The following is a 57671-nucleotide window of genomic DNA, read 5'->3' on the forward strand; positions in this document are numbered from 1 at the left end:
CGGCAAAGGATGTTTTTTACGAAAAAGAATGCCGACAGTATGGCGATACGTATGTGGCAACAGCTGACGGAAGCTACGGGGAAACCGGGTTTGTCACAGATGTCATCAAACAGAAAAGTTTTGAATTTGACATTCTCCTCAGCTGCGGGCCGACACCGATGCTAAAGGCGCTCAAACAAGAATACGCCCACAAAGAGGTTTACATTTCCATGGAAGAACGAATGGGCTGCGGTATCGGTGCATGCTTCGCTTGTGTGTGCCATACAAACGAAAGTGAGACAGCTTATGTAAAGGTATGTCTTGACGGGCCTGTATTTAAAGCTCAGGAGGTGGCGCTGTAATGCTAGAGGTGAAATTGCCGGGACTGAATTTGAAAAATCCGATCATTCCCGCATCAGGCTGCTTCGGTTTTGGAAAAGAATTTGCGCGTTTTTATGATTTGTCTTGTCTCGGAGCAATCATGATCAAAGCTACGACAAAGGAGCCCCGCTTCGGGAATCCGACGCCTAGGGTAGCTGAGACTGGCGCTGGAATGCTCAATGCGATCGGTTTGCAAAATCCAGGGCTGGAAAGCGTCTTAGAAAATGAGCTGCCATGGCTTGAACAATTTGATACGCCTATTATTGCCAATGTCGCCGGCTCACAGGTCGAGGATTATGTTGAAGTGGCAGATCATATCAGTAAAGCGCCTAATGTACACGCCCTTGAACTGAATATTTCCTGTCCGAACGTCAAAACAGGCGGAATTGCTTTTGGCACAAATCCTGCCATGGCTGCTGATTTAACGAAAGCGGTTAAAGAAGTGTCAGATGTGCCTGTATATGTGAAGCTATCTCCGAATGTGGCAAACATCACAGAAATTGCAGTAGCGATCGAAGAGGCTGGTGCGGATGGTCTAACGATGATCAACACATTAATCGGCATGAGGCTCGATTTAAAATCAGGTAAGCCGATATTAGCCAATAAAACAGGAGGGCTGTCGGGTCCTGCTGTAAAGCCTGTTGCCATCCGCATGGTGTATGAGGTCAGCCAGGCTGTCAGCATTCCGATTATTGGGATGGGAGGCATTCAGACAGCCGAAGACGCATTGGAATTTCTTCTGGCTGGAGCAAGTGCGGTCGCTGTCGGAACAGCAAATTTCGTGAATCCTTTCGCATGCCCTGACATCATTGAACAGCTCCCTGCTGTTTTACGCCAATACGGCTATGAATCTGTTGAAGAATGCATCGGAAGGAGCTGGAATCATGAAAAACAACCTGCCCATCATCGCGCTTGATTTTGCATCAGCTGAAGAAACATTGTCGTTTTTAGCGCCTTTTCACAAAGAACCATTATTTGTGAAGGTCGGGATGGAGCTTTTTTATCAAGAAGGCCCGGCCATCATTGCACAATTAAAAGAAAGAAACTGTGAGATCTTTTTAGATTTGAAGCTCCATGACATCCCGACCACAGTAAATAAAGCAATGAAGCGTCTTGCCTGCCTCGGAGTCGATCTTGTCAATATTCACGCAGCCGGAGGCAAAAAAATGATGGAAGCAGCCCTGGAAGGCTTAGAGGAAGGCACGCCGGCAGGAAAAAAACGTCCGTCACTTATTGCGGTAACCCAGCTGACAAGCACTTCTGAACAAATGGTGAAGGAGGAGCTGCTCATCAGAAAGCCTCTCATTGACACGGTAGTGCACTACAGCAAACTGGCGGAGAATAGCGGACTAGATGGAGTGGTGTGCTCCGTTCATGAAGCAAAAGCCATTTACGAAGCAGTGTCGCCGTCGTTTCTGACGGTGACCCCGGGTATCCGTATGTCAGCAGACACTGCGAATGATCAAGTGCGTGTCGCAACGCCTTCTATAGCAAGAGAAAAAGGGTCATCAGCCATTGTTGTAGGACGCTCTATTACAAAAGCTGCAAATCCGCTGAAAGCCTATGAAGCTGTCAAACTCGAATGGGAGGGACTCAAACAATGAAACAAATCATCGCAAAACATCTATTAGACATTCAAGCTGTATTTTTACGCCCAAATGATCCGTTTACATGGGCGAGCGGCATTTTATCGCCAATTTACTGTGACAATCGCCTTACCCTTTCTTTCCCAGAGGTAAGAAATGATGTTGTTGCAGGCATCAGCAAGCTTATCCAGGAGCATTTCCCGGAAGCTGAGATGATCGCAGGAACAGCGACAGCAGGTATCCCTCATGCGGCATTGGCGGCTGACCGTTTGAACCTGCCGATGTGTTATGTGAGAAGCAAACCAAAAGCACACGGAAAAGGCAATCAAATTGAGGGTGCCGTTCAAAAAGGCCAAAAAACAGTTGTCATTGAAGATTTAATTTCCACAGGGGGCAGCGTACTCGAAGCTGCAGCAGCTCTAAAAGCCGCTGGCTGTGAAGTGCTTGGTGTAGTATCAATCTTTACGTACGGACTTCCTAAAGCGCAGGAAGCGTTTGCTGAGGCTGATCTTCCATACTACTCGTTAACTGATTATGACACACTGACAGAGGTTGCACTTGAAAATGGAAATATTCATACAGACGACCTGAAGAAGCTGCAAACATGGAAAATGAATCCCGAGTCAAAAGATTGGTTTAAAAATTAAAAAATAAATTGAAGAGCTTTAATGCCTTGCCACGATTGAAAACAGGCCTTTGGGTCTGTTTTTTTATTAATCCTATAAAAAAACTCGGGTTGACTTATGTTAGAATTGTGCTAAAATTTACTACAAATCTGAAAAACTTATCAAGAGCGGCTGAGGGACTGGTCCTATGAAGCCCGGCAACCTGCACAATGTGTAAGGTGCTACTTCCAGCAAAATGTATTCCATTTTGAAAGATAAGGGCTACATGCAGTTCCTGTCTTTCTTTCCGCCGGATTGAAAGTTTTTTATTTTAAGAGGGGCTGTTTACGGAGAAAACAGCAGCCGCATCACATTACAATGGGAAAAGACAACCGGCAGAAAGCTACTGTTTGTTTGTCTCCGAAAGGAGGAAAGAAGAAATGTTAACGTACGATAATTGGGAAGAACCAACGATTACATTTCCAGAGGACGATCCTTATAAAGGGGCGCTGTCAGTTTTAAAATGGGCTTACGGCCATTACGGCAATCAGCTTGTTTATGCCTGCAGTTTCGGAATTGAAGGAATCGTTCTGATTGACTTAATCTATAAAGTGAAAAAAGACGCAGAGATTGTATTTCTCGATACAGGGCTTCATTTTAAAGAAACCTATGAAACGATAGAACGCGTCAAGGAGCGCTACCCCGGCCTTCATATCATCCTGAAGAAACCGAACCTTACTCTTGTGGAACAGGCGGAAGAACACGGTGATAAACTGTGGGAAAGAGAGCCGAATCAATGCTGCTATCTCAGAAAGATCGTTCCTTTAAGAGAGGCGCTTTCCGGCCACCCGGCATGGCTCTCCGGCCTGCGCCGCGATCAAGGGCCAAGCCGTGCCAATACGAATTTCTTAAACAAAGATGAGAAATTCAAATCAGTAAAAGTTTGCCCGCTTATCCATTGGACTTGGAAAGACATCTGGAGATACACTTCTCGAAATGAGCTGGACTACAATCCGCTCCACGACCAAGGGTATCCAAGTATTGGCTGCGCGCCTTGTACGTCACCTGCATTTACTGCAGAGGACTTGCGCTCAGGAAGATGGAACGGTAAGGCGAAAACAGAATGCGGACTGCATGAATAAGGAGCTGCAAAATGGAATTAGCCGCTATTTTATTTAGCTTGTTTTTTGCAGTGAATATTGGCGCAAGCGGCGCTGCAGCTTCAATGGGAGTTGCTTACGGATCTGGGGCCATCAAAAAGAAAACCTACGCTTTGATCATATGCGCCGTTGGTGTGCTGGCCGGGGCTGTCATTGGCGGGGGCGGAGTTTTGAAAACCATCAGCTCTGGGATTATCCCCGAACAGACGATTACACTGACGATTGTTTGCATCATTATCGGGGCTGCTGCGCTGTCGCTATTTACAGCTAATCTGCTCGGCATTCCTTTATCGACAAGTGAAGTGACGGTCGGGGCAGTTGTCGGCGTGGGCGTGGCGTACAAAGTGTTGTTTGTAAACAATCTTCTGATTATTGTTTCATTTTGGATTTTCGTTCCGCTGTTCGCTTTCGGTTTCACATTTTTTGTAGCAAAGCTGTTTCGTTATTTTAAGATTGAAATTACGTCTTCCCGAAAACAAAACGTCCTTGGCATCCTTTTGCTATGCGCTGGTTTTTTTGAAGCGTTCTCTGCGGGCATGAACAATGTGGCGAATGCCGTTGGCCCGTTAGTGGCTGCCGGCGTACTGGATGTAGAGAAAGGAACCCTGTATGGGGGAGCTTTTGTAGCTCTGGGCGCACTGATATTAGGCCGCAGGGTATTAGAAACAAACGGGAAGAAAATTACAAGGTTTTCAAAAGGAGAAGGCATTCTCCTATCCGGAACAGGAGCAGGACTGGTGATTATCAGTTCTATATTTGGAATGCCAGTACCCTTGGCGCAAGTAACGTCATCGTCTATTATCGGAATAGGCATGGCGAAAAACGGCCCAAACGTATTTCATAAACAGGTCGTTCAAACGATGCTGAAAGTATGGATCGTGTCGCCGTTTTTATCTTTATCCATCTCTTATTTGCTTGTCTCTATGTTTTTAAAGGCGGATTATTATTCAATCTTTATCATGGTAAGTGTGCTTTTAGCTGCAGGCGGTGCTGTCAGCCTGACAAAAGCCATTCGTAAAGAGAGACGCTCTGTCCACGATCAAGGCGGGGGAATTTAACTATTAATCTGAGTTATTTTATCTGTTAACTAGGAGGAAATGAATATTATGAGTTTAGCACCACATGGAGGAAAACTGGTAAACCGAGTAAATGAGTCATATGATGTAAGCGGCATTCAGAAAGAAATTGAACTTGATTTGATTTCTTTTGCTGACCTGGAATTGATCGGAATCGGCGGATACAGCCCGATCGAAGGCTTCTTTAATGAGAAGGATTACGTATCTGTTGTTGAAAACATGCGTCTTGCTTCCGGTGTTATATGGTCTCTTCCGATCACGCTGCCGGTAGATGCACAAAAAGCAGCCGAACTGTCAGTCGGCGAAACAGTAAAATTAACGTATGACGGAGAAACATACGGCGTTATCCAAATCGAAGACTTATACGTGCCTGACAAACAAAAAGAAGCTGTTAACGTGTATAAAACAGATGATCAGGCTCATCCGGGTGTGAAAAAGCTGTTCAGCCGCGGCGATACATATATCGGCGGTCCGATCACATTGATTAAAAAAGCTTCTAAACAATTCCCTGAGTTTACATTTGAACCGGCGGAAACAAGACGCCAGTTTGCAGAAAAAGGCTGGGAAACAATTGTCGGTTTCCAAACAAGAAATCCTGTTCACAGAGCGCATGAATATATTCAAAAAACAGCTCTTGAGACAGTGGACGGTTTGTTTTTAAATCCGCTTGTCGGCGAAACAAAATCTGATGACATACCGGCTGATGTCCGGATGGAAAGCTATCAAGTGCTTCTTGACAACTATTACCCGAAAGACCGTGTCTTCCTTGGTGTTTTCTTGGCTGCAATGCGTTATGCCGGTCCGAGAGAAGCGATTTTCCATGCGCTTGTCAGAAAAAACTACGGCTGCACACATTTCATTGTCGGCCGCGATCACGCCGGTGTCGGTGACTATTACGGCACGTACGAAGCCCAGGAGCTGTTTGACACATTTAAACCAGAAGAACTCGGCATTACACCGCTGAAATTCGAGCACAGCTTCTTCTGCGAAAAATGCGGAAATATGGGAACTGCAAAAACGTGCCCGCATGGCAGAGAGTATCACGTAATTTTATCAGGCACCAAGGTGAGAGGGATGCTGAGAGACGGTGTGCTGCCGCCTGCAGAATTCAGCCGCGCAGAAGTTGTTGAAGTGTTAATTAAAGGCATGAAGAAAAAAGAAGAAGCAGGCGTTTCTTAAGGAGGACTGGCAGTGACAAATCGCGATATTGTATGGCATGAAGCCTCTATTACAAAAGAAGAGTATCAGCAAAAAAACAAGCATAAAAGCTCCATTCTCTGGCTGACGGGTTTAAGCGGTTCAGGCAAATCAACTATTGCCAATGCTGCTGCGAGAGAACTTTTTGAACAAGGCTATCAAGTCATTGTGCTGGATGGTGACAACATTCGCCACGGTTTAAATAAAGATCTCGGTTTTTCTGACGAAGACCGAAAGGAAAACATCCGCCGAATCGGAGAGGTGGCAAAACTTTTTGTGCAGCAGGGCACCATTGTCATTACTGCTTTTATCTCTCCTTTCCGTGAGGATAGAGACCAGGTTCGCCAGCTTGTGGAAGCAGGCGAATTTAACGAAGTTTACATTAAATGCGACCTCGATATTTGTGAACAAAGAGATCCAAAAGGGCTCTACAAAAAAGCAAGAAACGGGGAAATTCCGTTCTTCACGGGCATTGATTCTCCTTATGAAGAGCCAGAAGCTCCTGAGCTCGTCCTTGACTCAGGACAATATGATCGTGAAGAGTGCAAAAATCAGCTGATCGAGTTTGTAAAGCAGCAATTGAGCTAAACGCCGCTCAGCTGTGTTCTTCTCAGATGCCGAAAAAATGCAAACTAGAACAACATCGCAGCGAACGTTCTGGAAGAACTCGAATAGATCGGGGGAAAGACGATGGGGAAAGTATATATTGTAGGTGCAGGTCCCGGAGATCCTGATCTGCTGACAATTAAAGCGCTGAAAGCCATTGAAAAAGCTGACGTAATCCTATATGACAGATTAGTAAATAAAGAGATTTTGCAATATGCCAAGGAGCAGGCGGACCTGATCTACTGCGGGAAGCTTCCAGATTTTCATACAATGAAGCAGGAAACCATCAATCGGTTTCTTGTGAAGTATGCGCAAAAAGGGAAAACCGTTGTCAGATTGAAAGGCGGAGACCCATTTGTGTTCGGCAGAGGGGGAGAAGAAGCGGAATGCCTTTCTGAAAATGGCATTCCGTTTGAAATTGTCCCCGGTATTACATCGGGAATCGCGGCAGCTGCTTATGCCGGGATTCCTGTCACTCATCGGGACGCGGGCTCTAACGTGGCTTTTGTAACGGGGCATTATAAAAAAGAAGAGGATTTTGAGGAAAAGTGGAAAGCGCTGGCCACAGGGATTGATACACTTGTCATCTATATGGGCATTAAAAATGTGCAGCAGATCGAAAAAAAACTCCTGGAAAACGGCCGGGACGGTGCTACTCCGGCAGCGTTTATTCATTGGGGAACAACGGACAAGCAAAAATCTGTTTTTTGTACAGTTGACACCCTTTCAGAAACGGTGAAAAAAGAAGACATTAAAAATCCGAGTTTAATTGTCGTAGGAAATGTTGTAAATTATCACTATAAGCTGGAATGGTTTGAATCTGAGCTGAAAAAACAAGATTTAAGCGAGGCGTTGTAAATGAAACAAGCGATTTTATATGTCGGCCACGGCAGCCGGGTAAAAAAGGCTCAGCAAGAGGCCGCTGCATTTTTGGAAGGATGCAAAGCGCACATCTCTGCGCCTGTTCAGGAAATCAGTTTTTTAGAGCTGCAGGAGCCGGCAATTGAGACAGGGTTTGAAGCATGTGTGAAGCAAGGCGCCACTCATATCGCAGTGGTGCCTCTGCTTCTTTTAACGGCTGCGCATGCCAAACATGATATTCCGGAAGAAGTTGCGCGTGCCGCGTCCCGTTATCCTTCAGTCCGTATCTCATACGGAAGTCCAATCGGGATTGACGAAGAAGTGGTCAAAGCGGTCTATCATCGTGTTAAAGACATAGGTGTTCCTTACGAAAACGCTAGGGTTGTGCTCATCGGCAGGGGAAGCTCAGACCCAGATGTAAAAAGAGACGTAACCGGAATTGCCGGATTGCTTCAAAACATCATGCCCGTCAGCGAAGTGATTCCATGTTTTATGACAGCATGCGGTCCCAATTACAAAGAGATTTTTTCTGAACTGAAAAAAGATGACGGCGTGACGACCTTTATTGTTCCGTATTTGCTGTTTACCGGGATGCTGATGAATGAGATTGAACGTGAGGTCCAGAAATTGAAGGCAGAAAATCCAAATGTCTATCTCTCTTCCTATATCGGTTTCCATCCGCATGTGAAAAAGGCGTTTTTACATCGTGTGAAAGAAACGGCCGACAACCATGAGGGGCAATTTGATTTTGACGGAGGTTTATATGCTCCCGCTTCACATTAGTTTGCAGAAGAAAAAGGTTGTGATTGCAGGGGGCGGCAACATTGCGCTCAGAAGACTGAAATCGGTGCTATCAGAGGGAGCGGATATTACGATTGTCAGTCCGGTTGCGGAACCCGAAATCAGGCAGATGGCAGACAATCGCCAGATCAAGTGGCTGAGCCGAAAGATTGAGAAAGAGGATTATCTCGATGCTTTTTTGATTATTGCCGCAACGGATGATGCCGCTGTGAATAAAGAGATTGCTCAAAGCGCATCGTCTTCCCAGCTTGTCAACTGTGCCAGTAATGCTGAGTTGGGTAATGTGTATATGCCGAAAATCGTAAAAAGAGGGCATGTAACGGTGTCTGTCTCTACAAGCGGAGCCAGTCCAAAGCACACAAAAGAGCTTGCTGAAAAAGTGGATAAACTGATTGAAGGCGATTTTGTCGCTGAAGTTGACAGGCTTTATCAGGTAAGAAGAAAGAAATAAGCCAGAGCATACAATGCTCTGGCTTTTCTTTGTGCTGCTCAGCTTTTTTTCAGCTTGATGACAGTATCCGCATCAGGTGTGACAAAGACGGTATGCTGGCTGTCATAAGTCACGAAGCCTGGCTTTGAGCCGTTCGGCTTTTTGACATGCCTGATTTTTGTATAATCAACAGGCACAGAACTTGAATCTTTTGCTTTTGAAAAATAAGCTGCGATTGTGGCGGCTTCTATAATTGTTTGTTCATCAGGCTCGCTGCTTCTGATGACGACATGGGAGCCCGGAATATCCTTCGTGTGAAGCCATATGTCGTCTCTGGCTGCTGCTTTGGTCGTTAAATACTCGTTTTGGCGGTTGTTTTTGCCGACTAAAATAGTGATACCGGAAGAGGATTCGTATGTTTCTAAAACAGGGTTGTTCTGTTTTTGTTTTTTCTGTCCTTTTTGCTGCTTAGGACGTAAATATTTCCCCTCCACAAGCTCTTCTCTGATTTCACTGATATCACGCGGAGAAGCGGACGACAGCTGCTGAATCAGCTGGTCGAAGTATTCAATTTCTTGCTGTGCCAGCCTGATCTGTTCTTCGACAACGGCAACTGAGTTTTTCGCCTTCTGATACTTAGTGAAATAGGCCTGCGCATTCTCTGAAGGCGTTTTGTTCGGATTCAGCGGGATGGTAATTGTCGGATTTTCCTCATCATAGTAGTTGATGACTTCAGCCTGTTTGTCGCCTTTTTTCATCATATATAAATTTGCAGTCAGCAGCTCCCCGTAAAGCTGAAATTCCTTAGCGTTTTCCGAATACTCCAGTGTTTTTTCCAGTTTTTTGATTTTGTTGGCGTTCTTTTTCCGTTCATTCACAACAAACCGCTCAAGATCCTGGGCCTGCTGTTTAACCCGGTCCCGCTCAGCTTTTCCGAAATAAAAGCGGTCCAGCAGCTCACTTAATGAATCGAAGCGGCGTGCTTCTCCTTTAAGGTGAGTCAGCTCCAGCAGATAAAAATAATCCTTCCCGTTAACAGTCGTAATGTTAGGGATAAAGCGGTGCTCCCTTACCTCTCTAAAGAGCTCCAGCAGCGCTGTTGGAAGTGTTACTTTGTTGGCAAGGCCCGCTCTGTGGACAGCTTCTTTTGCGAACAGCGGAGAAACACCGGAAAAATGGTCAACAATTTGTTTATCTAGCCGCCCTTCTTGAAAACTGAGATGACGCAAAATGTCGTCTTCAGTTGCTTCAAGCGGCGGGATCTTATCCTGGGCCGGCGGAAGCTTATAATCGTAGCCCGGCAGTACGGTACGGTAGCTGTTCATTGACGGGGATAAATGTTTCAGCCCGTCGATGATCGCATTTTCCTCTCCGTCCGTCAGAATGATATTGCTGTGGCGACCCATAATTTCGACATAAAGCTTTCGATGCGTTTCATCACCGATTTCATTGCGGCTTTTAATATGAAAAATCATAATGCGGTCAAGCCCTGCCTGTTCAATTTTTTCAATAAATCCGCCTTCAATATGCTTTCTCAGCAGCATGCAAAACATCGGTGGTTCACTCGGGTTTTCATACGTTTGGGCCGTGATATGCACCCGTGAATAGCTTGGGTGTGCCGATAATAAAAGTTTTTGGTTCTTTCCATTGGCACGGATGTGAAAAATCACATCGTGCTTATAAGGCTGATGGACTTTCGTGATCCGTCCGCCCGTTATTCGCTCGTTCAGTTCGTGTGTCATTCCGTATGTAAACATGCCATCAAACGACATATATAATACACCCTCTCATTCTTCCTGCATTCGATAATTATAGCATGAAATGGGACGAGTCAGAATAAGCATGCTTATAGAGTGATATCTCTATAAGAGAGCAGGGGAGTGGACGAGCGGAATGAAGTTTCATGAAATGGGACAAACAGATTTATTAGAGGCAACAAATACGTCCATGAAACAAGGATTAACTGAAAAAGAGGTGAAAAAACGCCTCGACAAGCATGGGCCAAACGAGCTTCAAGAAGGGAAAAAAACATCAGCGCTTATTTTGTTTTTAGCCCAGTTTAAAGATTTTATGGTGCTTGTGCTGCTTGCGGCAACACTCATTTCAGGGTTTCTTGGTGAATATGTGGATGCGGTTGCGATTATTGCGATTGTGTTTGTGAATGGCATACTTGGGTTTTTTCAAGAACGGCGTGCAGAGCAATCTCTTCAGGCATTAAAAGAGCTGTCAACTCCTCATGTGATGGCGCTCAGGGAAGGAAGCTGGACAAAGATTCCTTCTAAAGAACTGGTGCCGGGCGACATTGTGAAGTTTACAAGCGGCGACCGGATTGGAGCAGATGTCCGGATTGTCGAAGCGAAAAGCCTGGAAATTGAAGAATCAGCGTTAACCGGAGAGTCAATCCCGGTTGTGAAACATGCGGATAAATTGAAAAAACCCGATGTGTCGCTGGGGGATATTACGAATATGGCCTTTATGGGAACCATCGTCACCCGCGGCAGCGGTGTGGGTGTTGTCGTCGGTACAGGAATGAACACGGCTATGGGGAAAATCGCTGACATGCTTGAATCGGCGGGAACTCTGTCGACCCCGCTGCAAAGAAGGCTCGAGCAGCTCGGAAAAATTTTAATTGTTGTCGCTTTGCTGCTCACCGTACTCGTTGTCGCTGTCGGCGTGATCCAGGGACACGATCTGTACAGTATGTTTTTAGCCGGTGTCTCACTAGCGGTAGCCGCCATTCCAGAAGGGCTTCCAGCCATTGTAACAGTAGCGCTGTCATTGGGTGTACAGCGTATGATCAAGCAAAAATCAATCGTGAGAAAGCTTCCAGCGGTTGAGACGCTTGGGTGTGCCTCTATTATTTGTTCAGATAAAACAGGAACGATGACGCAAAACAAAATGACGGTCACACATGTATGGTCCGGAGGAAAAACATGGAGAGTGTCGGGCACGGGTTACGATCCGAAAGGAGGCTTCACACTGAACGATAAAGAGGTCAGTGTGAATAAGCATAAGCCGCTTGAGCAAATGCTGTTATTCGGCGCGCTTTGTAACAACTCGAATATTGAGAAAAGAAACGGTGACTATGTGCTTGACGGAGATCCGACAGAGGGGGCGCTGCTCACTGCGGCAAGAAAAGGCGGCTTTTCAAAGGAGTTTGTGGAATCTCATTACCGGGTGGTTGAGGAGTTTCCGTTTGATTCAGCACGAAAAATGATGACCGTCATTGTAGAGGATCAGGACAAAAAGCGCTATATCATTACGAAAGGCGCGCCGGATGTCCTGATGCAGCGGTCCAACCGTATTTATTATGACGGCTCTGCCGCCCCTTTCTCAAATGAGAGAAAAGCAGAAACAGAGGCAGTATTACGGCAGCTGGCTTCCCAGGCGCTCCGGACGATTGCTGTTGCCTATAGACCGGTAAAAGCAGGGGAAACACCGTCAATGGAGCAGGCGGAAAAAGATCTGACAATGCTTGGCCTTTCAGGCATCATTGATCCGCCGCGGCCTGAAGTCAGACAGGCGATTAAAGAATGCCGTGAAGCGGGAATTAAGACCGTCATGATTACAGGGGATCATGTTGAGACAGCAAAAGCTATAGCGAAAGATTTGCGTCTCCTCCCGAAAAACGGAAAAATCATGGACGGCCAGATGCTGAATGAGCTTTCACAAGAAGAACTTTCTGACGTAGTGGAGGATGTGTATGTGTTTGCCCGCGTTTCTCCTGAGCACAAATTGAAAATTGTTAAAGCGTATCAGGAAAACGGACATATCGTTGCGATGACAGGAGACGGCGTCAATGACGCTCCCGCTATCAAACAGGCTGACATTGGCGTTGCCATGGGGATTACAGGAACGGATGTGGCGAAGGAAGCATCATCCCTCATTCTCGTAGATGATAATTTTGCAACCATCAAATCGGCGATTAAAGAAGGCAGAAATATTTATGAAAATATTAGAAAATTTATCCGATACCTGCTGGCTTCTAACGTAGGAGAAATTCTGGTCATGCTTTTCGCCATGCTGCTTGCCCTTCCGTTGCCGCTCGTGCCGATTCAGATTTTGTGGGTCAACTTGGTGACAGATGGATTGCCGGCGATGGCGCTCGGCATGGATCAGCCGGAAGGTGACGTTATGAAGCGGAAGCCGCGTCACCCGAAAGAAGGGGTGTTTGCCCGCAAGCTTGGATGGAAGGTGGTCTCCAGAGGATTTTTAATTGGTGCTGCTACAATTTTGGCTTTTATCATCGTGTATCACCGCAATCCTGAGAATTTGTCTTATGCTCAGACAATTGCGTTTGCGACGTTGGTGCTGGCTCAGCTTATTCACGTATTTGACTGCCGGAGTGAAACTTCTGTTTTTTCCAGAAATCCGTTTGAAAACTTGTATCTGATCGGCGCTGTATTGTCATCGATTTTACTGATGCTGGTGGTTATTTATTACCCGCCGCTCCAGCCGATTTTCCATACGGTTGCCATCACGCCGGGAGACTGGATGCTTGTCATCGGCATGTCGGCCATCCCTACTTTTTTGCTGGCGGGGTCACTTTTGACAAGAAAAAAATAAATTCATATGATATAATCTTAGGGGTAATAGCATGTCTATTGCCCTTTTATTTTGAGAACAGGGAAGAAATTAGGTGTTTTATTTATGATACGGAGTATGACAGGCTTCGGCAGTGCAAGCAAAACACAAGATGATCTCTCTGTAAGCGTTGAACTTAAATCTGTGAATTACAGGTTTAAAGAAGTGAACGCTCGTTTGCCAAGGCCTTTGCTATATTTAGAAGATAAGCTGAAACAGACGATTCTGCAGTACATACAGCGCGGAAGAATTGAGCTTTTCGTCTCCGTTGACAGTGATATGCTCGTAGAGAGAAGGCTTGACATTGATTGGCCGCTGCTCGATGAGTTTGTCGCAGCTGCAGAGGATATGAAAAAGCGATATCAATTGTCCGCAGAGCCTGATGTCATGGACTTCTTCAAGCTTGAACATGTCGTCCAGATTCATGAGGAGCAGACACAAAGCGAAAAGCTTGAGGAGTTAATAACAGCTGCTGCAGAGGAAGCTGTAAAAGGACTCTGTGAGATGCGCGAAAAAGAGGGGCTGCTTCTAGCCAAAGACTGTCTGATGCATATTGACCAGCTTGAAGAGCTGGCCGAAAAGACCGAATCTTTGGCAGCCGATGCGGTATCTCGTTACAGGGAACGGCTTTACGCCAGAATAAAGGAATGGACCGAAGACGTGTTGGATGAGAGCCGGCTGGTTACAGAATGCGCTATTTTTGCAGATCGCTCTGATATTACAGAAGAGATTACAAGGCTGAAGAGCCACTTCGCTCAGTTTCGTGATATATTAGCTGAAGGCGGAGCTGTCGGGCGCAAACTCGACTTTCTTGTCCAAGAGCTGAATCGGGAAGCAAATACAATCGGCTCAAAAGCAAATGATCACCAGATCACAAAGCTTGTCGTCGAAATGAAAAGTTCTATTGAAAAAATAAAAGAACAAGTGCAAAATATAGAATAGTAACTGTGCGTATTGTTTACAGACGGACTTGCTAGGTTAAACTAGAGACGTCTATTTTACAGGGGGAACGTAGAAGATGACGATTAAACTGATTAATATCGGATTTGGCAATATTATCTCCGCCAATCGGATGATTTCGATTGTCAGCCCGGAGTCTGCGCCAATCAAACGGATGATCCAGGATGCAAGAGACCGCGGAATGCTAATTGACGCTACATACGGACGAAGAACCCGTGCAGTTGTCGTCATGGATAGTGATCACATTATCTTATCTGCCGTCCAGCCTGAGACAGTTGCACACAGACTTTCTGTTAAAGAAGAAATTATGGATGAAGGGCAGGGGTAATTGCCGCATGAAAGAAAGAGGGTTATTAATCGTTCTCTCAGGTCCCTCAGGAGTTGGTAAAGGAACGGTTCGGCAAGCGATTTTTTCGCAGGAAGACACAAAATTCGAGTATTCGATTTCAGTAACAACGAGAAACCCGCGTGAGGGCGAAGTGAACGGAGTCGATTATTTTTTCAAAACGAGAGAAGAATTCGAGCAAATGATTGCAGACAATAAGCTGCTTGAATGGGCAGAATATGTCGGCAATTATTACGGCACTCCGGTCGATTATGTTGAACAGACGCTCCAAGAAGGAAAAGACGTCTTTTTAGAAATCGAAGTTCAAGGCGCTCTTCAAGTGAGAAATGCTTTCCCGGAAGGCTTGTTTATTTTCCTTGCGCCTCCAAGTCTTTCTGAACTGAAGAACAGAATTGTGACAAGAGGAACGGAAACAGATGCTCTGATTGAAAATCGCATGAAAGCCGCCAAAGCTGAGATCGAAATGATGGACGCATATGATTACGTTGTGGAAAATGATAATATCGAAACGGCTTGCGACAAAATCAAAGCAATCGTTCTCGCGGAACATTTGAAGCGTGAGCGCGTTGCACCAAGATATAAGAAAATGCTGGAGGTTGAATAACTGATGTTAGATCCGTCAATTGACTCATTAATGAATAAATTGGATTCAAAATACACGCTCGTAACCGTTTCTGCTAGACGCGCGCGTGAAATGCAAATCAAAAAAGACCAGATGATTGAACATACGATTTCACACAAATATGTAGGCAAAGCTTTAGAAGAAATTGATGCAGGCCTGCTTTCGTTTGAAAAGGAAGACCGCGAATAGTAGCACAAGTAGCAACCTATATCATGTAGGTTGTTATTTTTTTCCGTGCTGTTTTTATATTGCAGAGGGGGAGAAGTCATTGCTGAACAATCGAAATGTGTTACTTTGCGTGAGCGGAGGCATCGCTGTTTATAAAGCCTGTGCGCTGACAAGCAAACTGGTGCAGGCGGGGGCAAATGTTAAAGTCATTATGACTGAATCTGCGTGCCAGTTCGTATCACCGCTGACATTTCAGGCATTGAGCCGCCATGAAGTATATACAGATACATTTAAAGAACAAAATCCAAGCGTCATCTCTCATATAGACGCAGCTGACTGGGCCGACCTGATTATCGTAGCGCCGGCTACGGCCAATGTGATTGGTAAATTGGCCAACGGCATTGCAGATGATATGCTGACAACAACCTTGTTAGCGGCAACAGCTCCGGTATGGATTGCGCCCGCCATGAATGTGCATATGTATGATCATCCGGCAGTCAAACGCAATATTTCTGTCCTATATCAGGATGGTTTTCGTTTTATTGAGCCGAGCGAGGGCTATTTAGCATGCGGTTACGTCGGAAAAGGAAGATTGGAAGAACCCGAAAACATCGTGAAGCTTGCGGAAAAGCATTTTGCAGAGGAAAAAACCGCGCCTTTAGAAGGGAAACATGTTGTGATCACAGCAGGCCCGACACGGGAGGCAGTTGATCCTGTACGTTTTTTTACGAATAAATCGACGGGTAAAATGGGATACGCATTAGCTGAGGCTGCGGTGCGACTCGGTGCAAACGTGACCTTGATCTCAGGGCCGGTTTCGCTTGATGTCCCTAAAGGGCTTTCACAGTTTATCCCGGTCCAATCGGCTGCGGACATGCGCGATGCAGTGCTCTCTGTGTATGAAGGAAGCGACGTCGTCATTAAAACAGCTGCTGTTGCCGATTTTACGCCAAAAACAGTATTTGACCAAAAAATGAAAAAGCAAGACGGCGGAATGACCCTTGAATTAAAAAGAACAGTCGATATCTTAAAAGAATTGGGCGAGAAAAAACAGCATCAGCTGTTAGTCGGTTTTGCTGCTGAGACACAAGATGTGGAACATTACGCCCGCCAAAAGCTTTCTGCCAAAAATCTTGACATGATTGTGGCGAATGATGTGAAAGCGGCAGGGGCCGGTTTTGGTGCTGATACGAATATTGTGACGCTCTTTTTCAAAGACGGGCGCAAACGCGAGCTTCCGAAGATGTCTAAGCTCGATGTTTCTTTTGACATTTTTGAAGAAATCGCAGCGCTCTTAAAACAAACCGGAGAGCCCTCATGAATTTTGCCGAAGTCATCGTAGATGTCAGCACCAAAAATATAGACAGGCCGTTTGATTACAAAATCCCAGACCATCTTAAAGGTATGATCAAAACGGGAATGAGGGTCATTGTTCCGTTTGGCCCCCGTAAAATTCAAGGGTTTGTGACAGCTGTCAAAGATACGTCTGATCTCTCAGGTAAATCTGTCAAAGAAGTGGAGGATTTATTAGATCTTACGCCTGTTTTGACAGAAGAGCTGATGAATTTGTCGTCATGGCTGTCAGACAAAACGCTGTCTTTTAAGATTACGGCGCTTCAAGCGATGCTGCCTGCCGCATTAAAGGCAAAATATGAAAAAGAGCTGAAGATTGCGGAAGGTGCGGATATCCCGCCGCAGGTAGAACGGCTGTTTTCTGAAACAAAGAGCTTGCTGTATTCCGATATACCTGATCACGATACGCTGAAAATCATCCAGAAGCAGATTCAAAAAGGCCATATCGATGTAACTTATAAAGTGGCGCAAAAAGCGAACAAAAAAATGGTCAGGTATATTCAGGCCAATGCCGGTAAAGAAGAGCTCTCCAAGCAGGCTGAGGGTTTATCCCGACAAGCGGCCAAACAGCAGGCGATCCTGCACTTTTTCATGACGGAACCGGAAGGCACGAAAATACCTGCTGCGGAGCTGTGCAAAAAAACAGACGCAAGCTCGGCCACCATCAAGACTCTGATTCAAAAGGGGCTTCTGAAAGAAACCTATGAAGAGGTTTACAGAGACCCCTATCAGGACAAAATGTTCAAAAAAACAGAACCGCTGCCGCTGACAGACGAGCAGAGCGCGGCCTTTCAGCCGATACGACGGACCTTAGACAACAATGAACATCAGGTGTTTCTCCTGCACGGAGTGACGGGAAGCGGCAAAACGGAAATTTATCTCCAATCGATTGAAAAAGTGCTTGCTAAAGGAAAAGAAGCCATCGTACTTGTACCGGAAATATCGTTAACGCCGCAAATGGTTCATCGCTTTAAAGGGCGTTTTGGCTCTCAGGTAGCCGTGATGCACAGCGGGTTATCCACTGGTGAAAAGTATGACGAGTGGCGCAAAATCCACCGCAAGGAAGTGCGGCTTGTCGTGGGGGCGAGGTCCGCTATTTTTACCCCGTTTGAAAATCTCGGGATGATTATCATCGATGAGGAGCATGAATCGTCCTATAAACAAGAGGAAATGCCGCGATACCATGCAAAAGAAGTAGCGATCAAGCGGGCGGAGCACCACCGCTGTCCGGTGGTGTTAGGTAGTGCTACACCGACGTTAGAGTCATATGCACGGGCGCAAAAAGGAGTGTACGAGCTGCTTTCGCTGAAACACCGCGTCAATCACCAAGTGATGCCTGAGGTTTCGCTTGTGGATATGAGAGAGGAGCTCAGAAACGGCAATCGCTCTATGTTTTCAATAGAATTGATGGAAAAGCTTGAAGAAACCATTGCCAAGGGTGAACAGGCTGTGCTGTTTTTAAATAAAAGGGGCTATTCCTCCTTTGTGATGTGCAGGGACTGCGGTTATGTTCCGCAATGCCCTCACTGCGACATTTCCATGACATATCACCGTTCCGGCCAGAGGATGAAATGCCATTATTGCGGACATGAAGAACCTGTTCCGCATACTTGTCCCGAATGCGGAAGCGATCATATCCGTTTTTTCGGAACGGGAACACAAAGAGTAGAAGAAGAATTAACAAAGGTGCTGCCACATGCAAGAGTCATACGGATGGATGTTGATACGACCTCTCGGAAAGGTGCCCATGAAAAATTATTGTCTGCTTTCGGAGAAGGCAAAGCAGATATACTTCTTGGAACGCAAATGATTGCGAAAGGGCTTGATTTTCCGAATGTGACACTTGTCGGAGTCTTAAGCGCTGACACAACACTGCACATTCCTGATTTCAGATCTGCCGAAAAAACGTTTCAGCTGCTAACGCAAGTCAGCGGCCGCGCGGGAAGACATGAAAAACCCGGCAATGTCATTATTCAAACGTACACACCGTCCCATTACAGCATCCAGCTGACGAAAACGCATGATTATGAAACGTTTTATCAGCAAGAAATGGCACACAGGAGGGAGCAATCTTACCCGCCGTATTACTATTTGGCTCTTGTGACGGTTTCTCACGAGGAAGTGGCGAAAGCGGCTGTAACGGCTGAGAAAATCGCACACTTTCTGAAAGCAAACTGCGGGGCAGATACGAAAATACTCGGTCCAAGCGCATCGCCGATCGCCAGGATCAAAGATAGATATCGCTATCAATGCGTGATAAAATACAAACAGGAAACCCAGATATCAGCTTTATTGAAGAAGATACTGGAACATTATAAACGCGAAATTGAACAAAAGCATGTAATGATTTCAATTGATATGAATCCTTATATGATGATGTAAGATCTCACGTCTTGGAGGGTAATGAATTGGCAGTGAAAAAGGTCGTCACACATCCCGCGGAGGTTTTGGAAACGCCTGCGGAAACCGTGACTGTTTTTGATAAAAAGCTAAAAAAACTGCTTGATGATATGTACGATACCATGCTTGAAATGGATGGAGTCGGACTGGCAGCGCCGCAAATCGGTATTTTAAAAAGAGCGGCTGTTGTTGATATCGGAGAGGAAAGCGGCAGAATTGACCTTGTGAATCCGGAAATTCTTGAACAAAGCGGCGAGCAAACCGGAGTTGAAGGATGCTTGAGTTTTCCTCGCATCTATGGAGAGGTCACGCGTGCCGATTATGTGAAAGTGCGGGCGTATAACCGTCAAGGAAAACCGTTCATTCTTGAAGCGAGAGGCTTTTTCGCGAGAGCCGTGCAGCATGAAATGGACCACTTGGACGGTGTGCTGTTCACATCAAAAATAAGCAAATATTATACAGAAGATGAACTAGCGGATATGGAAGGATGATTTGATGACGAGAATCGTGTTTATGGGAACACCCGATTTTTCAGTTCCTGTTTTAAGAACCCTGATAGATGACGGATATGAAGTAGTGGGGGTCGTCACGCAGCCTGACCGTCCGAAGGGCAGAAAAAAAGTGCTCACGCCTCCGCCTGTAAAGGAAGAAGCTTTACGTCACGGCATCCCGGTTCTTCAGCCTGAAAAAGTCAGACTGACAGAAGAAATAGAAAAGGTGCTGGCGTTACAACCGGATCTTATTGTGACGGCAGCGTTTGGGCAAATTCTGCCTAAAGAGCTACTCGACAGCCCTAAGTACGGATGCATTAATGTTCATGCGTCTCTTTTGCCTGAACTGAGAGGCGGGGCCCCTATCCATTATTCCATTCTCCAAGGTAAGAAAAAAACCGGAGTTACCATTATGTACATGGTGGAAAAATTAGATGCAGGCGATATGATTTCAAAAGTGGAAGTAGACATTGAAGAAACCGACAATGTCGGAACCCTGCACGATAAATTAAGCGTTGCTGGCGCAAAGCTTTTGTCTGAAACAGTTCCTCAAGTCATAGCCGGCGACATATCACCTGAAAAGCAGGATGACGAGAAAGCGACGTATGCGCCAAACATTAAAAGAGAACAAGAGCTGATTGACTGGTCCAGAGCGGGAGAAGAGCTCTATAACCAAGTTCGAGGTTTAAACCCATGGCCTGTTGCCTATACGACTTTAAATGGTCAAAATCTGAAAGTGTGGGCAGCGAAGAAAACAGCTGCGCCGGCAAAAGCTGAACCCGGCACAGTCATTGCTATTGAAAAAGAAGGAATCATCGTCGCCACAGGAAACGATACGGCACTGTTATTAACGGAGCTGCAGCCTGCCGGCAAAAAACGCATGCGAGGCGAAGACTTTGTCCGTGGCGCTCATGTTGAGACAGGTGATATGTTAGGAGTGCACAATGAAAACAAATAGCGTTCGCGATATTGCGCTGGAGGCGCTGGTCAAATTAGAACAAAATCAGTCATACAGTAACCTGCTCCTGAAATCGGTTATTAAATCTAATAAACTGAGCGATCAAGACCGCGGGCTTTTGACTGAACTGGTGTACGGTACATTGCAAAACAAAATCGCGCTGGATTATATGCTCAAGCCGTTTATCAACAAGCCGCAAAAGGTGAAGCCGTGGGTTATCCAGCTTCTCCGCCTGTCCTTATATCAAATGGAATATTTAGAGAAAATTCCCGACCGGGCAGTCATCCATGAAGCGGTAGAGATTGCTAAAAACCGCGGACATAAAGGCATTGCCTCATTTGTCAACGGCGTGCTTCGCTCTATTCAGCGCGAAGGAGTCCCTTCCTTTGACGCCATCGAAGATCCTGTTCTCAGGCTTGCGACAGAAACAAGCCATCCCGAATGGCTCGTGAAAGAGTGGGTAGCCGCATACGGATTTGATGCGGCTGAAAAGATTTGCCGCATCCATCTCATTCCGCCTAAGCAAACGCTGCGTGTCAACCAAATGAAAACGGACAGAGCGGAGATACTTGATCAAATGGCAGCTGAAGGAATCGAAGCGGAAAAAGGTGATCTCGCCGAGGACGCTGTGAAGCTTGTAAAGGGAACTATTGCCGGAACTCACTTCTTCCAGACAGGCGAAGTGTCCATCCAGGATGAAAGCTCCATGCTGGTTGCCCGGGCCCTTGACCCTAAGCCAGGTGAAACGGTGCTTGATGCGTGCGCAGCGCCGGGCGGAAAGTCAGCCCATATCGCTGAATTAATGGAGAACAAGGGAAGTGTGACATCGCTTGATCTTCACAAACATAAGGTGAAGCTGATCAAAGAAGCGTCAGAACGGCTTGGACTTTCCATTATTGATGCGAAAACAATGGACGCGAGAAAAGCGGGAGAAACATTTGAAAGTGAACAGTTTGACCGTATTTTGGTTGACGCTCCATGCTCAGGCTTTGGCGTGATCAGAAGAAAGCCGGATATGAAATACACCAAAACCCCGAATGACAGCTCCCGACTTGCTGAAATCCAGCTGTCTATCTTAAGGGAAATTGCGCCATTAGTAAAAAAAGGTGGCACTCTTGTCTACAGTACGTGTACAATGGATCGGACAGAAAATGAAGAAGTTATCCATGCGTTTATACAAGAACATCCTGATTTTGAACCCGATTTGTCTCTTGAAAAGCGGCTGCCCGAAAAGGCGAGACCCTTTGTTCGGGATGGAAGGCTTCAAATCCTTCCGCATTATTTCGGAACAGATGGTTTCTTTATTTGCAGCATGAGAAAGAAGGGATAAGCAATGACAGAATTAAAAAAAACAAAGATCAGAAAAGAATTGCGGACAGAACGTCCTTCGATTTATTCTTTTGAATTAGACGAAATCAAACAATGGCTGACAGACAACGGGGAGAAACCGTTCCGCGCGGCACAGATTTTTGAATGGCTATACGAAAAACGAGTAACTTCTTTTGATGAAATGACAAACCTATCAAAGGAACTGCGTGAGAAATTAAACACTCATTTTGTATTAACGACGCTGAAAACGGCTGTTAAACAAACTTCTCAAGACGGTACGATGAAGTTTTTATTCGAGCTTCACGATGGTTATACAATCGAAACTGTTTTAATGAGACACGAGTATGGTAATTCTGTATGTGTAACGACACAAGTCGGCTGCCGCATTGGATGCACATTCTGTGCGTCAACGCTCGGCGGTTTAAAACGAAATCTTGAAGCAGGTGAAATTGTCGCTCAAGTGGTGAAAGTTCAAAAAGCGCTAGATGAAACGGATGAACGCGTCAGCTCTGTCGTTATCATGGGAATCGGCGAACCATTTGATAACTTTAACGAAATGCTTGCCTTTTTAAAAATCATTAACCATGATAAGGGACTGAATATCGGCGCTCGCCATATTACTGTTTCTACAAGCGGAATCATCCCGAAAATTTACGAATTCGCTGATCAGCAAATGCAGATTAACTTTGCGATTTCTCTGCACGCGCCAAATACAGAAATCAGAAGCCGTTTGATGCCGATTAACAGAGCGTACAAGCTCCCTGATTTAATGGAAGCCGTTAAATATTACATTAATAAAACGGGACGCCGGATCAGCTTTGAATACGGTCTGTTCGGTGGCGTAAATGACCAGGTTGAGCACGCTGAAGAGCTTGCAGACTTGCTGGAAGGCGTAAAATGCCACGTGAACTTGATCCCGGTAAACTATGTGCCTGAACGGGATTATGTCCGCACACCGCGTGAGCAGATTTTTGCTTTTGAGAAAACGCTGAAATCCCGCGGAGTAAATGTCACGATCCGAAGAGAGCAAGGCCATGACATTGACGCAGCCTGCGGTCAGCTTCGCGCGAAGGAGCGTCAAGACGAGACGAGGTGATGAGGGTTGTTAACAGCCTTAAAAACAGATACAGGGAAAATCCGCCAGCATAATGAAGATGATGCGGGTATTTTTAAGGGGAAAGACGATTTTGTATTAGCGGTTGTCGCTGATGGCATGGGCGGCCATCTTGCTGGAGATGTTGCAAGCAAGATGGCTGTGAAAGCCATGGGAGAGAAATGGAATGAGTCAGATACGATTCCTGCGGCGCCGTCAGAATGTGAAAAGTGGCTCATTGAACAGATTCTCGCGGTAAACAGCAAGATTTACGATCATGCCCAAGCGCACGAAGAATGCCAAGGCATGGGAACAACCATTGTATGCGCTCTTTTTACAGGTAAAACGGTTTCCGTTGCCCATATAGGCGACAGCAGATGCTATTTGCTCCAGGACGATCTCTTCGTTCAGGTGACAGAGGATCATTCTCTGGTGAATGAACTGGTTCGCACCGGCGAAATCTCAAGAGAAGATGCTGAGCATCATCCACGCAAAAATGTGCTGACGAAGGCGCTCGGAACAGATCAATCTGTCAGTATTGACGCACGTTCTTTTGAAATTGAACCCGGAGACAAACTCCTTTTATGTTCTGATGGACTGACGAATAAAGTGGAAGTCACTGAATTAAAAGACATCCTGCAAAGCGATTCAGCTCCTCAGGAAAAAGTAAACCTGCTTGTGGACAAAGCCAATGAGAATGGCGGGGAAGACAATATTACAGCAGTGTTGCTTGAGCTTGCTTTACATGTTGAAGAGGGTGAAGATCAGTGCTAATCGGCAAGCGAATCAGCGGGCGTTACCAGATTCTCCGTGTCATAGGCGGCGGGGGAATGGCCAACGTTTATTTAGCTGAGGACATTATTCTTGATCGTGAAGTCGCAATCAAAATCCTGCGGTTTGACTATGTGAATGACAATGAGTTTATTAGGCGTTTTCGTAGAGAAGCCCATTCGGCCTCAAGCCTTGATCACCCGAATATTGTCAGCATTTATGATTTGGGCGAGGAAGATGATATTTACTATATTGTCATGGAATACGTAGAGGGCATGACGCTAAAAGAATACATAACAGCAAACGGGCCGCTTCACCCCAAAGAAGCGCTCAGCATCATGGAGCAAATTGTTTCAGCCATTGCCCATGCCCACCAAAATCATATTGTCCACAGGGATATTAAACCGCATAACATTTTGATCGATCATATGGGCAATATCAAAGTAACGGATTTTGGAATTGCGACTGCACTGACTTCGACAACAATCACCCACACCAATTCTGTGCTGGGCTCAGTCCATTATTTATCCCCCGAACAGGCGCGGGGCGGCCTGGCCACAAAAAAATCAGATATTTATGCGCTTGGGATTGTCTTATTTGAGCTGTTAACCGGCCGAATCCCATTTGATGGTGAATCGGCTGTCAGTATCGCCTTAAAGCATCTTCAGGCTGAAACCCCTTCAGCGAAAAGGTGGAATCCCTCAGTACCCCAAAGCGTTGAAAACATCATATTAAAGGCAACCGCCAAAGATCCTTTTCACCGCTATGAAACTGCTGAAGATATGGAAGAAGATATTCGAACAGCTTTTGACGCTGACAGGCTCAACGAGAAGAAATTTACGATTCAAGATGATGAAGAAATGACGAAAGCGATTCCGATTATTAAGGATGAAGAGCTTGCAAAAGCTTCTCATGATAAAGAAGCTGACATGACATTTCCTCAAGAAACCCAAACAAAGAAAAAAGCAAAGAGAAAAAAATGGCCGTGGATACTGCTCACCATATGCCTGGTTTTTATCACGGCAGGAGTTCTAGCCGTCACTGTTTTTCCTTCTCTTTTTATGCCTAAGGATGTCAAAATACCTGATGTAGCAGGGATGGAATATGAAAAAGCGGCAGATCTTCTAGAAAAAGAAGGTTTGCAGGTAGATTCAGACGTATTGGAAATCTCAGATGAGAAGATCGAAGAAGGCCTGATGGTCAAAACCGATCCTAAAGCCGAGTCCACTGTTAAAGAAGGAGCAACGGTTACGCTTTATAAGAGCTCAGGTAAAGCAAAAAAGCAGATCGGTGATGTGACGGGCCAATCAGTCGACAAGGCAAAAAAAGTGTTAAAGGAACAGGGCTTTAAAAATGTAACGGTGGATGAAGTAAATGATGAGAAAGACGCCGGCACTGTCATAGATCAGAATCCGTCAGCAGGGACCGAGCTTGTGCCGGACGAAGATCAAATTAAGCTCACAGTCAGCATCGGGCCGGAAGATATTACGCTCAGAGACTTAAAAACATACAGTAAAGAAGCGGCCTCGGGATATCTGGAAGATAACGGGCTCAAACTGGTGGAAAAAGAAGCGTACTCAGATGACGTTCCGGAAGGACAGGTTGTCAAACAAAAACCGGCAGCAGGAACGGCGCTAAAGCCGGGAAATGAGGTCGAAGTGACATTCTCTCTCGGACCTGAGAAGAAGCCGGCGAAAACAGTGAAAGAAAAAGTCAAGATTCCATATGAGCCGGAAAACGAAAGGGACGAGCTTGAGGTGCAAATCGCGATTGACGACGCCGATCACAGCATTTCTGACACTTACGAACATTTTAAGATTAAAGAGCCCGTAGAACGGACGATCGAATTGAAGATTGAACCTGGCCAAAAAGGGTACTATCAAGTGATGGTAAATAATAAAGTCGTCAGCTACAAAACAATTGAGTATCCGAAAGATGAATAACAAGGAGGGAAAATATGCCTGAGGGCAAAATTATTAAAGCGCTAAGCGGCTTTTATTACGTACTGGATGAATCAGACGGTTCAAATAATGAAAAAGTTATACAATGCAGAGGAAGAGGTATTTTCAGAAAAAATAAAATCACCCCTTTGGTCGGTGATTATGTTGTTTATCAAGCTGAAAATAATAAAGAAGGATACCTTCTAGAGATTAAAGAAAGAACCAATGAACTTATCAGGCCGCCGATCTGCAACGTTGATCAAGCGGTGCTTGTTTTCTCGGCGGTGCAGCCATCTTTCAGCACAGCATTGCTCGACCGTTTCTTGGTTCTCGTAGAAGCGAATGACATCCAGCCGATTATTTGTATTACAAAAATGGATTTAATTGAAGATCAACATACACAAAAACGCATTCAAGCGTATGCTGAAGACTACCGGAACATTGGCTATGACGTATATCTTACCTCTTCTATGGACCAAGACAGCTTAACGGAGATCGTCCCGCATTTCCGCGACAAAACAACAGTCTTTGCCGGCCAGTCGGGGGTTGGGAAATCCTCGCTTCTCAACGCGATCAGCCCGGAGCTGGGTTTGAGAACAAACGAAATTTCCGAGCATTTAGGCCGCGGGAAGCACACAACCCGCCATGTGGAACTTATACACACGTCCGGAGGTCTGGTTGCGGATACGCCGGGTTTCAGCTCTCTTGAGTTTACAGACATTGAAGAAGGAGAGCTGGGCTTCACATTCCCTGACATCAGAGAAAAAAGCGCATCGTGCAAATTCAGAGGATGTCTGCATTTGAAAGAGCCGAAATGTGCAGTCAAACAAGCCGTTGAAGAAGGGGAATTAAAGCAGTACCGCTACGACCATTATGTTGAATTTATCACAGAGATCAAAGATAGAAAGCCGAGGTATTAGATCATGGTAAAGGTTGCACCTTCTATTCTTTCCGCTGATTTTGCCGCTTTAGGCAAAGAAATTCTAGATGTAGAAAAAGGCGGAGCCGATTACATTCATGTTGATGTCATGGACGGCCATTTTGTCCCGAATATCACGATTGGACCGCTGATTGTAGAAGCCATTCGTCCGGTGACGAAACTGCCGCTGGATGTACATTTAATGATTGAAGAGCCGGATCGTTATATCCCGGCTTTCGCAAAAGCTGGTGCCGATATCCTGTCTGTACATGCTGAAGCCTGTCCGCACCTTCACCGGACAATCCAGCTTATAAAAGAGCAGGGTGTAAAAGCCGGAGTTGTCCTGAATCCGCATACACCTGTTCAGATAATTGAGCATATTTTTGAAGAACTTGATCTTGTTCTCTTAATGACGGTGAACCCTGGTTTTGGCGGACAGAAATTTATTCATTCTGTTCTTCCGAAAATAAAAGAAGTGAAACGTATGGCAGAGGAAAAAGGGAAACATGATCTGCTGATTGAAGTGGACGGCGGCGTCAACAAAGAAACAGCCCCGCTAGTCATCGAAGCGGGCGCAAACTTACTTGTTGCCGGTTCTGCTGTTTATGGCCAAACTGACTACGAAAAAGCTATTTCTGAGATAAGGGGAAGCAAATAAGCAGCACGAAAAAGAGCCGGGCGCATCTAGCCTGAGCTCTTTTTCCTGTATCCAGAAGCAGAAAGGAAAAAGAGATGAGAAAAATCAATATCGTTGCAGGAGGCCCAAAAGATTTAATCCCTGACCTGACTGATTATATGGCTGATGACACGATCTGGGTCGGGGTTGACAAAGGAACGGTCACGCTTTTAAATGCCGGTATCATTCCTGATGAAGCCTTCGGAGATTTTGACAGCATTACAGAGCATGAACGCCGGCAAATCGAAAAAGCCTCGCCCGCTCTCCATGTGTATCAGGCAGAAAAAGATCAAACTGACTTAGACCTTGCTCTTGATTGGGCCCTGGACAAGCAGCCGGATATGATTCAGATCTTCGGTATTACAGGCGGCAGAGCAGATCACTTTTTAGGAAATATTCAGCTGCTGTACAGAGGAGTAAAAACAACTTCGAAAATGAAGCTTATAGACAAACAGAATGATATTCAGATGTTCTCTCCAGGCGAATATTCTCTTCTTATCGATCAAAACAAACGATATATCTCCTTCATTCCATTTACAGAAGAAGTGGATGAGCTGACTCTCATCGGTTTTAAATATCCGCTAAATAAGTGTCATATTACGCTTGGTTCAACACTATGTATTAGTAACGAACTCATTCATTCACGAGGTACTTTTTCGTTTACGAAAGGCATATTAATAATGGTAAGAAGCACGGATTAGCTTGTGCTTTCACTCATTTGTTGAAATTAATGAACCTTAAAGTGATGAACAGGCGGTTACGGGACTTATAGGAGGGGACAAAAATGAAATTTTACACCATTAAATTGCCGAAGTTTTTAGGAGGAATTGTCCGGGCGATGCTGGGCTCATTTAGAAAAGATTAAAGCCCAGGGGTTCACAGCCCTCTTTCACCACATAAAAACGCCTGCCACATATCAGGGCAGGCGTTCATTTTGTTATACACGCTCAACTTTACCGGATTTCAAAGCTCGAGCAGATACATATACTTTTTTAGGTTTTCCGTTCACAAGGATACGAACCTTTTGAAGATTCGCGCCCCAAGTGCGCTTAGAAGCGTTCATTGCGTGAGAACGGTTATTCCCAGCTGTTGTTTTTTTACCTGTGATAACGCATTTACGTGCCATTTGTTTCCCTCCTCACTTGCACAAAACATCTACTTTTTCACTTTCATATGTTCTTAGATGCTTTCGATATGGATACTTTAAATAATTTACCACAGCTAAAAAACGTTTGCAACTATTGTTTCATCATCTTTCAAGAAAATTCACTTGACATCTTGCACAAACAGCGGCGCTATAGTATATGTAAAGAGACGTGCAGCGATTGCCGCGTCTTTTCTTTTCATAATGGAGTTCATATAGTAGAATAGCTGTAACTCTATGCATTCGAAGGAGGAACTAGTGTGTCCATTGAATTAAGAACGAAATACGGGCAGATTGATATATCGAATGATGTCATTGCAATGGTTGCCGGAGGAGCTGCGATTGACTGTTACGGCATTGTTGGAATGGCCTCTAAAAACCAAATTAAAGACGGACTGACTGAAATCCTTCGGAAAGAGAATTTCAGCAGAGGTGTTCAAGTTCGCCAAGAAGCAGAACAGATACATATTGACATGTATATCATTGTCAGCTACGGCACAAAAATTTCTGAAGTGGCACATAACGTCCAAACAAAAGTAAAGTACACAGTAAATCAAACAGTCGGACTTGCAGTGGATTCTGTCAATATTTATGTCCAAGGGGTACGAGTGACGAACCCGTAGTTAGGAGGAGTAGGATTGTCTATCAGAACATTAGACGGCAAAACCTTTGCCGAGATGATTCTTGCAGGAGCACAGAATCTGTCTCAAAACGCGAGTGCGGTTGACGCGCTCAACGTGTTTCCGGTGCCGGACGGTGATACGGGAACAAACATGAACCTGTCGATGACTTCCGGGGCAAGAGAAGTGGAGCATTTGGAGACAAGTGATATCGGTAAAGTGGGCTCCGCGTTATCTAAAGGATTGCTCATGGGGGCAAGAGGGAATTCAGGAGTCATCCTGTCCCAATTGTTCCGAGGATTCAGTAAAAGCATCGAAACAAAAAAAGAAATTAATGCAAAAGAGTTTGCCGCCGCGCTGCAAGCCGGTGTGGATATGGCTTACAAAGCTGTCATGAAACCTGTGGAGGGTACCATTTTAACTGTTGCAAAAGATGCTGCGAAACAAGCGGTGGCCTTGGCGGAAAAAGAAACCGATATCATTGCGCTGATGACTTCTGTGACAAAGGAAGCTGAGGCATCCTTAAACCGGACACCAGAATTGCTGCCTGTCTTGAAGGAAGTTGGTGTCGTTGACAGCGGGGGCAAAGGCCTGCTTTGTGTGTATGAAGGCTTTCTCGCTTCATTAAAAGGAGAGACCGTTCCTGAGAAAACCGTTCTCCCGTCACTTGATGACATGGTTAGCGCGGAGCATCATAAGAGCGCGCAGAGTATGATGAACACGGAAGATATTGAATTCGGTTTCTGTACAGAAGTGATGGTAAGGCTCGATCAGAATAAAAGAGAATTCGATGAAGGCACATTCAGAAATGACCTCAGCCAATTTGGGGATTCTCTTTTGGTTATTGCAGACGAGTCTCTGGCGAAGGTTCATATTCATGCAGAAGAGCCGGGAAACGTGTTAAACTATGCCCAAAACTACGGTGAATTAATAAAAATCAAAATTGAAAACATGAGAGAGCAGCACACTTCCATCATCAGCCAGGACAGCGAGCCTGCTCACAGTGAGAAAGCGGCAAAGCAGCCGTACGGCATTGTGACTGTTGCAATGGGAGAAGGCATTTCTGATCTATTCAAAAGCATTGGCGCTTCCGTTGTGATTGAAGGCGGCCAGACGATGAATCCGAGCACTGAGGATATTGTCGAAGCTGTAAGGTCTGTAAATGCTGAAGCTGTGTTTATCTTACCGAATAACTCCAACATTATCATGGCTGCCAATCAAGCTGCAAGTGTGATGGGTGATAGGGTTTTTGTCATTCCTGCCAAAACGGTTCCGCAAGGGATGTCAGCACTGCTGGCATTTAATCCGGATCAAGAACCTGAAGCAAATGAAGCCAATATGCTAAGTGCGATTCAGCAAGTAAAAAGCGGACAGGTGACATACTCAGTCAGAGATACTCATATTGACGGCAAAGACATTAAAAAAGGCGACTTTATGGGAATTCTGAATGGAACGATTATCGGCACTGCTGAAGATCAGCTGTCAGCCGCGAAAATGCTGCTGTCAGAAATGATCGGAGAAGAGGACGAAATTGTCACTATCCTATATGGTGAGGATGCATCCCAGGAAGAAGCTGAGGAGCTTGAAGCGTATCTCAGTGAAAAGTACGAGGAGATTGAGGTTGAAATCCACAACGGAAAACAGCCGCTGTATTCGTATATCGTTTCTGCAGAATAGAAGGGCAAATTGCCCTTCTATTCTTATGTCTGCTTTTAAGTGCGGCAGCGCTGTAACGCGCCCGCTTGCCATTTTATATCCGATCAATTAGTCTAGAAGCAAAGCCGCTTATAAGCTCTGTTTCATAAGGAGGAATAGCATGAAATACAGAAGCGTTTTTGATATTATCGGCCCGGTTATGATCGGTCCGTCCAGTTCGCATACAGCAGGAGCGGCGAGAATCGGGAGAGTGGCCAGAAGTTTATTTGGCAGGGAGCCTGAGCGCATCGTTGTGTCCTTTTACGGCTCTTTTGCTGAAACATATAAGGGTCACGGCACAGATGTGGCGATCATCGGCGGTCTGCTTGATTTTGATACATTTGACGAACGGATTAAAACCGCTATACAAATTGCAGAAGATAAAGGAATTGATATAGAGTTTCGAGTCGAAGACGCTGTTCCGGTTCATCCGAACACAGCTCGAATCAGTATTTCTGATGGTAAGGGAGAACTTGAACTGACAGGAATTTCAATAGGCGGAGGAAAAATTGAAATCACAGAATTAAACGGCTTTGAGCTCCGTCTGTCTGGAAACCACCCTGCCATTCTAGTTGTTCATAATGACAAGTTTGGCACCATTGCAGGTGTTGCCAATGTCCTTGCGAAATTCTCAATCAACGTTGGCCATATGGAAGTTGCCCGCAAGGATATTGGGCAGCTTGCGCTGATGACAATAGAGGTCGATCAGAATATTGACGACCACGTTCTCGACGAGCTGTCGAAGCTGCCGAACATTATTCAAGTGACAAAGATTGCTGACTAGCGAAGGGTCAGGAGGAGCCAGTTATGTTTCGTAATGTAAAGGAATTAATTGAAATTACCAAAGAAAAGCAGATATTGATCTCTGATGTAATGATCGCTCAAGAGATGGAAGTAACAGAAAAAACAAAAGAAGAGATTTTTCAGCAGATGGATCACAATCTGACTGTTATGGAAGCGGCGGTTCAAAAAGGGCTTGAAGGGGTTACGAGTCAAACAGGCCTGACCGGCGGCGATGCAGTTAAAATGCAAGCCTATATTCGATCTGGAAAAAGCTTATCGGGACCGCTGATTTTAGATGCAGTATCGAAAGCTGTCGCAACAAATGAAGTAAATGCAGCCATGGGAACAATCTGTGCGACACCGACTGCCGGATCTGCGGGTGTAGTGCCGGGTACGTTATTTGCCGTGAAAGAGAAGCTGAACCCGACAAGAGAACAAATGATCCGCTTTTTATTTACGGCTGGAGCTTTCGGTTTTGTCGTAGCAAATAATGCAAGTATTTCCGGTGCTGCCGGCGGGTGTCAGGCGGAGGTAGGATCTGCCTCGGGCATGGCAGCTGCGGCAATTGTTGAAATGGCAGGCGGAACACCTGAGCAAAGTGCGGAGGCCATGGCTATTACATTAAAAAATATGCTCGGCCTTGTGTGCGATCCTGTTGCGGGTCTTGTTGAAGTGCCTTGTGTGAAGCGGAATGCAATGGGCGCTTCCAACGCGATGATTGCTGCTGATATGGCATTGGCAGGCATTACAAGCCGGATTCCATGTGACGAGGTCATCGATGCAATGTATAAAATCGGCCAAACGATGCCCACTGCACTTAGAGAAACAGGCCAGGGCGGTTTAGCGGCAACCCCGACGGGAAGAGAATTAGAGAAAAAAATATTCGGAGGAGCGCTGGGTTCAAGTGAAACAACATCAGCAAACTAGTATAGCCAACATTAAGGGCATTGGGCCGGAAACAGAAAAAACATTAAATGAACTCGGTATTTATGACATTTCTGATCTTCTGAATTATTTCCCTTATCGCTATGATGACTACGAGCTGAGGGATTTAGAAGAAGTAAAGCATGATGAAAGAGTCACAGTTGAAGGGAAGGTTCATTCAGAGCCTTCTCTTACCTATTACGGAAAAAAACGAAACAGGCTGACATTTCGCCTTCTTGTCGGCCATTATTTAATCACCGCCGTTTGTTTTAATCGTCCTTATTTAAAGAAAAAGATTTCGCTGGGATCTGTCGTGACGATTTCCGGTAAATGGGACAAGCACCGTCAGACCATTTCTGTTCAGGAATTGAAAAATGGGCCGCATCAAGAGGATAAGAGCATTGAACCAGTCTATTCCGTGAAAGAAAATGTCACCGTCAAAATGATGAGACGTTTTATTCAGCACGGGCTGACCCAATATGCGGACTCAATACCTGACCCTCTTCCAGAAAATCTTAAAATCCGCTATAAGCTACCGGACTATCATCAGGCGTTAAAAGCGATGCACCAGCCAGAAACAAGAGAGGCATTAAAGCTGGCCAGGCGCCGGTTCGTTTACGAAGAATTTTTATTATTTCAGTTGAAAATGCAAGCGTTCCGAAAGGCGGAAAGAGAGCAGTCACAAGGGATACGGCAGCGTTTTTCAAACGAAGAACTCATGAAATTTGTCAAAAGCCTCCCGTTTCCCCTCACCAACGCCCAGTCCCGCGTGCTTCGCGAAATAACAGCAGACATGTCTTCTCCATACAGAATGAACCGCCTTCTTCAAGGGGACGTCGGATCAGGAAAAACGGCAATCGCTGCCATCGCGCTTTATGCCGCAATCTTATCCGGCTATCAGGGAGCGCTTATGGTTCCGACAGAAATTCTGGCTGAACAGCATGCTGATTCGCTTGTTTCACTGTTTGAAAAGTGGGATATCAATGTCGCCCTTCTGACAAGCTCTGTAAAAGGAAAGCGCCGAAGAGAATTGCTTGAGCGGCTTGCTGAGGGAGAGATTGATATCCTTGTAGGAACCCACGCTTTAATTCAGGATGAGGTCGAGTTTAAAGCGCTAAGTCTTGTCATCACGGATGAGCAGCATCGATTTGGAGTTGAACAGCGGAAGAAGCTTCGGAACAAAGGGCAGGATCCCGATGTTCTCTTTATGACAGCCACTCCGATTCCGAGAACCCTCGCGATCACTGTTTTTGGTGAAATGGATGTCTCCGTCATTGATGAAATGCCGGCGGGGCGCAAAAAAATCGAAACCTATTGGGTGAAGCATGACATGCTGGACCGCATTCTGGCATTCGTCGAAAAAGAATTAAAGCAGGGCAGACAGGCGTATATTATCTGTCCGCTGATCGAAGAATCAGACAAGCTTGATGTGCAAAACGCCATAGACGTATACAATATGCTCTCTGAGGTGTTTCGAGGAACATGGAACGTCGGCCTTATGCACGGAAAACTGCATCCCGATGAAAAAGATCAGGTGATGAGGGAATTCAGCGCGAATACGTGTCAAATTCTCGTATCAACCACTGTTGTTGAAGTCGGGGTGAATGTCCCGAATGCAACGATTATGGTCATTTACGACGCCGATCGCTTTGGCTTATCCCAGCTTCACCAGCTGCGCGGCCGTGTCGGCCGCGGCGAGCATCAATCCTACTGCATTCTTATGGCTGATCCGAAATCAGAAACAGGAAAAGAACGTATGAGAATCATGTCGGAAACCAATGACGGCTTTGAACTGTCTGAAAAGGATTTGGAACTGAGAGGCCCAGGGGATTTCTTTGGAAAAAAACAAAGCGGAATGCCTGAGTTTAAGGTGGCGGACATGGTTCATGATTACAGAGCGCTTGAAACGGCAAGGCAGGACGCTGCAAATCTTGTGGCTTCGGAAGTGTTCTGGAAGGACCCTGAATATGGGGCGCTAAGAGAGCATTTGCTGAAAAGCGGAGTCATGGATGGGGAAAAATTGAGCTGAGGTAAGAAGTTTTTGGTGTTCAGCCAGAAACAATCATTGCATTCCAATCTATGAAATTATATACTACTATTAGTACCTAGTCTTAATTGTCCGGACGGTGTTTAGATATGAGAAGAAATAAGAAAGAACGCCAGGAATTACTTCAGCAGACGATCAAAGCAACCCCATTTATTACAGATGAAGAATTAGCGGGTAAATTCGGAGTAAGCATTCAGACGATTCGTTTGGACCGCTTGGAGCTTTCCATACCGGAGCTGAGAGAAAGAATTAAGAACGTGGCAGAGAAAACGCTTGAAGATGAAGTGAAGTCCCTGTCATTAGACGAAGTCATCGGAGAAATTATTGACCTTGAGCTGGATGATCAGGCGATTTCTATTTTAGAGATAAAACAGGAGCATGTATTCAGCCGGAATCAAATAGCGAGAGGACACCATTTATTTGCTCAGGCGAATTCCTTGGCCGTTGCCATTATAGATGACGAATTGGCGCTTACTGCAAGCGCAGAAATCCGCTTTACCAGGCAGGTAAAGCAGGGTGAACGTGTCGTTGCGAAAGCGAAAGTAACGGCGGTTGATAAAGAAAAAGGAAGAACGGTTGTCGAAGTGAACAGCTATGTTGCAGAGGAAATTGTTTTTTCTGGACATTTTGACATGTACCGTTCAAAACATTCATAAAGGTGGAGCATGCATGAGAATAGCTGTAGATGCAATGGGAGGAGACCACGCTCCCAAAGCTGTTATTGACGGAGTTATGAAGGGGATAGAGTCATTTGATGATCTTCATATTACACTTGTCGGTGACAAGACTACAATAGAATCATATTTAACAACATCATCAGATCGCATCACGGTGCTGCACGCAGATGAAGTGATTGAGCCTACGGACGAACCGGTCCGCGCCGTGCGGAGAAAAAAGAACTCTTCTATGGTCCTGATGGCGCAGGAAGTTGCGGAAGGCAGAGCTGACGCCTGCATTTCAGCAGGAAATACCGGCGCGCTAATGACAGCCGGCCTGTTTATTGTGGGAAGAATTAAAGGAATTGACCGCCCTGCGCTTGCACCGACACTGCCGACTGTTTCAGGCGGAGGATTTCTGCTCCTTGATGTCGGCGCCAATGTAGATGCCAAACCTGAGCATCTCGTTCAATATGCCATTATGGGTTCTGTTTATTCCCAGCAAGTCCGGGGTGTGACTTCACCGAGAGTCGGACTTTTGAATGTCGGAACAGAAGATAAAAAAGGAAACGAACTGACGAAGCAGGCGTTCCAATTATTAAAAAAGGCAAACATCAACTTTATCGGAAACGTGGAAGCGCGTGACCTTTTAGACGATGTAGCAGATGTCGTAGTAACGGACGGATTTACCGGGAATGTTACACTCAAAACGCTTGAAGGCTCTGCGATGTCCATTTTTAAAATGATGAGAGAAGCGCTCACGTCAAACTTTACATCTAAGCTTGCGGCAGCTGTGCTGAAGCCGAAGATGAAAGAAATGAAAATGAAAATGGATTATTCCGAATACGGTGGAGCAAGCCTTTTCGGTTTGAAAGCGCCGGTAATCAAGGCACACGGCTCGTCTGATGCCCGTGCGGTTTACCATGCGATCCGCCAAGCCAGAGAGATGGTCAGCCAAAATGTGGCTGCGCTCATCCAAGAAGAAGTAAAAGAAGAAGAAAAAACAGATGAATAGTCTGGAGGTTTTAACATCATGAGTAAGATTGCATTTTTATTCCCTGGTCAGGGATCACAATTTATCGGCATGGGAAAAGAGCTTTATGAGCAGGTGCCTGCTGCAAAACGTCTGTTTGATGAAGCGGACGAAACATTGGAAACAAAGCTCAGCTCATTGATTTTTGAAGGTGATGCCAAAGAATTAACGCTTACATACAATGCGCAGCCTGCTTTGCTGACGACTAGCATTGCTGTGCTTGAGAAATTTAAAGAATCAGGCATTACACCTGATTTCACAGCCGGACACAGCCTTGGAGAATATTCTGCACTGGTGGCGGCTGGCGCAATGAGCTTTAAAGACGCTGTTTATACTGTCAGAAAACGCGGTGAGTTCATGAACGAAGCGGTGCCGGCCGGAGAAGGAGCGATGGCTGCTATTCTCGGCATGGATGCCGACGCGTTGAAACAAGTAACCGATAAAGTCACTGAGGACGGCCACCTTGTGCAGCTTGCCAACCTCAACTGTCCCGGACAGATTGTTATTTCCGGAACGGCAAAAGGAGTAGAGCTTGCATCTGAACAGGCTAAAGAGAACGGCGCTAAACGAGCGATTCCGCTTGACGTAAGCGGTCCGTTCCATTCTGAACTGATGAAGCCTGCCGCTGAAAAGCTGAAAGAAGTTTTGGACTCCTGTGAACTGAAAAACGCAGATGTGCCGGTGATCTCAAATGTTTCTGCAGATGTGATGACAGATAAGGAAGAGATTAAAGAAAAACTCATTGAGCAGCTGTACTCCCCGGTTCGTTTTGAGGAAACTGTTAACAAACTGATTGCAGAGGGTGTTACGACGTTTATTGAAATCGGTCCCGGCAAAGTGCTTTCAGGCCTTGTGAAAAAAGTAAACAGACGCTTAAAAACCATTGCCGTATCAGACCCGGAAACGATTGAACTGGCAATTCAAACGCTTAAGGAGGAGAATGAGAATGCTTAATGAAAAAACAGCTGTTGTCACTGGCGCATCCCGCGGAATCGGCCGTTCAATCGCCCTTGACCTGGCCAAAAACGGTGCAAATGTTGTCGTTAACTACTCAGGCAGCGAAGCGAAAGCAAATGAAGTTGTAGATGAAATCAAATCAATGGGCAGAAAAGCAATTGCTGTCAAAGCCGATGTATCAAATCCTGAAGATGTACAAAACATGATAAAAGAAGCGATTTCTGTTTTCTCTACGGTCGACATTCTAGTGAACAACGCCGGAATCACAAAAGACAATCTCATCATGAGAATGAAAGAAGATGAGTGGGATGATGTCATTAACATTAACCTGAAGGGTGTTTTCAACTGTACGAAAGCTGTCACAAGACAAATGATGAAGCAGCGTTCAGGCCGGATTATTAACGTATCATCTATTGTCGGCGTCAGCGGAAATCCTGGACAAGCCAACTACGTGGCTGCAAAAGCAGGTGTGATCGGCTTAACGAAATCTTCAGCTAAAGAGCTTGCAAGCCGAAATATCACCGTTAATGCAATTGCACCTGGATTTATCTCAACTGATATGACAGATAAGCTTGCGAAAGATGTTCAAGATGAAATGCTGAAACAAATTCCGCTCGCTCGCTTTGGCGATCCCAGCGATGTCAGCAGCGTCGTGACGTTTCTAGCTTCAGAGGGAGCGCGTTATATGACAGGCCAGACCCTTCATATTGACGGTGGAATGGTAATGTAAGTTTTTTTCTTGAAAATTTCATCATAGTTACTCTAGTTTTTTAAAAACGAATCCACTATAATACTTGAGGGGAGGTGAATTGCTATGGCAGATACATTAGAGCGTGTAACGAAAATCATCGTAGATCGCCTTGGCGTTGATGAAGCAGACGTCAAACTTGAAGCTTCTTTCAAGGAAGACTTAGGTGCTGATTCCCTAGATGTAGTTGAGCTTGTTATGGAACTTGAAGACGAGTTTGATATGGAAATTTCTGACGAAGATGCTGAAAAGATTGCAACAGTCGGCGACGCTGTGAACTACATACAAAACCAGCAATAAGCTGATGCTAAAAGTCCCGCCGAAACGCGGGGCTTTAGCCCTTTATTCGTGCAGTTATTACAGCATGCCGCTTTTACGCGCGCTGTATCCGGTTTAGTCAGAGAAGCGCGGTGAACCTGATGTGCCTATGGAGGTTACTATGTCAAAACACTCACATTACAAAGATAAGAAAAAGTTCTATAAAAAAATAGAACAATTTAAAGAGTTTCAAGAACGGATCTCGGTTCACTTTCAAAATGAAAAGCTTTTGTATCAAGCATTTACACATTCATCTTATGTGAATGAGCATCGGAAAAAGCCGTATGAAGATAATGAAAGGCTTGAATTTTTAGGTGACGCTGTTTTGGAACTGACGATCTCCAGATTCTTATTTGCCAAGTATCCGGCTATGAGTGAAGGAGATTTGACGAAATTGAGAGCCGCGATTGTATGCGAACCGTCTCTCGTTTCATTGGCTCACGAACTGTCATTCGGCGATCTTGTCCTATTGGGGAAAGGCGAGGAAATGACAGGCGGCAGAAAACGTCCTGCGCTTTTGGCGGATGTCTTCGAAGCATTTATCGGAGCCTTGTATCTTGACCAGGGATTAGAGCCGGTCGAAAGTTTCTTAAAAGTCTATGTGTTCCCTAAAATAAACGATGGTGCTTTTTCTCATGTGATGGATTTTAAAAGCCAGCTGCAGGAATACGTGCAGCGTGACGGCAAAGGCTCGCTGGAGTATAAAATATCCAACGAAAAAGGACCTGCCCATAACCGTGAATTCGAAGCCATCGTATCTCTAAAAGGTGAACCACTCGGAGTCGGAAACGGCCGTTCAAAGAAAGAAGCCGAACAGCACGCTGCTCAGGAAGCTCTAGCTAAATTGCAAAAACACCATACGAAACAATAAAATCCCCCTAAGCTATAAGGGGGATTTCAGTATGTTTGCCGTCTTATTTCATCCATGTTTATGATAAAATTGAAATACTTATTACATAAGGAGGATCGCTATGTTCCTCAAACGTTTAGACGTTATAGGATTTAAATCATTTGCAGAACGGATTTCCGTTGATTTTGTAAAAGGCGTCACTGCGGTTGTCGGCCCGAACGGAAGCGGAAAAAGCAATATCACAGACGCTATTCGCTGGGTTCTTGGAGAACAATCAGCTCGTTCCCTTCGCGGCGGAAAAATGGAAGATATTATTTTTGCCGGCAGTGATTCGAGAAAACGGTTAAATCTTGCCGAAGTTACGCTTACGCTTGATAATGACGATCATTTTTTGCCGATTGACTTCCACGAGGTCAGTGTCACAAGGCGTGTGTACAGATCTGGCGAGAGTGAATTCTTAATTAACAATCAGCCGTGCCGCTTAAAAGATATTATTGATTTATTTATGGACTCAGGACTTGGAAAAGAAGCATTTTCGATTATCAGCCAAGGGAAAGTGGAAGAAATCCTGAGCAGCAAAGCGGAGGACCGCCGCAGTATCTTTGAAGAAGCAGCCGGGGTGCTCAAATACAAAACGAGAAAGAAAAAAGCAGAAAACAAGCTGTTTGAAACCCAGGATAATTTAAATCGGGTAGAAGATATTTTACATGAGCTGGAAGGTCAGGTTGAACCTCTTAAAATACAGGCCTCAATCGCGAAAGACTACCTGGAGAAAAAGAAAGAGCTTGAGCACGTTGAAATTGCGCTGACCGCTTATGATATTGAAGAACTGCACGCCAAATGGTCAAGCCTTCAGGAGAAAGTGCAAGCCGCAAAGGAAGAAGAGCTTGCTGAATCGTCTGCTATTTCAGCAAAAGAAGCGAAAATCGAAGATGCGCGCGACAAAATTCAAGCGCTCGATGAATCAGTGAACGAGCTCCAGCAAGTCTTGCTTGTGACAAGTGAGGAGCTTGAAAAGCTGGAGGGGCGCAAAGAAGTACTGAAAGAACGCAAAAAAAACGCTGTGCAAAACCGCGAACAGCTTGAAGAAGCCATCGTACAGTTTCAGCAAAAAGAAGCTGTGCTGAAAGAAGATCTTGCGAAGCAGGAAGCTGTCTTTGAAGCGCTTCAGACAGAAGTCAAAGATTTAAAAGCACAGGTGAAGGAAAAGCAGCAGGCTCTCAGTCTTCACAATGAAAATGTCGAAGAGAAAATTGAGCAGCTGAAAAGCGATTACTTTGAGCTGTTAAACAGCCAGGCATCGATTCGTAATGAGCTCCAGCTGCTCGATGACCAGATGTCCCAATCAGCAGTTATCCAACAGAGGCTGGCTGATAATAATGAAAAGCATCTGCAGGAACGGCGCGATATTACCGCCCAAAAAGCTGCATGTGAAACCGAGTTTGCCCGCATAGAGCAGGAGATTCACAGCCAAGTCGGCGCGTATCGAGAAATGCAGGTTAAATACGAACAGAAAAAGCGTCAGTATGAGAAAAATGAATCTGCTCTTTACCAAGCATACCAATACGTCCAGCAGGCGAGGTCGAAAAAAGACATGCTTGAGACAATGCAGGGAGATTTCTCCGGCTTTTATCAGGGTGTTAAAGAGGTGCTGAAAGCGAAAGAGCGGCTTGGCGGAATTCGCGGGGCTGTCCTTGAGCTGATGTCAACAGAACAAAAGTATGAAACGGCTATTGAAATAGCACTCGGAGCTTCAGCACAGCATGTTGTGACCGATGATGAACAGTCCGCCCGTAAAGCAATTCAATATTTGAAACAGAATTCGTTCGGCCGGGCGACATTTCTGCCGCTTTCTGTCATCAAAGACCGTCAGCTTCAAAGCAGGGACGTGGCAACTGCGAAGCAGCATCCTTCATTTCTCGGGGTTGCCAGTGATCTTGTCACATTTGATCCCGCGTATCGCCGTATCATTCAAAACCTGCTCGGCACCGTTTTGATTACAGAGCATTTAAAAGGCGCAAACGAGCTTGCGAAGCTGCTTGGGCACCGGTACCGCATCGTAACTCTCGAGGGCGATGTCGTGAATCCTGGAGGTTCAATGACGGGGGGCGCTGTTAAAAAGAAAAACAACTCCCTGTTAGGAAGAAGCCGGGAACTTGAGGATGTCACCCAGCGGCTGGCTGAGATGGAAGAAAAAACAGCGCAGCTTGAACAAGAGGTCAAAACCCTTAAGCAATCCATTCAGGAGATGGAGAAAAAACTGGCTGATTTAAGAGAGGCCGGGGAAGGCTTAAGAGTGAAGCAGCAGGATGTGAAAGGCCAGCTGTATGAGCTTCAAGTTGCTGAGAAGAATATCAATACTCACTTAGAGCTCTATGATCAAGAAAAATCAGCTCTGTCAGATAGCGATCGAGAGAAGAAAGCGCGCAAACGCGAGCTGGAAGAAAAGCTTTCTTCCGTATCTGAAAAGATGAAACAGCTTGAAGAGGATATTGAAAGACTGACAAAACAAAAACAGACACAGTCCTCTACAAAAGAGTCTCTCTCCAATGAGCTGACTGAGCTGAAGATCGCAGCAGCGAAAAAAGAGCAAGCATGTCAGAGCGAAGAGGACAACCTCGCTAGATTAAAGAAAGAGCTCCAAGAAACAGAGCTTGCTTTAAAAGAGGCGAAAGAGGACCTAAGCTTCTTAACGTCAGAAATGTCATCAAGCACAAGCGGCGAAGAAAAACTGGAAGAGGCCGCAAAACATAAATTAAATGACAAAACAAAAACAATTGAATTGATTGCGTTAAGGCGCGACCAGAGGATCAAACTTCAGCAGGGGCTTGATACGTATGAGCGCGAGCTGAAAGAAATGAAACGCCTGTATAAACAAAAAACAACGCTCTTAAAAGACGAGGAAGTAAAACTAGGCCGAATGGAAGTCGAGCTTGATAATTTGCTGCAATACTTGCGGGAAGAATACAGCTTGTCCTTTGAGGGGGCCAAAGAGAAATACCAGCTTGAAACAGATCCTGAGGAAGCAAGAAAGCGCGTGAAGCTGATTAAACTCGCAATAGAAGAGCTTGGGACGGTAAACCTCGGAAGCATAGATGAGTTTGAGAGGGTTAACGAACGCTATCAATTCTTGTCAGAGCAAAAAGAAGATTTAACAGAAGCAAAAAATACCCTGTTTCAAGTGATTGAGGAAATGGACGAAGAGATGACGAAACGCTTTAACGACACATTCGTCCAAATCCGCTCACACTTTGATCAAGTCTTCCGCTCCTTATTCGGAGGAGGGCGAGCGGAATTAAGGCTTACCGATCCGAATGATCTGCTGCATTCCGGAGTAGAAATTATCGCGCAGCCGCCGGGAAAAAAACTGCAAAACTTAAACCTTTTGTCTGGCGGAGAGCGTGCGCTTACTGCTATTGCGCTCTTATTCTCAATTTTAAAGGTGCGCCCTGTGCCTTTTTGTGTTCTTGACGAGGTAGAAGCAGCACTTGACGAAGCAAATGTGTTCCGGTTTGCGCAGTATTTGAAAAAATACAGCGCCGATACCCAGTTTATTGTGATTACCCACAGAAAAGGCACTATGGAGGAAGCCGATGTGCTTTACGGCGTGACAATGCCGGAGTCAGGTGTTTCTAAGGTCATCTCAGTGAAGCTGGAAGAGACAAAAGAATTCGTTCAGTAACGAGGAAAGAGGTTATAAGATGAGTTTTTTTAAAAAATTAAAAGAGAAAATCACAAAGCAGACAGATTCCGTATCTGAAAAATTTAAGGACGGCCTTGAAAAAACGAGAAACTCCTTTCAAAATAAAGTGAATGATCTCGTGTCCCGTTACCGTAAAATTGATGAGGACTTCTTCGAAGAGCTTGAAGAGGTTCTGATCAGTGCTGATGTCGGTTTTACAACGGTTATGGAGCTGATAGACGAGCTCAAAAAAGAAGTGAAGCGCAGAAATATTCAAGATCCGCAGGAAGTGCAGTCTGTTATTTCTGAAAAGCTGGTGGAGATTTATAACAGCGGAGACGAACAAATATCTGAGCTGAACATTCAGGAAGGGCGTTTAAATGTCATTCTTCTAGTCGGCGTAAATGGAGTCGGCAAAACGACAACGATCGGAAAGCTTGCTCATAAACTAAAGCAAGAAGGAAAGTCTGTTGTACTTGCTGCCGGAGACACTTTCAGAGCAGGAGCGATTGAACAGCTTGAAGTATGGGGAGAACGTACTGGTGTGCCTGTCATTAAACAGGCGGCCGGCAGCGATCCTGCGGCTGTCATCTATGATGCTGTTCACGCTGCCAAAGCGAGAGAAGCTGATGTGTTAATTTGTGATACGGCAGGGCGTCTTCAAAACAAGGTAAACCTGATGAAGGAGCTCGAAAAGGTGAAGCGTGTTATCGAAAGAGAAGTGCCGGAAGCGCCTCATGAGGTGCTGCTCGCCCTTGATGCCACGACTGGCCAAAACGCAATGGCGCAGGCGAAGGAGTTCTCGAAAGCAACAAACGTAACAGGAATTGCTTTAACAAAACTTGACGGCACTGCAAAAGGCGGTATTGTCCTTGCGATTCGCAACGAGCTTCATATCCCGGTTAAATTAGTCGGATTAGGAGAAAAAGTTGATGATCTTCAGGAGTTTGACGCTGAATCTTACGTATACGGCCTCTTTTCAGATTTAGTGGAAAAAGCGGAGGATTAATATTTTTGGGTTCACCGATTATAGACAGACAGCCCCCAAAACCCTAGGGGGCTGTTTTTGTTATCGTCTCACTTGATAGGCGAAATGATAAAGGCTGTTATCAGTGGATAGCAATCTCGCATCACCGGAATAAACCCTGAATGGGATGATGTCGTAGTAATGAACGGAAACAGATGTGTAATACGTGTAGTAGCCAGCGGCAGGTCCTAAATACATTGGAACGTCAAACTTTCCGTTTTCATCGGTTGTTCCTGCAGCTGTCTTTGTTGTATTCCCGACTTTCGTATCTGCTTCGAAGCTGACTGGTGTGTTTGGCACTGGCACTCCATTTTCGTCGAGCAATGTACCGCTTATCGTAATATTGTACTTAACTCGCCAAAATTGACCCTGTCCGTAATTGATTTTGCCGTACACGCCTCCGTCCGTGCTAATATTTGAGATGGAGGCCTTATAAGGGACTCCGGCCGCAGCTGCTTGCTGGGCGGGAAAAATAAATGGTAACACGGCAGCCAAGCATAACATAAACAATAAACCGATTTTTTTCATGTGAAATCCTCCTTTTAAATATGGTTCATATAAAATATCGGAATAATTTGGATGTTGTTTAGTTAATATTGGAAAAAGTGATCATTCCTTTGACAAGATAAAAACTTGACACTCACATTAAAACCATGTAAACTAAGTTATCGTAAAGGGATTTGACTTAACAAAGGGGAGAGCTCATATGTCGCTCGAAAAGACAACGAGAATGAATTATCTGTTTGATTTTTATCAGTCGTTGTTGACGTCTAAACAGAAGAGCTATATGTCTCTTTATTATTTGGACGATTTCTCCCTTGGCGAAATAGCCGAAGAATATGAGGTTTCAAGACAAGCTGTTTATGATAACATCAAACGAACAGAAGCGATGCTTGAACAATATGAAGAAAAGCTGCTCCTTTTGAAAAAGTTTCAGGAGCGTAAAGAGATGTTTAATAAGCTGAAGGAGCTTGCTTCCGGTTCTAAAGAAGAGGAAGAAATTACAGCTCTGATTGAAGCGCTTGAGAAATTAGATTAGGAGGCGGCAAACTATGGCATTTGAAGGATTAGCCGACCGACTGCAGCAGACGATTTCTAAAATCCGCGGAAAAGGGAAAGTCAGCGAACAAGATGTAAAAGAAATGATGCGTGAGGTTCGTCTTGCGCTGCTTGAGGCTGACGTTAACTTTAAAGTAGTAAAGGATTTTGTGAAAAAAGTAAGTGAACGGGCTGTAGGCCAAGACGTCATGAAAAGCCTGACGCCCGGCCAACAGGTCATTAAAGTCGTTAAAGAGGAACTGACAGAGCTGATGGGCGGCGAAGAAAGCAAAATTGCCGTCGCGAAGCGGCCGCCAACTGTTATTATGATGGTTGGTCTCCAGGGTGCCGGTAAAACGACAACAAGCGGTAAACTTGCAAATCTGCTGCGCAAAAAGCACAATCGCAAACCGATGCTGGTTGCTGCCGATATTTACCGTCCTGCTGCAATTAAGCAGCTGGAAACGCTCGGCAAGCAGCTCGACATGCCTGTTTTTTCCCTTGGTGATCAGGTCAGCCCTGTAGAAATAGCCAAGCAGGCCATTGAAAAAGCCAAGGAAGAACACTATGATTATGTCATTTTGGACACAGCAGGCCGTTTGCATATCGACCATGAGCTTATGGATGAACTGACCCAAGTGAAAGAAATCGCGAATCCGGAAGAAATCTTTCTGGTTGTCGATTCAATGACCGGGCAGGATGCCGTGAATGTAGCCAAAAGCTTTAACGAACAGCTCGGTTTAACCGGTGTTGTGTTAACGAAGCTTGATGGAGACACGCGCGGGGGTGCCGCACTTTCCATTCGTGCGGTGACAAACACGCCGATTAAATTCGCCGGTTTAGGCGAAAAGCTTGATGCATTAGAGGCTTTCCATCCTGAACGCATGGCATCAAGGATTCTCGGCATGGGTGACGTGTTAACATTGATTGAAAAAGCTCAGGCAACCGTCGATGAAGACAAGGCCAAAGAGCTGGAACAAAAAATGAGAACAATGAGCTTCACATTGGACGATTTTCTCGAGCAGCTCGGGCAGGTCAGAAACATGGGGCCTCTGGATGAGCTTCTGCAAATGATGCCGGGTGCAGGTAAGATGAAAGGCTTGAAAAATATTCAAGTTGATGAAAAGCAGCTGAATCATGTGGAAGCGATCATTAAATCGATGACTGTTCTTGAAAAAGAACAGCCGGATATCATTAATGCCAGCCGGCGCAAGCGGATTGCAAAAGGAAGCGGGACGTCCGTACAGGAAGTCAACCGTCTGCTTAAGCAGTTTGACGAAATGAAAAAAATGATGAAGCAAATGACAAACATGTCAAAAGGAAAGAAAAAAGGATTTAAGTTACCTTTTATGTAATCGGTTATACATGATAAAACCGTTGTTAAGAAAAAACACTTTACAAACACTTTTATCATTGTTAATATACTATCTTGTTGAAATATTTTCGGAGGTGCTAGTAAAATGGCAGTAAAAATTCGTTTAAAACGTATGGGAGCAAAAAAATCTCCTTTCTATCGTATTGTTGTAGCAGATTCTCGTTCACCGCGTGACGGCCGTTTCATCGAAACAGTCGGCACTTACAACCCGGTTGCAAAACCAGCGGAAGTAAAAATTGATGAAGAGCTTGCTCTTAAATGGCTTCAAACTGGAGCGAAACCATCTGATACAGTTCGCAACTTGTTCTCTAGCCAAGGAATCATGGAAAAATTCCACAACGCTAAACAAGGCAAGTAATGACTGATCAACACTTGGAAGATTTGATTGTCACTATTGTGACACCGCTTGTTGATCATCCAGATGACATTCGGGTCATAAGAGAAGAAACCGATCAAAAGATTGCGCTGCGCTTATCTGTTCATAAGTCAGATACCGGTAAAGTTATCGGGAAGCAAGGCCGGACTGCAAAAGCGATTCGAACAGCTGTATTTGCAGCTGGCGCACAGTCTTCTAAGAAAGTTCAATTTGAAATATTTGACTAAAAGGGAGAGGGCCGGCACCTCCCCTTTTTTTACACGCAAAAAACGGGTAAACTGATAGAAGATAAGACAAGATAGAAACGTCTGGTCTTGAAAAAGTTTTAAAAGCAGGGAGCTTGGTGCGATGCAAATTATTCACCGTGTAGCCGTTATGCAAGTCTTAACCGAGCACAGCAAAGAAAAGCTGTTATCTACTTTCACAGAAAAGAAACAAATGCTTGAACGAGAATGCAGCCAGCTCTATTTTCAGCTTAGAAAACATGAAAAAGAACAGCAGAACCCAGATGTGATTGAACAATTTAAAAAGGCAATAGAAAAACGAAAAGATAATATGAAAATGATCGATTTTCAAATTACCCAAGTACATACATTACCGCTTGGCAGTGAAATGAAAGAAAAGGAAATCGATGCGCTGCTGACCATTAGAGTCGGGGATGACTGGCATGAGAAAACAGCAGCAAACACCATCGTCATAAAAGACGGAACAGTAATTGAAATTCGCCAGAGGTGATCATATGACAAAGCGATGGTTTAATGTCGGTAAAATTGTAAATACCCACGGAATTAAAGGCGAGGTGCGAGTCATTTCAAAAACGGATTTTGCCGAAGAACGGTACAAGCCGGGCAACACGCTGTATTTGTTTATGGACGGACGCCAAGAACCGATAGAGGTAACGGTAAACACGTACAGGCTGCATAAGCAATTTCATCTGCTGCAGTTTAAAGAAAGACAAAGCCTGAATGAAGTAGAGGAACTGAAAAACGCCATCATCAAAGTTCCGGAAGAGGATTTGGGTGAGTTGAATGAGGGAGAATTTTATTTCCACGAAATTATCGGCTGTGAAGTTTTTACTGAAGAAGGCGAACTGATCGGAAAGGTGAAAGAAATTTTAACACCGGGAGCCAATGATGTATGGGTAATCGAGCGTAAAGGTAAAAAAGACGCGCTGATCCCTTACATTGAATCAGTCGTCAAACAGATTGATGTCAGCGAAAAGAAAATTGAGATTCAACTCATGGAAGGATTAATAGACGAATGAAAATCGATTTTTTGACACTGTTTCCTGACATGTTTGAAGGAGTGCTCGGTTCATCCATTCTTCAAAAAGCCCAAGAAAAAGAAGCAGTGCAGTTCCAGATCGTCAATTTCCGGGAGTATTCTGATAACAAGCATAATACAGTGGATGATTATCCTTACGGAGGCGGAGCAGGTATGGTGCTGAAGCCTCAGCCTGTTTTTGACGCGGTTGAGGACCTGACCTCAAAAGCAGACAGTCCGCCGCGCGTTATCCTCGTCTGCCCGCAAGGTGAGCGTTTCACTCAAAAAAAAGCCGAGGAATTGGCAAAGGAAGAGCATTTGCTGTTTATCTGCGGCCATTATGAAGGCTATGATGAGCGAATCCGTGAGCATTTGGTGACCGATGAAATATCAATTGGCGACTTCGTTCTGACAGGCGGTGAGCTGCCTGCGATGATGATTGCTGACAGTGTTGTCAGGCTGCTTCCGGGAGTGCTTGGCAAAGAGGCTTCCCACATAGAGGATTCGTTCAGTACGGGGCTCTTGGAGCATCCGCATTATACAAGACCGGCAGATTATAAAGGTTTAAAAGTGCCTGAAACACTTCTATCAGGAAACCATGCTAAAATCAAAGAATGGCGGAATAAAGAATCGATCAGAAGAACCTATTTAAGACGCCCGGATCTCCTGAAAGACTATCCGCTTACAGAGCAAGAAAGAAAATGGATTTCTGAATGGGAAAAAGAATAGATTTTATTGCATAGGCTATGAAATTGTGATAAGATACTACTTGTGGCTTGAGCGGGCTTATCCGTTGAAAGCTTGAAAACGATGTTCCGCTGTGCCGGGTTTTGTGGCCAAGAGCATCTGTTGGAAGGAGTTGAAAACGATGCAAAAACTAATTGAAGATATCACAAAAGAACAGCTTCGTACTGATCTTCCTACGTTCCGTCCTGGTGACACTTTACGTGTACACGTAAAAGTTGTTGAGGGTAACCGTGAGCGTATCCAGATTTTTGAAGGTGTTGTGATTAAGCGTCGTGGTGGTGGAATCAGCGAAACGTTCACAGTTCGTAAGATTTCTTACGGTGTTGGCGTTGAACGTACTTTCCCTGTACACACACCAAAAATCGCGAAAATCGAAGTTGTACGTTACGGTAAAGTTCGCCGTGCTAAGCTTTACTACCTACGTGAACTTCGCGGAAAAGCGGCTCGTATTAAAGAAATCAGACGATAATGATAACGAACGAAAAGAGCTTGTTACCAGTAACAAGCTCTTTTTTTATATAGAATTTGAAAATGCCGGTCAGGCATCGTAAAATACATAAAGAACAACTAAGAATCTTGCACACTCAGAAGATAAAGGCGGTGTTCGTGTCACATGACAATCCAGTGGTTCCCTGGCCATATGGCAAAGGCAAGACGGGAAGTAACCGAAAAATTAAAATTAATCGATATCGTATATGAATTGGTAGATGCCAGAATTCCGATGTCCTCAAGAAACCCAATGATTGAAGACATCTTAAAAAATAAGCCGAGGATTATGCTGTTAAATAAAGCTGACAAAGCAGATGCGGCAGTTACACAGCAGTGGAAAGAGCACTTTGAGAACCAAGGAATCCGCTCTCTGTCCATTAATTCTGTAAACGGCCAAGGATTAAATCAAATCGTTCCGGCTTCAAAAGATATCCTGCAGGAGAAATTTGACCGGATGAGGGCAAAAGGTGTGAAGCCAAGGGCGATCCGGGCGCTGATCATCGGCATTCCGAACGTCGGAAAATCAACGCTTATCAACCGGCTGGCAAAGAAAAATATTGCGAAAACCGGAGACAGACCGGGTATCACAACATCTCAGCAATGGGTCAAAGTCGGAAAAGAATTAGAGCTTTTAGACACTCCGGGGATTCTATGGCCTAAATTTGAGGACGAGCTTGTCGGGTTGAGGCTGGCAGTCACGGGGGCTATTAAAGACTCGATTATCAATCTACAGGATGTAGCCGTGTTTGGCCTCCGTTTTCTCGAAGAACATTATCCTGAACGGCTTAAAGAGCGCTACGGGCTCGATGAGATACCCGAAGACATCGCGGAGCTGTTTGATGCGATAGGTGAAAAACGCGGCTGCCTCATGAGCGGGGGGCTTATTAACTACGATAAAACGACTGAAGTGATTATTCGTGATATCCGCACAGAAAAGTTCGGGAGGCTGTCATTCGAACAGCCGACGATGTAAAGACCCGCAGAAATGCGGGTCTTTATTTTTTCCTGACCCGACCGATACATACAGTAAGGGAGAAGAGAAAGTGAATACATTAACCGTAAAAGACATTAGAGACCGTCTGCAAGGGGTAAAAGATGACCAGGACCCATTTCTTGTCCAGTGTGAAAATGATCCGAGAAAAAGCGTACAAGCGCTTGTAGAGCAATGGCTGAAAAAGCACGCGAAGGAAAAAGCGCTAAAAGAACAGTGGATAAATATGACCTCCTATGAAAGGCTTGCGAGAAACAAGGGGTTTCGTTTTATTGCAGGAGTAGACGAAGTAGGCCGGGGCCCATTGGCAGGACCGGTTGTCGCCAGCGCAGTCATCCTTCCTGAGGAATGCGAAATACTTGGACTCACAGACTCAAAAAAGCTTACAGAAAAGAAGCGTGAGGAATATTACGATCTCATTATGAAAGAAGCTGTGGCAGTCGGTATAGGAATTGTAGAAGCAGCTGTTATTGATGAGATCAATATTTATGAAGCCTCAAAATTGGCAATGGTCGAAGCAATCCGCGATTTGTCCGATACACCCGATTATTTGCTCGTTGACGCGATGACACTGCCGCTCGATACGTCTCAGTCTTCAATTATAAAAGGCGATGCCAAAAGCGTATCTATCGCTGCAGGTGCTTGTATTGCGAAAGTGACGAGGGACCGGATGATGAGCGCATATGCAGAAAAGTATCCGCAGTACGGCTTTGAAAAAAATAAAGGCTATGGAACAAAAGAGCATCTTGAAGCGCTCGCAGCCTACGGACCGACCGATTTGCACCGGAAAACTTTCGCTCCTGTTCAATCTTACAGATAATCTAATGAACAAGGAGGCACCTTTTTGAAATGAACATACGAAATGATGTACAGCAGGCGCTCAAAAACCTTTTTGGTAACACTGCAGCTCCGCAGGAAACATCACATACAACCGACGAATCAAATGCCGTAAAGCGTCTCCTTTTAGGAAAAGTACTTCGTTTATTAGGGGACCAGCATGCACTGATCCAAGTAGGGAATCAAACGATTCAAGGCAAACTTGAAACTCAGCTTCGTCCTCAGGCGTATTACTGGTTTTCCTACGAAAAAAAACCAGCGGAACAGACAGGCCGTCTCCAGGTTGTTCAAAGCTTTGACCAAAATCCCAAAACAATTCAGGATGCAGCGGGCAAGCTTCTGAACGCTATTTCAGTGAAGCCGTCAAACGCCTCCCTTATGATGGCAGGCGCAATGCTGAAAAGCAAAACACCCATCACAGAAAATGATATCAAAACAGCTGTCCGCTGGATGGACACGCTGCCTGCGTCAGACACAAAAAAAGCCATTGAAACAGTTTTATTTGCCTTAAAGCGGGATCTCCCCGTTCATCCCGATGTTTTGAGCGGAGTTCATGCTGTCAAATCGCCTGTACCGCTCCATCAGCACTTATCTCAGCTGATTCAGGCTATTCATGAAAATCCTCAGCCGAGCCAGGCGCTGACAAAGCTAAGAGAAGCCGTTACAGCACTATTTAATAGCGAAACAGATGTCCATGCAGAACGTCTTATCGAGAAGCTTTTCTCGTTAACGGATCATACCAGATCTGCCTCTTCAGTCAGTACTGCCGGAAACCGGGAGCTTAGCGCAGCAGACGGCTCCGCAGGAAAGGCACACCGGGCACATGTAAACCCGCAGGAGCAGCAGCGAAACATACGAGACGGTGCTGCTAAAACTGTCTCAGACATTCCAATGAAAGAAGCAGGAAGGCTGCTGGCCAAACTGACGGAAGCTGCGGATAAAAACGGCAATTCAATCGTAAAAGAAGCAGCGAATTGGATAAAGGCTGTTGTTTCCTCTAGTCAAAATAAGCCCGAGGCAGCAGCTTCTGTTTTGCAGGCCGCACGAGTCACGGATCAAGAAGCCGATGTATTTTTAAAGGCTGTTCAGCAGACAGCTCCGAATTTAACGGATAAGGCAGATGTTCTTTCCTTTTTATCCAAAGTAAAAATGGCAATAGGCGCGCGAGATGAGCTTGCATTTATTAAAGCGTTTGAACAAGGCACCGCAGTGCTGCCTGATGATATTCAATCAGTCAAGATGGCTCTGCATGCCGCCAGAGCGTCACATGAGTTACCGGAACCTGTCAAACAGGAAGCGGATCAGCTCTTCCATAAATTAAACGGTCAGCTTCTCATGCAGCAGGATCATCCTTCATACAGCCAAATTGTGATGTCATTTCCGATGTTTTCAAAATCGGGGGTTCAGGACATGACTGTTCTGTTTAAAGGAAAAAAAGAAGCGGATGGAAAGCTCGATCCTTCCCATTGCCGGCTCCTGTTTTTACTGCAATTGGATACGTTAAAAGAAACGGTTGTTGACTGCCTGATACAGCAGCAAGTCATGACGATTACAATTGAGACGGATTTTGAACTTCAGCCGGCAATCGATCCAATGGTGCCCACCCTCAAGCAATCGCTCAAAGAAATGGGCTACAGTCTTTCAGGAGTTAACGCTAAAAAGCGCCTTCGATCTGATGAAATGGCTACAATTGATCAATACATAACAAGCATCAGTGATCAGGAAGTGGATGTGAAAATATGAACGAGCAAACGCCTTTAAGGAAAGCCATAGCTCTCCATTATGATGAAAAAAAAGACAAGGCGCCAAAAGTAATTGCAACCGGAAAGGGCTATGTTGCTGACAACATTATCAAAGAAGCTAAAAAGGCGGGGGTCCCGATCCAAGAAGATCGGACCCTTGTCGAATTAATGCGCCATTTGACTGTGGATGACCAGATCCCGGAAGCTCTTTATGAAACGGTAGCCGAGATTTTTTCTTTCATTTACAGATTGGACGAAAGTGTAAAAAATAAAAAATAGCCGAAATATTCCCCATTCTCCGCTTGAAATTTATGTTTTTAATAAAATAAAAGTTTGAATGTTTAGAAGGATTTTAAGATTTTGCATCGAACTCTAGACAATTCTTCCAGTATTATATAGAATGAAAGCGCAGTCTATTTTTAGTTTTGTTACATAAGTTAGGAGGATGGGAAATGAATATCCATGAGTACCAGGGAAAAGAAGTCCTCAGAAAATATGGGGTATCTGTTCCTGAAGGTAAAGTGGCTTTTACAGCAGAAGAAGCAGTTGAAAAAGCAAAGAGCTTATCCAGCTCGGTTTATGTCGTAAAGGCTCAAATTCATGCTGGCGGTCGAGGCAAAGCTGGTGGGGTAAAAATAGCAAAATCATTAGAAGAAGTAAGAGCGTATGCCGAAGAACTTTTAGGTAAGACCCTCGTTACGCATCAGACGGGTCCGGACGGACAAGTAATAAAACGCTTACTTATTGAAGAAGGCTGCGATATTAAAAAGGAATACTATGTGGGATTAGTGCTTGACCGTGCCACTTCAAGAATTGTTCTGATGGCCTCTGAAGAAGGCGGAACAGAAATTGAAGAAGTAGCAGAGAAAACACCGGAAAAAATCAAAAAGGCTGTCATTGATCCGGCTGTTGGCCTCCAAGGCTATCAAGCCAGAGAAATTGCATTCGCTATTAATATTCCAAAAGAGCTTGTTGGGAAAGCTGCTAAATTTATGCTTGGATTATACAAAGCGTTTGTGGAGAAAGACTGCTCAATTGCCGAAATCAACCCTCTCGTTGTAACAGGAGACGGGAATGTGATGGCGCTTGATGCGAAATTAAATTTTGACAGCAACGCATTATACAGACAAAAAGATATTATGGAATATAGAGATTTGGACGAAGAAGATCCAAAAGAAATTGAAGCGTCTAAATACGATCTGAGCTACATTTCCCTTGAAGGAAATATCGGATGCATGGTAAACGGCGCAGGGCTTGCGATGTCCACGATGGATATCATTAAACATTATGGAGGAGAGCCGGCCAACTTCCTTGATGTCGGGGGCGGCGCAACCGCAGAAAAAGTCACGGAAGCATTTAAAATCATTCTTTCTGACCAAAATGTTAAAGGGATTTTCGTCAACATTTTCGGCGGCATTATGAAATGTGATGTCATCGCAGAAGGGGTTGTTGAAGCGACAAGACAAGTCGGTTTAACATTGCCGCTTGTCGTCCGTCTTGAAGGAACAAACGTGGATCTAGGGAAGAAAATCCTTAGTGAATCAGGATTAAATATTACATCTGCGGAATCCATGGCTGACGGCGCGCAGAAAATCGTATCTTTAGTATAGGAAAGAATGAAAGGCAGGGGACCAAATAATGAGTGTTTTTATCAATAAAGATACAAGAGTTATTGTACAAGGGATTACAGGTTCTACCGCTTTATTCCATACGAAGCAGATGCTTGAATACGGCACAAATATCGTGGGCGGTGTGACACCTGGAAAAGGCGGAACAGAAGTGGAAGGGGTACCTGTATTTAATACAGTGGCTGATGCAGTTCATACGACTGGCGCAAATGCGTCTGTTATCTACGTTCCGGCACCTTTTGCGGCTGATGCTATTATGGAAGCGGTAGATGCGGAGCTTGATCTGGTCATTTGCATCACAGAGCATATCCCGGTTCTAGACATGGTAAAAGTGAAACGCTTCATGGAAGGCAAGAAAACGAGATTAATAGGACCGAACTGCCCTGGCGTCATCACGCCTGAAGAATGTAAAATCGGCATTATGCCCGGATATATCCATAAAAAGGGTCATGTAGGCGTTGTATCGCGTTCAGGAACATTAACATACGAAGCAGTGCATCAGCTGTCAGAAGCGGGTGTAGGACAGTCTACAGCCGTTGGGATTGGCGGCGATCCTGTAAATGGAACCAACTTCATTGACGTTTTAAAAGCGTTTAACGAAGATCCTGATACACACGCTGTCATCATGATCGGCGAAATCGGCGGTACAGCTGAAGAGGAAGCTGCTGAGTGGGTAAAAGCCAACATGACAAAACCGGTAGTCGGATTCATTGGCGGCAAAACAGCACCTCCAGGGAAGCGCATGGGACATGCAGGTGCCATCATTTCCGGCGGAAAAGGCACTGCTGATGAAAAAATCAAAACACTTAACGAATGCGGAATCGAAGTTGCAGAGACACCTTCTGTCATGGGAGAAACATTAATTAAAGTGTTGAAAGAGAAGAATTTATTTGAAACGTGCAAAACACATTAATAGAGAAGGAACAGCCATCTTGGCTGTTCCTGCTTTTGCTGTCAAAAGGAGGTCCTCATATTGGATCAGGCCGCTGCCTGTTTAATCACTTGCAGAATCAATCAATTATTATCCCCTTCTCTTCTATTAAAATGGTGGAAAGCTGATCCATTAATGTCACTGTCAAACCCTTCATGCGCATTAGAAACCGCTTCACAAGGCAAAGTAAAGACTGCGGCATTAAAAAATAAAATAGAAGAACAATATCCCAAACTTCAGCATTTACTCTCTGTATACCATCAGCAAGGCATTGAAGTCATCCCAATATCCTCAGATCAATATCCATTCTGGCTGAAAACCATTTATGATCCGCCTCCTGTGCTGTTTGCAAAAGGTGATATATCCCTTCTTTCTCAAGGGCGTAAAATAGGAATTGTAGGTACGCGGCATCCGACAGCCTATGGAATCCAGGTTGTCAATCATCTTACAATAGAGCTTTGCCATAAAAAGTGGGTGATTGTCAGCGGGCTGGCGTCTGGGATTGACGGATTGTCCCATGCGGCAAGTATTAAGGCGAAGGGGCGGACAATCGGAGTCATCGCAGGCGGATTTCAGAACATTTATCCTCGAGAAAATCTTCAATTAGCAGAATACATGGCTAAACACCATCTTCTTCTGTCAGAGCATCCACCTGAAACCAAACCCCAAAAATGGCATTTCCCTATGAGAAACCGTATTATAAGCGGGTTAAGTGAGGGCATTATTGTTGTGCAGGGCAAAGAGAAAAGCGGTTCTTTGATTACCGCATACCAAGCGCTGGAACAAGGGAGAGAAGTATTTGCCGTACCCGGTTCTGTATTTGATCCTTACGCCGGAGGTCCTATAAAATTGATCCAAGAGGGGGCTAAAGCCATATGGTCAGCAGAGGATATTTATGCAGAGCTTCCTGAGAGAAACGTTCAATATACGGAACCCTTTTGAATTATCGTTTGACAAACAGCATTGTAATATTTAATAATAGTGAGGATTTAAAGTTGCATATTGTTTTCTATTTAAATAATGACGTTCATCATAAAGAATGAAATGTTGAAAGCCAAATAAAGACAGCTGCAAATATAAAATAAAATTTGAAATACTTGAAGAGAGAGAACACCTCTTGAGGGGGATGAAAATGTCTGATTATCTAGTCATCGTGGAATCGCCCGCTAAGGCGAAAACGATTGAACGTTACTTAGGTAAAAAATATAAAGTGAAAGCATCAATGGGACATGTCCGGGATCTTCCAAAAAGTCAAATGGGAGTTGACATAGAACAAAATTTCGAACCAAAATATATAACCATTCGAGGTAAAGGTCCGGTATTAAAAGAGCTGAAAACGGCTGCCAAAAAAGCGAAAAAAGTTTATCTCGCAGCCGACCCCGACAGAGAAGGGGAAGCAATTGCATGGCACTTGGCTCACAGCCTTGACCTGGATCTTAATTCAGACTGCCGTGTTGTGTTTAACGAAATTACGAAAGACGCAATTAAAGAATCATTTAAGCATCCCCGCATGATCAATATGGATTTGGTGGATGCACAGCAGGCGAGACGTATATTAGACAGGCTCGTAGGATATAAAATCAGCCCAATTCTTTGGAAAAAAGTTAAAAAAGGGCTCAGCGCTGGCCGTGTTCAATCTGTTGCCCTCCGTTTAATTATTGATCGTGAAAAGGAAATTAACGACTTTAAGCCAGAGGAATATTGGACAATAGACGGCACGTTCTTAAAAGGACAGGAGACGTTTGAAGCGAGCTTTTTCGGTAAAAACGGAAAAAAACTTCCTTTAAAGAGCGAAGCGGATGTAAAAGACATACTTTCTCAGCTCAAAGGCAATAAGTATACAGTTGAAAAAGTAACTAAAAAGGAACGGAAACGCAATCCGGCCTTGCCTTTTACAACTTCAACCCTTCAGCAGGAAGCAGCGCGCAAGCTCAATTTCAGAGCGAAGAAAACGATGATGATTGCGCAGCAATTATATGAAGGAATTGATCTAGGAAAAGAAGGAACTGTCGGTCTGATCACGTATATGAGAACGGATTCAACCCGTATTTCCAATACAGCAGTTGATGAAGCGGCAGCGTTTATTGATCAAACGTACGGAAAAGAGTACTTAGGCGGCAAAAGAAAGCCCGCTAAAAAGAATGAAAATGCTCAGGATGCCCACGAAGCGATCCGTCCGACGTCGGTTCTCAGAAAACCAAGTGAATTAAAAGCAGTCCTTGGCAGAGATCAGCTGAGACTGTATAAATTAATTTGGGAGCGTTTTGTTGCCAGCCAAATGGCATCTGCTGTTTTAGATACAATGAGTGTTGATTTGACGAACAACGGTTTGACTTTTCGTGCAAACGGAAGTAAAGTCAAGTTTTCCGGGTTTATGAAAGTGTATGTTGAAGGCAAAGACGATCAATTGGAAGAAAAAGACCGGATGCTGCCTGACCTGCAAGAGGGAGACACTGTTTTATCTAAGGATATAGAACC

The 57671-nt window shown here is 44.9% G+C and carries 60 protein-coding genes and 1 riboswitch (2 of these 61 cut by a window edge); of the genes, 57 read left to right on the forward strand and 3 right to left on the reverse strand.

The window, feature by feature from the left end:
* From pyrK to sirC, 11 genes are all read left to right on the forward strand, one after another.
* A protein-coding gene (gene pyrK, locus HC660_RS08455; protein WP_168747764.1) for a dihydroorotate oxidase B electron transfer subunit crosses the window boundary here: on the forward strand, nt 1-341 show its 3' end. It extends 430 nt beyond the left edge of the window; 341 of the gene's 771 nt are visible here — the last part of the coding sequence; its start codon lies beyond the left edge, outside the window; it ends in the stop codon at nt 339-341.
* Entirely contained in the window at nt 341-1276 is a 936-nt protein-coding gene (locus tag HC660_RS08460; RefSeq protein ID WP_168747766.1) for a dihydroorotate dehydrogenase, read from the forward strand. Before pyrK ends, HC660_RS08460 begins: the two co-directional genes overlap by 1 nt.
* Nucleotides 1245-1964 (forward strand): orotidine-5'-phosphate decarboxylase, encoded by a 720-nt coding sequence (gene pyrF, locus HC660_RS08465; protein ID WP_168747767.1) that lies wholly within the window; start codon nt 1245-1247, stop codon nt 1962-1964. The genes HC660_RS08460 and pyrF overlap by 32 nt, the downstream gene beginning before the upstream one ends.
* Entirely contained in the window at nt 1961-2593 is a 633-nt protein-coding gene (pyrE, locus tag HC660_RS08470) for an orotate phosphoribosyltransferase (RefSeq protein WP_326328508.1), read from the forward strand. The genes pyrF and pyrE overlap by 4 nt, the downstream gene beginning before the upstream one ends.
* A 134-nt stretch (nt 2594-2727) precedes the next feature.
* A riboswitch (SAM riboswitch) is annotated at nt 2728-2833 on the forward strand.
* 158 nt (nt 2834-2991) lie between these two features.
* Nucleotides 2992-3693 carry a phosphoadenylyl-sulfate reductase gene (locus tag HC660_RS08475; RefSeq protein ID WP_168747771.1) on the forward strand — a complete coding sequence of 234 codons (702 nt, stop codon included), beginning with the start codon at nt 2992-2994 and terminating at the stop codon, nt 3691-3693.
* Nucleotides 3694-3704: 11 nt separating this feature from the next.
* Nucleotides 3705-4769, forward strand: coding sequence for a sulfate permease (gene cysP, locus HC660_RS08480; RefSeq protein ID WP_168747773.1), 1065 nt, complete (start codon nt 3705-3707; stop codon nt 4767-4769).
* A gap of 48 nt (nt 4770-4817) precedes the next feature.
* On the forward strand, nt 4818-5966 hold the full coding sequence (gene sat, locus HC660_RS08485) for a sulfate adenylyltransferase (protein ID WP_168747775.1): 1149 nt from the start codon (nt 4818-4820) through the stop codon (nt 5964-5966).
* Between the two features lie 12 nt (nt 5967-5978).
* Nucleotides 5979-6572 carry an adenylyl-sulfate kinase gene (gene cysC, locus HC660_RS08490; RefSeq protein ID WP_010334195.1) on the forward strand — a complete coding sequence of 198 codons (594 nt, stop codon included), beginning with the start codon at nt 5979-5981 and terminating at the stop codon, nt 6570-6572.
* Between the two features lie 102 nt (nt 6573-6674).
* The gene (cobA, locus tag HC660_RS08495; protein ID WP_168747777.1) at nt 6675-7448 is read left to right on the forward strand and encodes a uroporphyrinogen-III C-methyltransferase; all 774 of its coding nucleotides are present in this window, start codon (nt 6675-6677) and stop codon (nt 7446-7448) included.
* Entirely contained in the window at nt 7449-8234 is a 786-nt protein-coding gene (gene sirB, locus HC660_RS08500) for a sirohydrochlorin chelatase (RefSeq protein ID WP_168747779.1), read from the forward strand.
* Nucleotides 8215-8703 carry a precorrin-2 dehydrogenase gene (gene sirC / locus HC660_RS08505; protein WP_168749426.1) on the forward strand — a complete coding sequence of 163 codons (489 nt, stop codon included), beginning with the start codon at nt 8215-8217 and terminating at the stop codon, nt 8701-8703. The genes sirB and sirC overlap by 20 nt, the downstream gene beginning before the upstream one ends.
* Before the next feature lie 38 nt (nt 8704-8741).
* On the opposite strand, the gene rqcH is transcribed toward sirC, so the two are convergent.
* On the reverse strand, nt 8742-10454 hold the full coding sequence (gene rqcH / locus HC660_RS08510) for a tRNA modification protein RqcH (protein ID WP_168747780.1): 1713 nt from the start codon (nt 10452-10454) through the stop codon (nt 8742-8744).
* Between the two features lie 121 nt (nt 10455-10575).
* Between rqcH and HC660_RS08515 the strand changes: the two genes are divergently transcribed.
* The 17 genes from HC660_RS08515 to spoVM all read left to right on the forward strand — a co-directional run bounded on the left by HC660_RS08515 (nt 10576) and on the right by spoVM (nt 28157).
* The gene (locus HC660_RS08515) at nt 10576-13248 is read left to right on the forward strand and encodes a calcium-translocating P-type ATPase, SERCA-type (RefSeq protein WP_029441247.1); all 2673 of its coding nucleotides are present in this window, start codon (nt 10576-10578) and stop codon (nt 13246-13248) included.
* An 84-nt stretch (nt 13249-13332) separates the two neighbouring features.
* The gene (locus HC660_RS08520) at nt 13333-14208 is read left to right on the forward strand and encodes a YicC/YloC family endoribonuclease (protein WP_127695255.1); all 876 of its coding nucleotides are present in this window, start codon (nt 13333-13335) and stop codon (nt 14206-14208) included.
* Nucleotides 14209-14284: 76 nt separating this feature from the next.
* Entirely contained in the window at nt 14285-14554 is a 270-nt protein-coding gene (gene remA, locus HC660_RS08525; RefSeq protein ID WP_003154355.1) for an extracellular matrix/biofilm regulator RemA, read from the forward strand.
* A 7-nt stretch (nt 14555-14561) separates the two neighbouring features.
* Nucleotides 14562-15176, forward strand: a complete 615-nt coding sequence (gene gmk / locus HC660_RS08530; protein WP_168747782.1) for a guanylate kinase — start codon at nt 14562-14564, stop codon at nt 15174-15176.
* 3 nt (nt 15177-15179) lie between these two features.
* Complete coding sequence (rpoZ, locus tag HC660_RS08535; RefSeq protein ID WP_003221520.1) at nt 15180-15383, forward strand: DNA-directed RNA polymerase subunit omega; 204 nt, start codon at nt 15180-15182, stop codon at nt 15381-15383.
* A gap of 79 nt (nt 15384-15462) precedes the next feature.
* A complete protein-coding gene (coaBC, locus tag HC660_RS08540; protein ID WP_168747784.1) occupies nt 15463-16683 on the forward strand; it encodes a bifunctional phosphopantothenoylcysteine decarboxylase/phosphopantothenate--cysteine ligase CoaBC in 1221 nt (406 codons plus the stop codon).
* Nucleotides 16680-19097: a primosomal protein N' gene (priA, locus tag HC660_RS08545; RefSeq protein ID WP_168747785.1), complete on the forward strand. Its 2418-nt coding sequence runs from the start codon at nt 16680-16682 to the stop codon at nt 19095-19097. The genes coaBC and priA overlap by 4 nt, the downstream gene beginning before the upstream one ends.
* Before the next feature lie 26 nt (nt 19098-19123).
* On the forward strand, nt 19124-19606 hold the full coding sequence (gene def / locus HC660_RS08550; protein ID WP_168747787.1) for a peptide deformylase: 483 nt from the start codon (nt 19124-19126) through the stop codon (nt 19604-19606).
* Between the two features lie 4 nt (nt 19607-19610).
* Nucleotides 19611-20564 carry a methionyl-tRNA formyltransferase gene (fmt, locus tag HC660_RS08555; RefSeq protein ID WP_024121359.1) on the forward strand — a complete coding sequence of 318 codons (954 nt, stop codon included), beginning with the start codon at nt 19611-19613 and terminating at the stop codon, nt 20562-20564.
* Entirely contained in the window at nt 20551-21894 is a 1344-nt protein-coding gene (gene rsmB / locus HC660_RS08560) for a 16S rRNA (cytosine(967)-C(5))-methyltransferase RsmB (protein WP_168747789.1), read from the forward strand. Before fmt ends, rsmB begins: the two co-directional genes overlap by 14 nt.
* A 3-nt stretch (nt 21895-21897) precedes the next feature.
* Nucleotides 21898-22989 carry a dual-specificity RNA methyltransferase RlmN gene (rlmN, locus tag HC660_RS08565; RefSeq protein WP_029441251.1) on the forward strand — a complete coding sequence of 364 codons (1092 nt, stop codon included), beginning with the start codon at nt 21898-21900 and terminating at the stop codon, nt 22987-22989.
* Between the two features lie 6 nt (nt 22990-22995).
* On the forward strand, nt 22996-23760 hold the full coding sequence (gene prpC, locus HC660_RS08570) for a protein-serine/threonine phosphatase PrpC (protein ID WP_010334207.1): 765 nt from the start codon (nt 22996-22998) through the stop codon (nt 23758-23760).
* Nucleotides 23754-25700, forward strand: coding sequence for a Stk1 family PASTA domain-containing Ser/Thr kinase (pknB, locus tag HC660_RS08575; RefSeq protein WP_168747791.1), 1947 nt, complete (start codon nt 23754-23756; stop codon nt 25698-25700). The genes prpC and pknB overlap by 7 nt, the downstream gene beginning before the upstream one ends.
* Nucleotides 25701-25714: 14 nt before the next feature.
* On the forward strand, nt 25715-26617 hold the full coding sequence (gene rsgA, locus HC660_RS08580) for a ribosome small subunit-dependent GTPase A (protein WP_168747793.1): 903 nt from the start codon (nt 25715-25717) through the stop codon (nt 26615-26617).
* Between the two features lie 3 nt (nt 26618-26620).
* Entirely contained in the window at nt 26621-27274 is a 654-nt protein-coding gene (rpe, locus tag HC660_RS08585) for a ribulose-phosphate 3-epimerase (RefSeq protein WP_168747795.1), read from the forward strand.
* Nucleotides 27275-27348: 74 nt separating this feature from the next.
* Nucleotides 27349-27993 carry a thiamine diphosphokinase gene (locus HC660_RS08590; RefSeq protein WP_168747796.1) on the forward strand — a complete coding sequence of 215 codons (645 nt, stop codon included), beginning with the start codon at nt 27349-27351 and terminating at the stop codon, nt 27991-27993.
* A gap of 83 nt (nt 27994-28076) precedes the next feature.
* On the forward strand, nt 28077-28157 hold the full coding sequence (spoVM, locus tag HC660_RS08595; RefSeq protein WP_003221545.1) for a stage V sporulation protein SpoVM: 81 nt from the start codon (nt 28077-28079) through the stop codon (nt 28155-28157).
* A gap of 72 nt (nt 28158-28229) precedes the next feature.
* On the opposite strand, the gene rpmB is transcribed toward spoVM, so the two are convergent.
* The gene (gene rpmB, locus HC660_RS08600; RefSeq protein WP_003221548.1) at nt 28230-28418 is read right to left on the reverse strand and encodes a 50S ribosomal protein L28; all 189 of its coding nucleotides are present in this window, start codon (nt 28416-28418) and stop codon (nt 28230-28232) included.
* 278 nt (nt 28419-28696) lie between these two features.
* Here rpmB and HC660_RS08605 point away from each other — a divergent pair, with 278 nt between their 5' ends.
* The 13 genes from HC660_RS08605 (at nt 28697) to ftsY (ending at nt 43758) form a co-directional block, all read left to right on the forward strand.
* Entirely contained in the window at nt 28697-29059 is a 363-nt protein-coding gene (locus tag HC660_RS08605) for an Asp23/Gls24 family envelope stress response protein (RefSeq protein WP_010334211.1), read from the forward strand.
* Nucleotides 29060-29074: 15 nt separating this feature from the next.
* Nucleotides 29075-30733 carry a DAK2 domain-containing protein gene (locus HC660_RS08610; protein ID WP_168747798.1) on the forward strand — a complete coding sequence of 553 codons (1659 nt, stop codon included), beginning with the start codon at nt 29075-29077 and terminating at the stop codon, nt 30731-30733.
* A gap of 139 nt (nt 30734-30872) precedes the next feature.
* The gene (gene sdaAB, locus HC660_RS08615) at nt 30873-31535 is read left to right on the forward strand and encodes an L-serine ammonia-lyase, iron-sulfur-dependent subunit beta (protein WP_010334213.1); all 663 of its coding nucleotides are present in this window, start codon (nt 30873-30875) and stop codon (nt 31533-31535) included.
* 23 nt (nt 31536-31558) lie between these two features.
* Nucleotides 31559-32461 (forward strand): L-serine ammonia-lyase, iron-sulfur-dependent, subunit alpha, encoded by a 903-nt coding sequence (gene sdaAA, locus HC660_RS08620; protein WP_029441254.1) that lies wholly within the window; start codon nt 31559-31561, stop codon nt 32459-32461.
* A complete protein-coding gene (gene recG, locus HC660_RS08625) occupies nt 32439-34487 on the forward strand; it encodes an ATP-dependent DNA helicase RecG (protein WP_010334214.1) in 2049 nt (682 codons plus the stop codon). Before sdaAA ends, recG begins: the two co-directional genes overlap by 23 nt.
* A gap of 107 nt (nt 34488-34594) precedes the next feature.
* Nucleotides 34595-35161 (forward strand): transcription factor FapR, encoded by a 567-nt coding sequence (gene fapR / locus HC660_RS08630; RefSeq protein WP_168747800.1) that lies wholly within the window; start codon nt 34595-34597, stop codon nt 35159-35161.
* 13 nt (nt 35162-35174) lie between these two features.
* On the forward strand, nt 35175-36176 hold the full coding sequence (plsX, locus tag HC660_RS08635; protein WP_168747801.1) for a phosphate acyltransferase PlsX: 1002 nt from the start codon (nt 35175-35177) through the stop codon (nt 36174-36176).
* An 18-nt stretch (nt 36177-36194) separates the two neighbouring features.
* On the forward strand, nt 36195-37148 hold the full coding sequence (gene fabD / locus HC660_RS08640) for an ACP S-malonyltransferase (protein WP_168747803.1): 954 nt from the start codon (nt 36195-36197) through the stop codon (nt 37146-37148).
* Nucleotides 37141-37881, forward strand: a complete 741-nt coding sequence (gene fabG, locus HC660_RS08645) for a 3-oxoacyl-[acyl-carrier-protein] reductase (RefSeq protein ID WP_010334219.1) — start codon at nt 37141-37143, stop codon at nt 37879-37881. The genes fabD and fabG overlap by 8 nt, the downstream gene beginning before the upstream one ends.
* A gap of 84 nt (nt 37882-37965) precedes the next feature.
* The gene (gene acpP, locus HC660_RS08650) at nt 37966-38199 is read left to right on the forward strand and encodes an acyl carrier protein (RefSeq protein ID WP_003154310.1); all 234 of its coding nucleotides are present in this window, start codon (nt 37966-37968) and stop codon (nt 38197-38199) included.
* A 139-nt stretch (nt 38200-38338) separates the two neighbouring features.
* Entirely contained in the window at nt 38339-39088 is a 750-nt protein-coding gene (gene rncS, locus HC660_RS08655; RefSeq protein ID WP_010334220.1) for a ribonuclease III, read from the forward strand.
* Nucleotides 39089-39188: 100 nt separating this feature from the next.
* Nucleotides 39189-42749 carry a chromosome segregation protein SMC gene (smc, locus tag HC660_RS08660; protein ID WP_168747805.1) on the forward strand — a complete coding sequence of 1187 codons (3561 nt, stop codon included), beginning with the start codon at nt 39189-39191 and terminating at the stop codon, nt 42747-42749.
* 19 nt (nt 42750-42768) lie between these two features.
* Nucleotides 42769-43758, forward strand: coding sequence for a signal recognition particle-docking protein FtsY (gene ftsY, locus HC660_RS08665; protein ID WP_044155917.1), 990 nt, complete (start codon nt 42769-42771; stop codon nt 43756-43758).
* Nucleotides 43759-43818: 60 nt separating this feature from the next.
* Here the strand turns inward: ftsY and HC660_RS08670 are convergent, their stop codons facing one another.
* Nucleotides 43819-44304 carry an Ig-like domain-containing protein gene (locus HC660_RS08670; protein ID WP_168747807.1) on the reverse strand — a complete coding sequence of 162 codons (486 nt, stop codon included), beginning with the start codon at nt 44302-44304 and terminating at the stop codon, nt 43819-43821.
* A 178-nt stretch (nt 44305-44482) separates the two neighbouring features.
* Between HC660_RS08670 and HC660_RS08675 the strand changes: the two genes are divergently transcribed.
* From HC660_RS08675 to topA, 16 genes are all read left to right on the forward strand, one after another.
* The gene (locus HC660_RS08675) at nt 44483-44815 is read left to right on the forward strand and encodes a putative DNA-binding protein (protein WP_003238590.1); all 333 of its coding nucleotides are present in this window, start codon (nt 44483-44485) and stop codon (nt 44813-44815) included.
* Nucleotides 44816-44828: 13 nt separating this feature from the next.
* Nucleotides 44829-46169: a signal recognition particle protein gene (gene ffh / locus HC660_RS08680; RefSeq protein WP_024121380.1), complete on the forward strand. Its 1341-nt coding sequence runs from the start codon at nt 44829-44831 to the stop codon at nt 46167-46169.
* A 105-nt stretch (nt 46170-46274) separates the two neighbouring features.
* Nucleotides 46275-46547 carry a 30S ribosomal protein S16 gene (rpsP, locus tag HC660_RS08685; protein ID WP_003220815.1) on the forward strand — a complete coding sequence of 91 codons (273 nt, stop codon included), beginning with the start codon at nt 46275-46277 and terminating at the stop codon, nt 46545-46547.
* On the forward strand, nt 46547-46792 hold the full coding sequence (locus tag HC660_RS08690; protein ID WP_024121381.1) for a KH domain-containing protein: 246 nt from the start codon (nt 46547-46549) through the stop codon (nt 46790-46792). The genes rpsP and HC660_RS08690 overlap by 1 nt, the downstream gene beginning before the upstream one ends.
* 121 nt (nt 46793-46913) lie before the next feature.
* A complete protein-coding gene (locus HC660_RS08695) occupies nt 46914-47300 on the forward strand; it encodes a YlqD family protein (protein WP_168747808.1) in 387 nt (128 codons plus the stop codon).
* A gap of 4 nt (nt 47301-47304) precedes the next feature.
* The gene (gene rimM / locus HC660_RS08700; RefSeq protein WP_010334227.1) at nt 47305-47829 is read left to right on the forward strand and encodes a ribosome maturation factor RimM; all 525 of its coding nucleotides are present in this window, start codon (nt 47305-47307) and stop codon (nt 47827-47829) included.
* Nucleotides 47826-48557, forward strand: a complete 732-nt coding sequence (gene trmD / locus HC660_RS08705) for a tRNA (guanosine(37)-N1)-methyltransferase TrmD (RefSeq protein ID WP_010334228.1) — start codon at nt 47826-47828, stop codon at nt 48555-48557. The genes rimM and trmD overlap by 4 nt, the downstream gene beginning before the upstream one ends.
* Nucleotides 48558-48696: 139 nt before the next feature.
* Nucleotides 48697-49044, forward strand: coding sequence for a 50S ribosomal protein L19 (rplS, locus tag HC660_RS08710; protein WP_010334229.1), 348 nt, complete (start codon nt 48697-48699; stop codon nt 49042-49044).
* Between the two features lie 144 nt (nt 49045-49188).
* A complete protein-coding gene (gene ylqF / locus HC660_RS08715) occupies nt 49189-50037 on the forward strand; it encodes a ribosome biogenesis GTPase YlqF (protein WP_010334231.1) in 849 nt (282 codons plus the stop codon).
* 70 nt (nt 50038-50107) lie between these two features.
* Nucleotides 50108-50875 carry a ribonuclease HII gene (locus HC660_RS08720; RefSeq protein ID WP_168747810.1) on the forward strand — a complete coding sequence of 256 codons (768 nt, stop codon included), beginning with the start codon at nt 50108-50110 and terminating at the stop codon, nt 50873-50875.
* Between the two features lie 29 nt (nt 50876-50904).
* Nucleotides 50905-52635, forward strand: coding sequence for a hypothetical protein (locus tag HC660_RS08725; RefSeq protein WP_168747812.1), 1731 nt, complete (start codon nt 50905-50907; stop codon nt 52633-52635).
* On the forward strand, nt 52632-52913 hold the full coding sequence (locus HC660_RS08730) for a FlhB-like flagellar biosynthesis protein (protein WP_168747814.1): 282 nt from the start codon (nt 52632-52634) through the stop codon (nt 52911-52913). The genes HC660_RS08725 and HC660_RS08730 overlap by 4 nt, the downstream gene beginning before the upstream one ends.
* A gap of 173 nt (nt 52914-53086) precedes the next feature.
* The gene (gene sucC, locus HC660_RS08735; RefSeq protein ID WP_168747815.1) at nt 53087-54244 is read left to right on the forward strand and encodes an ADP-forming succinate--CoA ligase subunit beta; all 1158 of its coding nucleotides are present in this window, start codon (nt 53087-53089) and stop codon (nt 54242-54244) included.
* 28 nt (nt 54245-54272) lie between these two features.
* Nucleotides 54273-55175 (forward strand): succinate--CoA ligase subunit alpha, encoded by a 903-nt coding sequence (sucD, locus tag HC660_RS08740; RefSeq protein ID WP_010334236.1) that lies wholly within the window; start codon nt 54273-54275, stop codon nt 55173-55175.
* A 60-nt stretch (nt 55176-55235) separates the two neighbouring features.
* Nucleotides 55236-56135 (forward strand): DNA-processing protein DprA, encoded by a 900-nt coding sequence (gene dprA / locus HC660_RS08745; RefSeq protein WP_168747817.1) that lies wholly within the window; start codon nt 55236-55238, stop codon nt 56133-56135.
* Nucleotides 56136-56325: 190 nt separating this feature from the next.
* Nucleotides 56326-57671, forward strand: partial view of a type I DNA topoisomerase gene (gene topA / locus HC660_RS08750; RefSeq protein ID WP_168747819.1) — the 5' portion only. Its footprint extends 730 nt past the window's final position; the window shows 1346 of its 2076 coding nt (coding positions 1-1346); its start codon is at nt 56326-56328; the stop codon falls past the right edge of the window.

Origin of the sequence: Bacillus mojavensis, assembly GCF_012648005.1 — a bacterium.
GTDB lineage: Bacteria > Bacillota > Bacilli > Bacillales > Bacillaceae > Bacillus > Bacillus mojavensis.

Bases quoted from the DNA above. Each gene is read 5' to 3' on its own strand.
- HC660_RS08460 (WP_168747766.1), top strand. From the start codon at position 341: ATGCTAGAGGTGAAATTGCCGGGACTGAATTTGAAAAATCCGATCATT.
- pyrF (WP_168747767.1), top strand. From the start codon at position 1,245: ATGAAAAACAACCTGCCCATCATCGCGCTTGATTTTGCATCAGCTGAA.
- pyrE (WP_326328508.1), top strand. From the start codon at position 1,961: ATGAAACAAATCATCGCAAAACATCTATTAGACATTCAAGCTGTATTT.
- HC660_RS08475 (WP_168747771.1), top strand. From the start codon at position 2,992: ATGTTAACGTACGATAATTGGGAAGAACCAACGATTACATTTCCAGAG.
- cysP (WP_168747773.1), top strand. From the start codon at position 3,705: ATGGAATTAGCCGCTATTTTATTTAGCTTGTTTTTTGCAGTGAATATT.
- sat (WP_168747775.1), top strand. From the start codon at position 4,818: ATGAGTTTAGCACCACATGGAGGAAAACTGGTAAACCGAGTAAATGAG.
- cobA (WP_168747777.1), top strand. From the start codon at position 6,675: ATGGGGAAAGTATATATTGTAGGTGCAGGTCCCGGAGATCCTGATCTG.
- sirB (WP_168747779.1), top strand. From the start codon at position 7,449: ATGAAACAAGCGATTTTATATGTCGGCCACGGCAGCCGGGTAAAAAAG.
- sirC (WP_168749426.1), top strand. From the start codon at position 8,215: ATGCTCCCGCTTCACATTAGTTTGCAGAAGAAAAAGGTTGTGATTGCA.
- rqcH (WP_168747780.1), bottom strand. From the start codon at position 10,454: ATGTCGTTTGATGGCATGTTTACATACGGAATGACACACGAACTGAAC.
- HC660_RS08515 (WP_029441247.1), top strand. From the start codon at position 10,576: ATGAAGTTTCATGAAATGGGACAAACAGATTTATTAGAGGCAACAAAT.
- HC660_RS08520 (WP_127695255.1), top strand. From the start codon at position 13,333: ATGATACGGAGTATGACAGGCTTCGGCAGTGCAAGCAAAACACAAGAT.
- remA (WP_003154355.1), top strand. From the start codon at position 14,285: ATGACGATTAAACTGATTAATATCGGATTTGGCAATATTATCTCCGCC.
- gmk (WP_168747782.1), top strand. From the start codon at position 14,562: ATGAAAGAAAGAGGGTTATTAATCGTTCTCTCAGGTCCCTCAGGAGTT.
- rpoZ (WP_003221520.1), top strand. From the start codon at position 15,180: ATGTTAGATCCGTCAATTGACTCATTAATGAATAAATTGGATTCAAAA.
- priA (WP_168747785.1), top strand. From the start codon at position 16,680: ATGAATTTTGCCGAAGTCATCGTAGATGTCAGCACCAAAAATATAGAC.
- fmt (WP_024121359.1), top strand. From the start codon at position 19,611: ATGACGAGAATCGTGTTTATGGGAACACCCGATTTTTCAGTTCCTGTT.
- rsmB (WP_168747789.1), top strand. From the start codon at position 20,551: ATGAAAACAAATAGCGTTCGCGATATTGCGCTGGAGGCGCTGGTCAAA.
- rlmN (WP_029441251.1), top strand. From the start codon at position 21,898: ATGACAGAATTAAAAAAAACAAAGATCAGAAAAGAATTGCGGACAGAA.
- rsgA (WP_168747793.1), top strand. From the start codon at position 25,715: ATGCCTGAGGGCAAAATTATTAAAGCGCTAAGCGGCTTTTATTACGTA.
- rpe (WP_168747795.1), top strand. From the start codon at position 26,621: ATGGTAAAGGTTGCACCTTCTATTCTTTCCGCTGATTTTGCCGCTTTA.
- HC660_RS08590 (WP_168747796.1), top strand. From the start codon at position 27,349: ATGAGAAAAATCAATATCGTTGCAGGAGGCCCAAAAGATTTAATCCCT.
- spoVM (WP_003221545.1), top strand. From the start codon at position 28,077: ATGAAATTTTACACCATTAAATTGCCGAAGTTTTTAGGAGGAATTGTC.
- rpmB (WP_003221548.1), bottom strand. From the start codon at position 28,418: ATGGCACGTAAATGCGTTATCACAGGTAAAAAAACAACAGCTGGGAAT.
- sdaAB (WP_010334213.1), top strand. From the start codon at position 30,873: ATGAAATACAGAAGCGTTTTTGATATTATCGGCCCGGTTATGATCGGT.
- sdaAA (WP_029441254.1), top strand. From the start codon at position 31,559: ATGTTTCGTAATGTAAAGGAATTAATTGAAATTACCAAAGAAAAGCAG.
- fapR (WP_168747800.1), top strand. From the start codon at position 34,595: ATGAGAAGAAATAAGAAAGAACGCCAGGAATTACTTCAGCAGACGATC.
- plsX (WP_168747801.1), top strand. From the start codon at position 35,175: ATGAGAATAGCTGTAGATGCAATGGGAGGAGACCACGCTCCCAAAGCT.
- fabD (WP_168747803.1), top strand. From the start codon at position 36,195: ATGAGTAAGATTGCATTTTTATTCCCTGGTCAGGGATCACAATTTATC.
- fabG (WP_010334219.1), top strand. From the start codon at position 37,141: ATGCTTAATGAAAAAACAGCTGTTGTCACTGGCGCATCCCGCGGAATC.
- acpP (WP_003154310.1), top strand. From the start codon at position 37,966: ATGGCAGATACATTAGAGCGTGTAACGAAAATCATCGTAGATCGCCTT.
- rncS (WP_010334220.1), top strand. From the start codon at position 38,339: ATGTCAAAACACTCACATTACAAAGATAAGAAAAAGTTCTATAAAAAA.
- smc (WP_168747805.1), top strand. From the start codon at position 39,189: ATGTTCCTCAAACGTTTAGACGTTATAGGATTTAAATCATTTGCAGAA.
- ftsY (WP_044155917.1), top strand. From the start codon at position 42,769: ATGAGTTTTTTTAAAAAATTAAAAGAGAAAATCACAAAGCAGACAGAT.
- HC660_RS08670 (WP_168747807.1), bottom strand. From the start codon at position 44,304: ATGAAAAAAATCGGTTTATTGTTTATGTTATGCTTGGCTGCCGTGTTA.
- HC660_RS08675 (WP_003238590.1), top strand. From the start codon at position 44,483: ATGTCGCTCGAAAAGACAACGAGAATGAATTATCTGTTTGATTTTTAT.
- ffh (WP_024121380.1), top strand. From the start codon at position 44,829: ATGGCATTTGAAGGATTAGCCGACCGACTGCAGCAGACGATTTCTAAA.
- rpsP (WP_003220815.1), top strand. From the start codon at position 46,275: ATGGCAGTAAAAATTCGTTTAAAACGTATGGGAGCAAAAAAATCTCCT.
- HC660_RS08690 (WP_024121381.1), top strand. From the start codon at position 46,547: ATGACTGATCAACACTTGGAAGATTTGATTGTCACTATTGTGACACCG.
- HC660_RS08695 (WP_168747808.1), top strand. From the start codon at position 46,914: ATGCAAATTATTCACCGTGTAGCCGTTATGCAAGTCTTAACCGAGCAC.
- rimM (WP_010334227.1), top strand. From the start codon at position 47,305: ATGACAAAGCGATGGTTTAATGTCGGTAAAATTGTAAATACCCACGGA.
- trmD (WP_010334228.1), top strand. From the start codon at position 47,826: ATGAAAATCGATTTTTTGACACTGTTTCCTGACATGTTTGAAGGAGTG.
- rplS (WP_010334229.1), top strand. From the start codon at position 48,697: ATGCAAAAACTAATTGAAGATATCACAAAAGAACAGCTTCGTACTGAT.
- ylqF (WP_010334231.1), top strand. From the start codon at position 49,189: ATGACAATCCAGTGGTTCCCTGGCCATATGGCAAAGGCAAGACGGGAA.
- HC660_RS08725 (WP_168747812.1), top strand. From the start codon at position 50,905: ATGAACATACGAAATGATGTACAGCAGGCGCTCAAAAACCTTTTTGGT.
- HC660_RS08730 (WP_168747814.1), top strand. From the start codon at position 52,632: ATGAACGAGCAAACGCCTTTAAGGAAAGCCATAGCTCTCCATTATGAT.
- sucC (WP_168747815.1), top strand. From the start codon at position 53,087: ATGAATATCCATGAGTACCAGGGAAAAGAAGTCCTCAGAAAATATGGG.
- sucD (WP_010334236.1), top strand. From the start codon at position 54,273: ATGAGTGTTTTTATCAATAAAGATACAAGAGTTATTGTACAAGGGATT.